Source organism: Amycolatopsis sp. NPDC089917, assembly GCF_040684635.1.
Lineage (GTDB): Bacteria > Actinomycetota > Actinomycetes > Mycobacteriales > Pseudonocardiaceae > Amycolatopsis.
In genome coordinates this window covers 57,672-98,925 of record NZ_JBFBGL010000032.1, presented here as the reverse complement: position 1 = coordinate 98,925, position 41,254 = coordinate 57,672, and the positions used below count along the sequence as shown (strand labels likewise).

Sequence of the window (41,254 nt, the reverse complement as noted above, 5' to 3'; positions counted from 1 at the left end):
AACCCCACGAGGCAGGGTTTCAATACATAAGCTCTACTGGCTTAGTTCACTAGCACACTGTTGAGTTCTCAAGCAACACACCCCGAATCGCACCACACTCACGCGGCCTTATCCGAAGCAGTCATTTCTTGGCTTTGTCCGGAGCACACCCTAGCACCTGCTCGAAACTGCCGTTTCAGCGGGGGTAGAGTTACCTCTCCGGTTCGGGACCACCCACTCTACCACCGTCCGGTGGGAGCTTGGTTCGTGTTCCCGGCGGCCGCTCGGTTTCCCTGGCGACGAAGAGAACATTACACGGCTCGAAACCGGCGTTTACAGGGGGGTCCCTTTTTTCGCGCCAGCGCTCTGACCTGCGTTGATCTAGCTCTCGGCCGCCGGCTCCCCTGGAACCGGCTCCCCGTGGGTAGCGACCACTGTCAGGACGACGAGGGCGGCGGCGAGCCCGGCGGTGATGTGGATGGGCGCCGGCGTGAACGAAGCGGCGAGCACGAGCACCGCGGTCGTCGGGAAGCCGATCGCGATCGGACGGCATTCGTTGCTCGGCCCGATGTGCATCAGCCAGACGCTCAGCAGATAGATCGCGACGGGCACGGTCGTGGCCATGGCGGCGGGCAGCGAGGCGACGTGGCCGGTGTGGGTGTCGTAGTCGACCGCGACTTCGAGACCGGCGCCGAGGGCGGCCGCCGAGGCGAAGATCAGGTAGTGCCCGTAGCCCCAGCTCGCGACGGTGAACAGGTTCTTCGCCTTCTCGAGCCGGACGTGGCCCGGCTGGTCGAAGTACAGCCACCACAGGGAGAAGACCAGCACGAGCCCCGCGGCGGCGAGTGAGATCAGGCTGCCGGTGTGCTCGCCCTTGTCCAGCCCTTCCTTGACCGCGGTGGTCGCGCCGAGGATGGATTCGCCCAGCACGATGATCGTGAACAGGCCGTAGCGCTCGGCGATGTGGTGTGGGTGCCAGCCGGTCCAGCGCTTGCGTTCGGCGATCACCGGGACCGCGAGCTCGGCCACCAGGAGCAGGAAGAACGACGGCAGCGCCAGCGATTCCGGCAGGCCGAGCCGGACGACCCAAAGGATCTGGACGATCGTGATGCCGACGGCGTATCGCAACGCGGCGGGCTGGCACCGCGGATCGGTCCGCGCGGCGCGCAGCCACTGCACGACCATCGCCAACCGCATCAGGACGTAGCCGCCGACCATGATCTCGAAGTGACCTTCGAAGGCCGAGGAGACACCGGCGGCGACGGTCAGCCCGCCTGCGATCTGCACCAGCGTCACCACGCGGTACAGCACGTCATCGGTGTCGAACGACGACGCGAACCAGCTGAAGTTCAGCCAGCCCCACCAGATCGCGAAGAACACCATCCCGAAACTGAGCACCCCGTGCCCGATGTGGTTCTCGGCGATCGCGTGGTGCAGACCGGCGGCGGCCTGCGCGACGGCGACCACGAAACACAGGTCGAACAACAGCTCCAACGGCGTCGCGACCCGGTGTCCTTCACCGGAATCGCGCATCGTCATCGGCCGGTACCAGACCCGCAGCCGATTCCGCCGGTCGGAAGTCTCCGCCATCTCCGCTCCTCGCACTCTCGGACTCGCGAAGATCTTCTCAGCCGGAAGCGGTTCACACACGCGGAGAAACGCGCAGCGGGTGGGTCCGGGCCGGGTGCACCTCCCCAGGCGACCCCGCACGGACCCACCCGCGCGAATGCCTCACCGGGACTCGGCTCGCCAGTGGTGTGAGCCGGCTGCCGCCGAACGGTCCCCCGCGGACGCCGACGGCTGTCCACCGGCCCGTGACCGTGGGTGTCCATCCCTGAGAACTCCGGACTCACCACGATCGCTTCGCCGATCGATCCATCCCCGATCGATCGACAGAAATACCACTGTCGGTAGCCATGACACAGCAGTGAAGGCTCCGTAAGGTCTACCCGGTTGCTCTGAGTAGCACCAGAGGATGACTACCTCAGTCACTCGGATGGAGCATCGGGTCTTGCCGAACGTAGTCATCGGTACGCACGGATGACTCAGCCGCGTTGACTGTCGGCGGCAGCACGGGCGACTTCCTCCCCGTCAGTGAGCGAACGCCGTTTCCGGCGCGCCCGGAGCTCGATCACGGCGAGTAAAAGCGCCGAAGTCGTCAAGCCGGCGGCGCACAGCATCGCCGCGGTCAGCGCGGACGAGTAACCGCCGTTCGCGCCCAGCACCGCGTGGAAGACCGAGGCCAGTACGACCGTGCCGATCGCGGTGCCGATCCGTTGTCCGGTCTGCAGCGCTCCCCCGGCCACTCCCGCCATCGATGTCGGGACGCATTCCAGGGTCAGCGTGGTGTTGGGCGAGATGACCATGCCGCCACCGACGCCGGCGACGAGCAACGGCACCGCGAACCACCAGCCCGCCGCGGCACCCGGGTCCTGCCCGGCGAGAACGGCGACCGTGACCATCCCGGTGATCACCATGACCAGCCCGGTGACGGTGAGCTTGCGGCCCCACTTCGGCACCAGCCGTCCCGCGATCGCCGCCGAGACCGCCGAACCGAGAGCGAAGGAGGTGACGGCGAGCCCTGATTGAAGCGGCGTGTAGCCGAGCCCCTGCTGGAAGAAGATCGCGAAGACCAGCCACATCCCGGTGAATCCGCTGAAGTACAGCGCGCCGACGGCGGCACCGGTGGCATAGCCGGGGGTGCCGGTGAACAGTCGCGTGTCCAGCAGCGGCGGGCGGCCGCGCCGCACCATCGAACGTTCCCAGCGCACGAACGCGAAGCCGAAGACCACCGCGACGACGAACAGCCACCACAGATCGCCGAGTCCGCCCTGTTCGGATTCGATCAACGGGAGGAGGACGCCGAGCACGGCGACACCCAGCAGCATGATGCCGACGACGTCGATCTCGCCCCGCAGGCTTCTCGGCGATCTCTCGTCCTTCGGGAGCCACCTCAAGGCCAGGGCGAACGCCAGGATCCCGATGGGCACGTTCACGTAGAAGACCCAGCGCCAGCCTTCCGGGTCGCCGAAGACGGCGAGGATCACCCCGCCGAGCACCGGTCCGACGGCGGTCGAGATCCCGACGGTGGCGCCGAACATGCCGAACGCGCGGCCTCGTTCCGCGCCGCGGAACAGATCCTGGATCATCCCGCTGTTCTGGGGCGTCATCATTCCCGACGCGAAACCTTGCAGGAGCCGCGCGATGATCAGCGTCGTCTCGTCCGGCGCCGCGCCGGCGAACGCGCTGGTCAGCACGAACGCGGCGAGCGCGACCAGGAACATGCGGCGGCGGCCGAGCGCGTCACCGAGCCGGCCGCCGGACACCAGCACCAGCCCGAAGGCCAGTGCGTAACCCGAAACGACCCACTGGATCGCGCCGCTCGACGCGCCGAGGTCCTTCTGGATCGAGGGCAGCGCCGTGTTGACGATGCTGACGTCGAGCAGGCCCATGAACCCGGCGGCGAGGGAGACGGCGAGCGCCTTCCAGCGCCGGGGGTCGGGTTCGTAGGTGCTCATCAGGTGCTGGCGGCGATCCCGGGGATGCCCTTGAGCTCACCGATCAGCATCGACGTCACCTTGACCGGATAGTCGTAGAGCGCGAAGACCGTCTGGTTCTTGCCGACCAGCTTGAGGTGCACCGGGGTCTCGCCCTTGTGCGCGAGCAGCGTCTGCTTCAGTTCGCTGACCACCGACTGGTCGATCTTCTCCGCGGCGGCCAGCAGGACCAGCGGGAGGTCCTCGTCACCGTTGCCGACCTCGGACAGGTCGAGCGGCACGAGCCCGCCGCCGAAGATGGACATCTTGTCCTCGCGCCAGTTCACCCGGCCCTTGACCAGGACCGCGTTGTCCTCGATGAGGTCGGCGGAGAACATGGCGTAGGACTTCGGGAAGTACAGGACCTCGAGCGAGGCGTCCATGTCCTCGATGGTGCAGATCGCCCAGGGCTCGCCCTTCTTGTTGACCCGGCGCTCCAGCGAGGTGATCAGCCCGGAGACGATCAGCTCACCTTCCTTCGGCGGGTCGGCGAGGATCGCGGCGATCGGGCGCGGCGCGTGTTTGCGCAGGATGCGTTCGGCGCCGTCCAGCGGGTGCGCCGAGACGTAGAGGCCGAGCATCTCCCGCTCGTAGGCGAGGAGCTGTTTGCGCGGGTACTCCTCTTCACCGAACTTCAGATGCGCGAGCGGTGACGAAGACGCCGTGGCTTCCGCGTCGTCCTCCCCGCCGAAACCGAAGAGGTCGAACTGGCCCATCGCCTCCTGGCGCTTGAGCGGGACCACGGCTTCGACCGCGTCCTCGTGCACCTGGATCATCGAAAGCCGCGAGTTGCCGAGCGAGTCGAACCCGCCCGCCTTGATCAGCGATTCGATGACCCGCTTGTTGCAGGCCACCAGTTCGGACTTGTCGAGGAAGTCGGTGAAGGAGGAGTACTTCCCCTTCTCCGCGCGGGTCTTGATGATCGACTCGACGACGTTCGCGCCCACGTTGCGGACGGCACCCATGCCGAAGCGGATGTCGTCCCCGACGGCCGCGAACCTCAGCGCCGACTCGTTGACGTCCGGCGGGAGTACCTTGATCCCGAGGCGGCGGCATTCCGAGAGGTAGACCGCCGACTTGTCCTTGTTGTCACCGACCGACGTGAGCAGCGCGGCCATGTACTCCGGCGTGAAGTTCGCCTTGAGGTACGCGGTCCAGTAGGAGATCAGGCCGTACGCGGCGGCGTGGCTCTTGTTGAACGCGTAGCCGGCGAACGGGAGGATCGTGTCCCACAGCGCCTTCACCGCTTCCGGCGAGAACCCGCCTTCGATCAGCGGGCTGGCCTTCATCCCGGCCTCGAAGCCCTCGTACTCGAGATCGAGGACTTCCTTCTTCTTCTTACCCATGGCCCGGCGGAGCACGTCCGCGCGGCCCATCGTGTACCCGGCCACTTTCTGGCCGATGTGCATGATCTGCTCCTGATAGACGATCAGGCCGTAGGTGTCGGCCAGGATCTCCTTCAGGGGCTCCTCGAGCTGCGGGTGGATCGGCTTGACCTTCTGCCGATTGTTCTTCCGGTCGGCGTAGTCGTTGTGCGCGTTCATTCCCATCGGACCGGGGCGGTACAGCGCGCCCACGGCCACGATGTCGTCGAACACGGTCGGCTGCATGCGGCGCAGCAGGTCACGCATGGGCCCGCCGTCCAGCTGGAACACGCCGAGCGTGTCTCCCCTGGCGAGCAGCTTGTACGTCTCCGGGTCTTCGACGCCGAGGGTGTCGAGGTCGATGTCGACCCCGCGGTTGGCCTTGATGTTGTCGATCGCGTCACCGATGACGGTGAGGTTCCGCAGGCCCAGGAAGTCCATCTTCAGCAGGCCGATGTTCTCGCACGACGGGTAGTCCCAGCCGGTGATGATCGAGCCGTCGTCGCGCTGCCACAGCGGGATGGCGTCGGTCAGCGGGTCGCAGGACATGATGACCGCGCAGGCGTGGACGCCGGCGTTGCGGATCAGCCCTTCGAGACCGCGGGCGGTCTCGAAGATCGTCTTGCACTCTTCGTCGGTCTCGACGAGCGCCCGGACCTCGGCGGCCTCGCCGTAGCGCTCGTGCTTCGAGTCGACGATGCCCGAGAGCGGGATGTCCTTCGCCATGATCGGCGGCGGCAGCGCCTTCGAGATCCGGTCCGCGATCGCGTACCCGGGCTGGCCGAAGTGGACCCGCGCGGAGTCCTTGATGGCCGCCTTGGTCTTAATGGTGCCGAAGGTGATGACCTGCGCGACCTTGTCGACGCCGTACTTGTCGGTGGCGTAGCGGATCATCTCGCCGCGACGGCGGTCGTCGAAGTCGATGTCGATATCGGGCATCGAGACGCGCTCGGGGTTCAGGAACCGCTCGAACAGCAGCTTCTGCGGGATCGGGTCCAGGTTGGTGATACCGAGGACGTACGCGACCAGCGAACCGGCGGCGGAACCACGGCCGGGGCCGACGCGGATGCCGACCTTGCGGGCGTAGTTGATGAGGTCGGCGACGATGAGGAAGTAGGCGGGGAAGCCCTTCCCGATGATGACGTCGAGCTCGATCTCGATGCGCTCGTTGTAGTACTCGTCCGGGACGCCTTCCGGGTACCGCCACTTGAGGCCGCGCGCGACCTCTTCCCGCAGCCAGGTGCCCTGGTCGTAGCCGTCGGGGACCTCGAAGAACGGCAGCCGGTCCTTGTGTGTGTAGACGTCCTTGTAGGACTCGACGCGCTCGGCGATCAGCAGCGTCGAGTCGGCGGCGCCGGGGACCTCCTTGTCCCAGTACTCCCGCATGTCGGCGGCCGACTTCAGGTAGTAGCCGTCACCGTCGAACTTGAACCGGTTCGGGTCGTTCAGCGTCTTGCCCGCCTGCACGCACAGCAGCGCGGAGTGGGTGTCGGCCTGGTCCTTGGTGACGTAGTGCGAGTCGTTGGTGGCCAGCGGCCTGAGGTCGAGCAGCTTGCCGATCTCGAGCAGGCCCTCACGGACCGACCGCTCGATCGGCAGTCCGTGGTCCATCAGTTCGAGGAAGAAGTTTTCGCCGCCGAAGATGTCCTTGTAGTCCGACGCGGCCTGGATCGCTTCGGTGCGCTGCCCCAGCCGCAGCCGGGTCTGGACCTCGCCGGACGGGCAGCCGGTGGTCGCGATGATGCCCTGGTGGTTCTCCGCGATCAGCTCGCGGTCCATCCGGGGCTTGCGGTAGTAGCCCTGCATGCTCGCGAGCGAGGAGAGCTTGAACAGGTTGCGCAGGCCGGTGGAGTTCTCGGCGAGCATCGTCATGTGGGTGTACGAACCGCTACCCGAGACGTCACCGCCCTCACCGAACTCGTCCGAGCCACGCTGGTTGGCCTGCCCCCAGAAGACCGGCTTCTTGTGGAAGCGGCTCTCCGGCGCGATATAGGCCTCGATGCCGATGATCGGCTTGAGGTCGTGTTTGACCGCCTGCTGGTAGAACTCGTCCGCGCCGTACATGTTCCCGTGGTCGGTCATGCCGACCGCGGGCATGCCCAGGCGCGCCGCCTCCTTGAACAAGGGGGCGATCTTCGCCGCACCGTCGAGCATCGAGTACTCGGTGTGCACATGCAGGTGGACGAAGGAATCGTTCGACACCAGCGAAAACCTCCCCTAGGCAGACGGATCCCTGGCTGCTTGACGCGGGCCGGTCCTCCCACCCTATGCGCCGGAGGATCTCGGCGCCCGGGCGGGCTCGCACCCCGGCGAGGCCAGTCTCTACCTCCGACCGGCCGTCGCCAAGCACCGACGCGGCGCGGGTTCGCGATGATCCCGATTACCCCCGAACGGGGTGCCGGGTCAGCCCAGCCGGGCCAGCCGCTCGTCGACCACCTCCTTGTCGAACCACTCCGGATCGAACCCGTGGCCGCCGAGCTCTTCGAGCAGCTCCTCGTTCTCTTCGTTCTCCGGATCGCGCAGCGCGTACAGCAACATCTCGTAGCTGCTCTGGTCTTCGCATTCCGCCGGGGGCGCCGCGCGTTCGCCGTCGAGGCACCTCGGCGCCGGGGGAAGGGCGACCGGCCGCTCGACGCGGATCCAGTGCCTCCAGCGCTCCGACTCGTAGACGAGCCGGTGGCCGGGAGAGGTGACGACCTGGCCGAGTGTCACCTCGTCGTCCAGGCGGTCGCCCTCCCCGCCCTGGATGTCGGCGCCGAAGCCGCCGTACGAGGTCTCGAACCGGTGATACTCCCGTTCGTCGCGGTCGAACGCGGCCGCGAGGATCCGGTGCAATCCGGCGAGGGTGACGTCGGAGCGGACTTCGAGCCGTCGCCAGATCGCGTCGTCCGGCTCGGCAAGGGCGACCGTCAACCGGAGCCCGGTGGCCGGTGCGGGCGGGGGCAGGACGAGCGGCAGCGGATCGGCCGAGGGCAACCGGGGCAACGGTTCGTACTCGGGGAGACCGAGCCATCGGCGCAGCTGGGCCGCACGCGAGGGCAGATCGGACTCCGGTCTGCCTCCCAGCTCGAAGAGTCTGGGTACCTTTTCCCGGAGCCAGGCGCCTTTGTCCGCCGTGGCGATCAGGGCCGTTTCGACCTGGCTCCGGAACTCCTCGGGGGTCAGTGGTGCCTCGGTGACCTCGAAGCCCGCGCGAAGAACCGCGAGGGCGTCCTCGGGAACGGGGTGGAGTTCGATCACGTCGACCTCGCGATCGTTGACCACGACCTCGACGCCCACCGAGCGTTTGCCGGCGGTCAGCGTGGCGGCCAGGACCACCAGGTCCTGATCCGCCTGGCCTTGGACGACGCAGTCCGACAGCTCGACAGGTCCGTGGAACAGCTTCGGCCAGCGATCCACCCTGGTCACGTCCAAGGGCGGACGCGTCCGGCCGGAGCGCTGGTGCTTGGGTCTTTTGGCGGGCTTGCGGCCGCGGCTGACGGGGGACACACGATCAGTATCGCCAGCGGTACCGACAGTTTCGGCGCCGTGAGCAGCCATGATCGAAAAATGCTTGCCGACCTGGGCGCGGATGGGCAGACTTGCCAGCCGCCAAGGCCACCGAACCGCCCGGAGAGTTGATGATCGACCTGCAGGCCATGAACGAACGCGTGATCGCGGAGTTCCGCGCGAACGGCCGCCACGGCGACGGTCTCCCGACGTTGCTGCTCACCACCACCGGCGCCCGCACCGGACGGCGGCACGTGACGCCGATGCTGTTCCTGGCCGACGACGACCGCTACATCGTGTTCGCCGCGAACGGGGGCGCTCCCGCGCATCCGGACTGGTACCGCAACCTGGTCGCGGAGCCGTCCGTCGACGTCGAAGCGGACGGAGAGGCCTTCACCGCTCACGCGATCGAAGTCACCGGAGCCGCTCGGGACCGTCTGTTCGCGAAGCAGGCGAAGACGTTCCCTCGGCTGGCCGAGCACCAGTCGAAGACCAGCAGGCCGTTCCCGGTGATCGCGCTCAAGCGGGTATGACGTTCGGTGGCGCTTTGGCTGCGGTCGATCCCAGGTCCGGTCCGGGTCGCCACGTCCGCCCCAGACGCACCAGCCGTCACAGCGGACTCGGGTAAAGGTCACCTCCCCAAGTACATGAAGGACCCCTTCACGGCGCTAGGCGCTGTGAAGGGGTCCTTCATGTACTTCAAGCGGGCGGGGTGACGGCACCACCCGGACCGACGACGTTGTGACGCTGGCCACCTCGGCGCGGGAATCCGGTGTCAGCACGGAACTCCGCGTCTACGAAGGCGCCCAGCACCGGTTCGAATTCTCGGGCCAGTACCCCGTCGACGCGGACCTCGCAGCGTGGATCGGCGACCTCGGCTGAACGCTTGACAAAGCGATGGGCCGACCGCACGATCTCGTCTCATGAACCTGTCTGACAGCCAGACAGCCGGACACGGTGGTCCACGACGCGTCAGCGCGATGGAGGCCGTTCTGGCCCATCTCCGCGGCGCCATCGAGCGCGGCGAGTACCCCGTCGGCCAGAAGCTGCCGTCGGAATCCGCGCTCGGCAAGGAGTTCGAGGTCAGCCGTTCGGTCGTGCGCGAAGCGTTGCGCGGACTGCAGGCGCTCGGGCTCACCGTGTCCAAAACGGGCAAAGGCACCTTCGTGACCGCGACCGGGCCGGTCGAGAACCCCACCTTCGGGACCTATTCGGCCCGCGACCTGTTCGAGGTCCGGCGTCACGTCGAGATCCCCGTCGCCGGCTACGCGGCCGTGCGCCGCAGCACCGACGACCTCGACCTGCTCGGTCACCTCGTCGAGCGCATGGACCTCGAAACCGACAACACCGCGTGGGTGGCGCTGGACTCGCTGTTCCACATCACCATCGCCCAGGCCTCGGGCAACCCGGTGTTCGGCAAGGTCATCGAAGAGATCCGGGACGCGCTCGCCCGCCAGTCCTCTTTTCTCAACCAATTGGGGGACCGTCGCACCCGCTCGAACACCGAGCACCGTGAGATCGTCACCGCCATCGCCGCCGGTTCCGAGGCGGACGCCATCGCGGCGATGACCTCCCATCTCGAGCACGTCGAGAACGCGCTGACCACCATCGTGCGGCCAAGCCACACGACGCACCAGAACAAGGACGACTGACACCGTGACCGAACAGACCCTCAGCGCGGACGGCAAATCCGCGCCGGTGCCGGCCGACGCCGGTGACGCCGGCTACGACAAAGCGCTGAAACCCCGCCACGTCAACATGATCGCGATCGGCGGCGCCATCGGCACCGGCCTGTTCCTCGGCGCGGGCGGACGGCTCGCACAGGCCGGCCCGGCCCTGGCGATCGTGTACGCGGTTTGCGGCCTTTTCGCGTTCTTCGTGGTGCGCTCGCTCGGCGAACTCATCCTGTACCGCCCCTCTTCCGGCGCCTTCGTTTCCTACGCCCGGGAATTCATGGGCGAGAAGGGCGCGTTCGTCGCGGGCTGGATGCACTTCCTGAACTGGTCGACGACCGGGATCGCGGACATCACCGCGATCGCGCTGTACGCGCATTTCTGGTCGTTCTTCACGCCGATCCCGCAGTGGGTGCTGGCGCTGATCGCGCTCGCGGTGGTGCTGGCGCTGAACATGGTGTCGGTGAAACTGTTCGGCGAGATGGAGTTCTGGTTCGCCATCATCAAGGTCGCCGCGCTGGTGACCTTCATGGGGATCGGGATCTTCCTGCTGGTCACCCAGCAGCCGATCGACGGTCAGGTCCCGGGCTTCTCGCTGCTGTCCGACCACGGCGGCATCTTCCCCGCGGGCGTGCTCCCGATGGTGCTGATCATCCAGGGCGTCGTGTTCGCCTACGCCTCGGTGGAACTGGTCGGCGTCGCCGCCGGCGAGACCGAGAACCCGCGCAAGATCATGCCGAAGGCGATCAACTCGATCATGTGGCGGATCGGGATCTTCTACGTCGGCTCGGTGGTCCTGCTGGCGATGCTGATGCCGTGGAGCTCCTACTCGAAGAGCGAGAGCCCGTTCGTCACCGTGCTCTCGCACGTCGGGGTGCCGCAGGCGGGCAACGTGATGAACCTGGTGGTGCTGACGGCGGCGCTGTCCAGCCTGAACTCGGGTCTCTACTCGACCGGACGCATCCTGCGGTCCATGTCGCTGGCCGGGTCCGCGCCGAAGTTCACCGGCGTGATGAACAAGAACCACGTGCCCTACGGCGGGATCCTGCTCACCTCCGCGGTCTGCGTGGTCGGTGTCGGCCTGAACGCCGTCGTGCCGAGCCAGGCCTTCGAGATCGTGCTGAACTTCGCCGCCATCGGCATCCTCGGTACCTGGGCGATCATCGTGCTTTCGCATCTGCTGTTCGTGCGCAAGGCCAAACTCGGCGAGGTCGAACGCCCGTCGTACCGTCTGCCGTTCTCGCCCTACACCGAGATCGCGACACTGATCTTCCTCGCCGCGGTCATCGTACTGATGGGCTTCGACGAGACCGGCCGGATCACCCTGTACTGCCTGCCCGTGATCGGGCTCGCGCTGGTGGCGGGCTGGTTCGGGGTCCGCAAGCGGATCAACATGGACGTCTTCGAAAAGACGAAGCTGTGACCCCCGAGATCCGCGTGCCCGCCCACGAACCGCTGGTGCACCTCCTCCGCGACGGAATGGTCGAGGGGGTGCACCACGGTTCGGCCGTGGTGCTCGCCCCGGACGGCCGGGTGCTGTTCTCCACCGGTGACATCGAGGCGGCGTTCTACCCGCGTTCGGCGGCGAAACCGTTGCAGGCCACGGCGATGGCGCGGCTCGGCGTCGAGCTGAGCGCCGCCGGGTTCGCCGTCGGCGCGGCCAGCCACTCGGGCGAGGAGATCCATCTCGCCGAGGTGCTCAAGACCCTTGAGAGCGCCGGGCTCACCGAGGAAGACCTGCGGACGCCGGAAGACCTGCCGTTCGACCCCGTCGAGCGTGACGCCTGGATCGCCTCGGGGCGGCCCGCTTCGAGGTTGGCGCACAACTGTTCCGGCAAGCACGCGGCGATGCTCGCGACCTGCCGCCTGCACGGCTGGTCCACGAAGGACTATCTGGACCCGGGACACCCGCTGCAGCGCGCTGTCGCGGAGTGCGTCGAAGATCTGACCGGGCAGCGGATCCCGAAGGTCGCCGTCGACGGCTGTGGCGCTCCCCTGTTCGCGGTCTCGCTGCGCGGGCTCGCCAGGGCGATCGGCAAGATCGCCGCCGCTTCCGCCGGAAGCCCGGAAAGCCTTGTCGCCGAAGGGATCCGGAAGCATCCGGAGCTGGTCGCCGGCACCCGTCGCGACGTCACCGCGCTCATGTGCGCGGTGCCCGGCCTGATCGCCAAGGACGGTTTCGAAGCCGTCCAGGTCGCGGCCCTGCCGGACGGCACGGCGATCGCGATCAAGATCGCCGACGGTGGCGACCGCGCACGGAAGCCGGTGCTCGCCGCCGCGCTCGCGCTGTGCGGCGTCGAGCAGGACGCACTGGAACCGACCCCCGGTCTGCGCGTGACAGGCGCGCTGGCCGAACACCACCTCGCCGCCTGAGGAGCCTTTCGATGCACCGCGTGGAACACGATCTGCTGGGAGACAAGGACGTTCCGGCCGACGCCTACTGGGGCGTGCACACCGCCCGCGCCAGGGAGAACTTCCCCATCACCGGCACCGCGATCTCCGCGTACCCGCATCTGATCGAGGCGCTCGCCTCGGTCAAGGAGGCGGCCGCCCGCGCGAACGCCGATCTGGGACTGCTGGAGCCGGACGTCGCCGACGCGATCCGCCGGGCGTGCGGCGAGATCCGGGAAGGCGCGCTGCACGACCAGTTCGTCGTCGACGTCATCCAGGGTGGCGCGGGCACCTCGACGAACATGAACGCCAACGAGGTCATCGCGAACCGCGCGCTCGAACTGCTCGGCCACGAGAAGGGCGACTACGCCCGCGTGCACCCGAACGAGCACGTGAACCTCGGGCAGTCGACCAACGACGCGTACCCGACGGCGGTCAACGTCGCCACGATCATCGCCGTCCGGGAACTGGCCGAGGCGATGGTCGTGCTGGAGCAGGCGTTCGCGGCCAAGGCCGTCGAGTTCCACGATCTGCTGAAGATGGGCCGCACGCAGTTGCAGGACGCCGTCCCGATGACGCTGGGGCAGGAGTTCGGCACCTACGCGGTCATGCTCGGCGAAGACCGGCTGCGGCTCACCGAAGCGGTGACGCTGCTGCACGAGATCAACCTCGGCGCGACCGCCATCGGCACCGGCCTCAACGCCGCGCCCGGATACGCCGAAGCCGCCGTCGCGCACCTGCGCGAGATCACCGGACTGCCGGTCGTGACCGCCGCCGACCTCGTCGAGGCGACGCAGGACTGCGGCGCTTTCGTGCACCTTTCCGGTGTGCTCAAGCGGATCGCGGTGAAACTTTCGAAGAGCTGCAACGACTTGCGGCTGCTTTCGTCCGGGCCACGGGCCGGGCTCAACGAGATCAACCTGCCGCCGGTGCAGGCGGGGTCGTCGATAATGCCCGGGAAGATCAACCCGGTGATCCCCGAGGTGGTCAACCAGGTCGCGTTCGAGGTCATCGGGAACGACGTCGCCGTCACGATGGCGGCCGAGGCGGGCCAGCTGCAGCTCAACGCGTTCGAGCCGCTGATCCTGCACTCGCTTTCGGAGAGCATCACGCATCTGCGGGCGGCCTGCCTGGTGCTGGCGGAACGATGCGTCTCCGGGATCACCGCGAACGCCGACGTGATGCGGGGCTACGTCGAGAACTCGATCGGACTGGTGACCGCGCTGAACCCGAGCATCGGGTACGCGGCGGCGACCGAGATCGCCAAGGAAGCGCTCGAAACCGGGCGCGGCGTGGCGGAGCTCGTCGTCGAGAAGGGCCTTCTTCCTGCCGAAGAACTGGCGAAGCTGCTGAAGCCGGAGACGCTCGCGCGGCTTTCGTGAGACCAGCGGGGCGGTACCGGGCGGTCTGCCCCGCGCCAGTGTCATGAAAGTGGCTTTCAGGACATTTTTCGTCCTGAAAGCCACTTTCATGACATGCGGGTACGGTCGTAAGTGGAAGGTGATCATCCGCACGAAAGGCGGCCCAGGCGTGCTCGACCGACTTCTCGACCGATACCTCGGCCTTCCCCCGGCCGAAGGCCCCGCTCCCACGGTCACCAAGGCGATCCCCGTCCCGATGCCCGACGGCGTCCGGCTGCTGGCGGACCGCTACGCCGTCCCGGGCGGCGAGCCGCGGCCCGTCGTGCTGATCCGCACGCCGTACGGCCGCAAGGGCGTGATGGGCAAGGTCTTCGGCGAGACGTTCGCGCGGCACGGGCTGCAGGTGGTCCTCCAGAGCACCCGCGGGACCTTCGGCTCCGGCGGCGAGTTCCGGCCATTTCACCTGGAGAAGGAGGACGGCCTGGCCACCGTCGCCTGGTTGCGCGAGCAGCCGTGGTGCGACGGCCGGGTCGCGATGGCGGGCGCGAGCTACCTCGGTCACACGCAATGGGCCGTCGCGCCGTACCTCGACGAGCCGCTCGAAGCGCTGTGCCTCGGTGTCACCGCGTCGGAGTTCGTCTCGGCCTTCTATCCCGGCGGGATCCTCGCGGTCGACAACATGGTTTCGTGGTCGTCGCTGATCGGCCGCCAGGAGGGCCGGTTCGCCGGCCTGCCGAACCCCTGGCAGACGAAGAAGACCCGACGGGCCATGGCGCATCTGCCGGTTTCCGGCGCCGACGTCGCGGCGATCGGGAAACAGGTGCGGTTCCTGCAGGACGTCGCGGGGCACGCAGAACCGGGTGACGACTTCTGGGCGCCGTCGGACCACAGCGCCGAGGTCGCCGGGCTGACCACGCCGGTGAGCATGGTGACCGGATGGTACGACCTGTTCATCTCCGCCCAGCTGCGCGACTTCAAGGAACTCGCCGCCGCCGGCCGCGAGCCGCGGATCACCATCGGGCCGTGGGCGCACGGCGAGCCCGCCAGCCTGAAGACGCTGATCACCGACCAGATCGGCTTTCTCTCCGCGCATCTGCTCGGCGATCGCGCACCGCTGAGGCAGGCGCCCGTACGCCTCTATCTCCAAGGAACGGGACGGTGGCTGGACTTCGAAAGCTGGCCGCCGAAGTCCGACGCCACCCAGTACTTCCTGCGCCCCGGTGGGCTTTCCCCCGCCGAGCCCGTCGAGTCGAAACCGGGCACGTTCACCTTCGACCCGGCGGATCCGACGCCGACCGTCGGCGGTCCCCTGCTGTCGGGTGTGCAGAAACAGCAGGACAACAAGGACGTCGAAGCGCGCCCGGACGTGCTGCTCTTCACCGGTGACGTGCTGAAGCGCGACCTCGACGTCATCGGCGAGGTGAGCGCTCTGGTGCACGTCCGGACCGACCTCGGGCACGGCGACGTCTTCGTCCGGCTGTGCGACGTCGACGGCCGCGGGGTCTCCCGCAACGTCACCGACGGCGTCCTCCGCCTGCGCCCCGGCAGCCCCGGGTCCGATGTGGACGGTGTGGTCGCGGCCGAGGTCCGGCTCGATCCGACCGCCTACCGGTTCCGGCGCGGGCACCGCCTGCGGCTGCAGGTCGCGGGCGGCGCGTTCCCGCGCTTCGCCCGCAACCACGGCACCGACGAACCGGTTTTCAGCGCGGTGGACGGGAAACCCGCGCGGTTCGAGATCTTCCACGACCCCGCGCACCCGTCCAGGATCACGCTGCCGGTGTTCTCGGCTTAGTTCGGCACCACCCGCTGGTGGGTGGTCAGCCTGCCGTCGTCGTGCAGCACGTGGAACAGCAGCGACGGCGGCAGGTCGTAGTCGACCGGCCCGCCTTCTCCCCAGGGCCGGAGACCGTTCTCCTCCCACGGGAACAGGATGCTGGACCCGACCGAAGGCGCCGACCGCAGCGGCAAGCCCGCGAACGTCGTCGACGCCGAGGCATGCACGTGCCCGCAGAGCAGGGCCACCACTCGCGGGTGACGAGTGAGCACTTCGGCCAATTTGTCTTCGCCGTACTGGCGCATCGCGTCCGCCAGCGGCAGACCGAGCGCGACCGGCGGGTGGTGGAAGGCGATGAAGGCGGGGCCGTCCCCGTCGGCGAGAACGCCGTCCAGCCAGGCCATGGTCTCGTCGTCGAACCGCCCGTCCGGCTTGCCGGGGATGCTGGAGTCGGCCATGACGAACGTGACGTCGCCGACGGTGTGCGCCGCGTTGACCGGTCCGTCGTCCGGCGCCTGGCCGAGCAGCCCTTCCCGGAACGGGCCGCGCTTGTCGTGGTTTCCGGGGCAGGTGAAGAGCGGGACGTCGGTCTTGAACAGTTCGGCCGCGCGCCGGTACTCCTCGACGGTGCCGTGATCGGCGATGTCGCCGGTCACCAGGATCGCGTCGACCGGCGTCACCAGGCCCGCCAGGTAGCGCATGACCCGTTCGGTCCGCTCGTCGGCGCGTTCCCCGCCGTCGAGATGGTTGTCGCTCAGATGTGCCGTCACGAACATCGTTTCACCCCATGTCGTCCAGATATGCCAACGTTTTCACCCAGTTCCGCACGAGCAGCTCCGCTGCCGTCGCGAGGTCGGGGACGCGGATCGCCTCGGCGATCCGCAAGTGCTCATCGATACTCTCCCGCGAACGTTCGACGCCACCGAAATAACGGGCGTCGTAGCGCTTCAGCAGAGGCTTCGTCTGCTCGATCAGGCGCAGCAGATGCGGATTCGTGCAGCGCGAGAGCAGCAGCGTGTGCCAGCGATCATCCAAAGTGGACAGATCGCCCTGCCGGTCGAGCTCCGCCGCCATCTCGGCGGTGATCCGGTCGAGACCGCCGGTGAGCCCGGCGAGATCCTGCGGCGAGCTCCAGCGCAACGCGAGCGATTCCAGCTCCGCGACGAGCGGGTACAGCCGCCGGGCCTCTTCCGGATCGAACGGCGGCACGAGGAAACCGCGGCCGGGCGCCGAGACGAGCAGGCCGCGATCGGCCAGCCCGATCAGCGCCTCGCGCAACGGTGTCCGGCTGACGCCCAGCTCGCGGGCGAGGTGCACCTCGTTGATCCGGCTGTCCGCGGCGATCCGGCCGTCGAGCACGCGGGCGGTGATCTCCTCCGCGAGGTCTCGCCGAAGCAGGTTCCTCGTCATCCGCACAGTATTGCATGCACTTCGGCCGTACTGTATTCAGTTAGGCATGACGGACTTCGATGTAAACCGCGCTCGCGTCGAGACGCCGGGCTGCGCGGAAGTGGTCCACCTCAACAACGCCGGGTCGTCGCTGCCACCCGCGCGGGTCACCGACACCGTCGTGGGCTACCTGCGCGAGGAAGCCCTGATCGGCGGATACGAGCAGGCCGCGGCGACCGTGGAGCGGATGAACGGCGTCTACGCCTCGGCCGCGCGGCTCGTCGGCGCCGAGCCCGACGACATCGCGCTGACCGACAACGCGACCAGGTCCTGGCAGGCGGTCTTCTACGCGCTTCCGTTCGCCGCGGGCGACCGGATCCTGACCTCGAAGTCGGAGTACGCGAGCAACGTCATCTCCTTCCTGCAGATCGCGAAGCGCACCGGCGCCGTCGTCGAGGTGGTCGACAACGACGAGTCCGGACAGCTGGACGTCGAGGACCTGAAGCGCCGCGTCGACGGCGACGTCAAGCTGATCGCCGTCTCCCACGTACCCACGCAGGGCGGGCTGGTGAACCCCGCCGAGGAGATCGGCGCGGTCGCGCGGGAGGCCGGGATCCCGTTCCTGCTGGACGCGTGCCAGAGCGCCGGCCAGATCGACCTCGACGTCACGCGCCTGAACTGCGACGCGCTCAGCGTCACCGGCCGCAAGTACCTGCGCGGGCCTCGCGGCACCGGGTTCCTGTACGCGCACCCGCGTCTGCGCGAGCGCGTCGAGCCCGCGATGCTCGACCTCCACTCGGCGGCGTGGACCGCGCCGGAAACCTACGAAGTCGCTTCGACGGCGAAGATGTTCGAGGTCTGGGAACGCGATCACGCCGCCTTGCACGGTCTCGGCGCGGCGATCGACTACGCCCTCGAATGGGGCATGCCCGCCATCGAGGCCCGCGTCGCCGCCCTCGCGGCGAAACTGCGCGACGCGCTCCGCGAGATCCCCGGCGTCCAGGTGCACGACCAGGGCGTCCGCCAATGCGGGATCGTCACGTTCAGCGTGGCGAAAACGCCGTCACAGGAAGTGAAAGAGCATCTGGCGACCGCGAAGATCAACGTGAGCGTCACGGAAGCGACATCCGCCCAGTTCGACTTCGCCGACCGCGGACTGCCGTCGATGGTCCGGTCTTCCGTGCACTACTTCAACACGGACGACGACATCGCCCTCCTGGTCGACGAAGTCGGAAAACTGGCTTAACGGCGGGAAAGCAGCGAATCGGACGACGGGGCGAAGGGCAGCCCCGTCGTCTTCGCGCGCTTGCCGATCACCAAAGCCTCCCCCAGCAGGCTGACTCCGATCGACAACGTCACCGGCCGCGCGTCGGGATGCGCCCCGGCCGAGGTGGCCAGGAAACCGATCCCGAAGTTCACCAGCAGCGACAGCACCCAGACGCCGAACGTCCAGCCGGTGTAGCGCAGCCAGAGCACGCCGTCGCGCTCGAACAGTTTCGTCGTGGTCGCGCGCACCGCGCCAAGGCAGCAACCGACCGCGGAGCCCAGTACGAGCCAGAGGCCGTCCGTGAAGGTGAAGACGTCGAGCTTGGCCAGGCCGTAGACCCCGATCGCGACCAGGATCACCGGCGCTCCGAACACGTCGCGGGCGACCAGCGGTTCCCCGCGCAGCCTGCGCACGACGATCACGACCACCGCGGCGACCGCCAGCGCGATCAGCAACCACGTCCTCATGAGCCTCCCTTAGTAGCATGACTGTGCCAAATAAAATAGCAAGGCCGTGCTATAAAGACAACATGCCCAAGATCGTCGACCCCGAGGCCCGCCGCCTGTCGATAGCCGAAGCCGTCTTCCGTGTGATCCAGCGGGACGGGCTCGCGCAGGCGTCGCTCAGAAGCGTGGCCGAAGAGGCCGGTCTCGCGATCGGCTCGGTGCGGCACTACTTCCGCGGTCACGACGAGCTGATCGTGTTCGCCATGCGCTCGCTCGGCGACCGGCTCGAAGCGAGGTTGCTGGGCCACCTCCCCGATCTACTCGACCCCGGGACACCGCGCTCACGCCGGCAGGAGATCACCGAAGCGCTGCTCAGCGAACTGCTCCCGCTCACCGAGCAGACCCGGGCCGAAACCGACGTCTGGCTGGCGTTCTCGGCCGCCGCGAAGAACCGCCCGGATCTCGCCGAGGAGGTCGTCCGCATGTACGAGGGGGTCCGCGCCCTCGTCCGGCGGGTGCTCGACGGCGCGAACGAGGCGGGCGGCCTGCTCGAGGATCTCGACCTGGCCGTCGAGACCGAACGGCTGGCAGCGCTCTTGGACGGCCTCGCCCTGTCGACGGGCCGGACCTCGCCGGAGCTGATGAAAACCGTGCTCCGACGACATCTGGAGACCCTGCGACGCCCCGAAACGGTGACGGAATGAGCACGTTCTACGAGATCGCCGCCCAGGATCCCGGCCGCGTCGCGGTGATCGACGTCGACGGGCGCGAGACCACCTTCGGCGAATTGTCGGCGCGCGCGAACCAGCTGACTCACGCCTTGCGAGCACTCGGCCTCCACGAGGGCGACGGCGTCGTCGCGATCATCCACAATGGACTCGCCTATTACGAGCTGCTGCTGGCGACCCTCCAGGCGGGGATGTACTTCACGCCGGTCAATTACCGCTCCTCTCCGGGCGAAATCGCCTACATCGCGGCCAACAGCGGCGCCAAGGTGGCCGTCGCGGACGCGGACATCGCGGCCACGTGCACCGCGGAACTCGCGGGCCTGCAACGGTTCTCGCGCGGCGACACGCCGGGATGGCCGGACTACGCGTCGTGGGGCGCGGACCTGCCCACCGCGACGCCGGAACACCGGACCGCCGGCCAGACGATGCTCTACACGTCCGGGACCACGGGACGCCCCAAAGGCGTCCGGCGTGCGCTGTCCGGACGGCCGCCCGCGCTGCACCCGATCCACGCGAACGTCCTCGAACGCCTGGACGTCCCGGCGGGGCACGGCGTGCACCTCGTCGCCTGCCCGCTCTACCACGCGGCGCCCGGCATGTTCTCGACCGCGATCCTGCATCTCGGGCACACGCTCGTGCTGATGGACCGGTTCGACGCCGAGGAAACGTTGCGGCTCACGGAAAAACACCGCGTGACGAGCACGCATCTGGTGCCGACCATGTTCCACCGCATGCTGCGGCTGCCTGACGACGTCCGTGCGCGCTACGGCCTTTCGAGCCTGGTCTCGGTGATCCACGGCGCCGCGCCGTGCCCGCGGGAGGTCAAGGAGCGGATGATCGCCTGGCTCGGACCGGTGGTCCACGAGTACTACGGCGCGTCCGAGGGACTGATCACGGCGGTGCACGCCCGCGATTGGCTCGCCGAGCCGGGCACCGTCGGCGAGCCGCTGGACGGCGTGCGGATCAAGGTCCTGGACGACGACGGCAGGGAGCTCCCCGCGGGCGAGACCGGCACGCTCTACTTCAGTTCCGCGCACACGAAATTCGACTACCACGAGGATCCGGACAAGACGGCGGCCGCGCGCTCCGGCGAGTTCGTCACCGTGGGGGACGTGGCTTACCTCGACGCCGCGGGCCGGGTGTTCCTGTGCGACCGGCGGACGGATCTCATCCTTTCCGGCGGCGTGAACATCTATCCCGCCGAGATCGAGGCGCGGCTGCTGAGCCATCCCGACGTCGCCGATGTCGCGGTGATCGGGGAACCGGATCCCGAGTGGGGCCAACGGGTCGTCGCCGTCGTGCAACCGGTCGAGGGGGTCGCCGGGGACTCCGAGCTGGCGAAGCGGCTCGAAGAGCATTGCCGGGCGGAGCTCGCCGGGTTCAAGACACCGCGCCGGTTCGACTTCCGGGAACGGCTGCCGCGGACGGAGAGCGGGAAGATGCTGCGGCGGACGCTTCGGACGCCCTGACCCTGTCGCCCGCTCTAAGCCCCGAACCAGCCCGCGACGTCGAGCCGGAAGCCCTCCGCCGGCGCCATCACGCGCAGGTCGGTTTCGAGCGCGCGAACCCGGTCCGCGCCCAGCGCGCCGACCCAGTCCTCGCGCAGTCTTTCGAAGATCGCCGCGGACCGGCGGAGCGAGTCGATCCCCCGGCCGGTGAGCCGCACGACCTTGCGCCGCGCGTCGGCCGGGTCGTCGGCGCGTTCGACGTACCCGAGCTGCTCCAGTTTGTCGACGGTCTTGCCCGCCGCCTGCTTGCTGACCCCGAGCCGCCGCCCGATCTCGCTCGCCGTCGCGCCGCCGAGGCCGATCGCCTGCAGGGCGAAGCCATACGCCGGACGGACGTCGGGATGCCCCTGCTCGGCCAGCTCGGCGTGCAGCCGGTCGATGATCGAGCGGAAGCCCGCGAACAGCAGCAGCGGCAGCTCGAACCCGGGTGGGTCGGAGACCTGCTTGCCAGGTTCGACAACCTGGTTTACCTTTTCGTCAACCACGTTGACCATCTTAAGGGGCTGTCTTGTTCACCGACCACACCGTCGAAACCGCGCCCGAAGGTTCGCGTCGCTCGATGGAGGCGACCATCCGGAAGCTGGGGCACCTCCCCACCGCCGTCGCCCGGCTGGCGTCGTCACCGGAACTGCTCGACGGGTTCCTGAAGCTCAGCGCGAGCTTCGAGAAGACCACGCTCGACCCCCTCGCGCGGGAGACCATCGTGATGACCGTGGCGACGCGCAACGGCTGCGAGGTGTGCATCGAGATGCACACCGGCAAGCTGAAGGCCCATCACGCGGACGACGACGTCATCGCGGCGCTTCGCTCGCGGGAGCCGGTGCCCGATACCCGCCTGGAGGCCGTCCGGCAGTTCACGCTGACAGTGCTCGAAACCGCCGGCGGCGTGGACGACGAGACGCTGCGGGTGTTCCTCGGGCACGGATTCACCGAGCGGAACGCCCTCGAAGTCGTCATGGGCATCGGGACCTACACGATGTCGACGCTGGCGAACAGGCTCACCCGCGCGTAGTCGCTTCGCGTGATCGCCCGCCACGGACCGATATCACTCCAATGGCCGCCGATCTTGATGTATCTGGGCAGTCCCGACCGCCTCCTCTCTTGTGCAGCCGAAATTTCGCCACCCGCGGCGAAGCGCGCGACCGGCGGTCTGGCCTGCCGAGGGGGCAGACCAGACCGCCAAAACCCGAGACGTTCCACTGGAGTGGGGGTACGCGAAGGCCCCCTTCCCTCGGTTCAGCCGAGTGAAGGGGGCCTTCACGTGTCTCCCCCGCAATTCGTCACCTACTTGCGGCGAGCTCTGCTTGAAGTCCGTGAAGGCCTCCTTGAGGGACTCTGAGTCCCTCAAGGAGGCCTTCACGGACTGCGGCATCCGCCTGAGGGGTCAGGCCTCCAGGGCCCACCGCACGAAGCGCATCTTCGGCACGAAGCCGGCCTTCTCGAAGACCCCGAACGCTCCGGACGGATCCGCCGAGTCCACGTTCAAGCTGGCGCTGTCGTAACCCTGATCGACGGCGGCCCGCAGCGCGTGTCCCATCAACGCACCGGCGACACCCCGCCGCCGGTACTCCCGAAGCGTCCCGATCACCATGAAATGCGCGTCGCGGACACCGGTGGCCTCCGTGTCGGCCTCCCACCACAGGGTCACCAGCACCCCCACCGCGGCACCCGTCGCCTCCTCCCGGAGCAGGAAGCTGGCCTCGGGCCGGAAGGTCTGGTTGATGATCTTGTTCCGCCAGAGATCGGCGGGCATCGGCACCGCGCCCCAGTAGTCCCGGTACGCCTCGTTCCGGACCGCGCGGAAGTCCTCGTCGTTCCGCTCCGACCACGGCTCGACCGAGAACCCGTCGAGGATCACCGGACCGTCGACAAGGCCGAGAGTGTGCTCCATCCGCTGGAAGTAGCGCACCGGCACGAACCCCCGGGACCGGACGAGCTCGGCCAGCCCGGCGATGCGTTCGGGCCGGTTGACGTCCATCACGAGCTTCGAATCCGGGTGATGCAGCGCGTGCACCACCTCGGCCGCCGCCACTCCCGCGTCGACGAGCGCGCCGCCGATGCCCCGGCGGCGATACGCGGGATGGACCCCGCCGTCGAGGAACACCCGATGGACTTCTTCCGCGGACGGCTTGAAGCGGATCTTCATGTAGCCGGCCATCACGTCGCCGTCGAAGACCGCGAGACTCGCGCGCTCCAAGTCCGCGTACGGATCGATCAGCTCCTGGAGGGTGTCCTCCGCCGTGTAGTTCTCGCCGATCCCGTCGACGGCCTCCACGGCGTTGAGGAGGTCGGCGGACGCCTCGGCGTCCTCACGGGTGAGCGGCCGCCACGTCAGGTCGTGCATGCGGCTGAAAGTAGCGCCACGAGGGCGGGCTGTCGCCGGGTTTTCGGTGGGCGCAGTAGGGATCGAACCTACGACCGCTCGGGTGTAAACCGAGTGCTCTCCCGCTGAGCTATGCGCCCGGGAGGTGGCACCCGCGCACGGGTGCCACCGGTGAAGACTCAGGCCAGCGAGGCCACGGCCTTCTTCCACGCCTGCTGGTCGCGCGCCTCGCCGGGCTGGTTGACCTCGGCGAACCGCACGACGCCTTCCTTGTCGATCAGGAAGGTGCCGCGGGTGGCCAGGCCGGCCGCCTCGTTGAAGACGCCGTAGGCCTTCGCGACCTCACCGTGCGGCCAGAAGTCCGAGAGCAGCGGGAACTGGTAGCCCTCCTGCTCGGCCCACGCCTTGAGCGAGAACGGGGTGTCCACGGACACGCCGATGACCTGGACGCCGTTGCCGTCGTAGTCCGCGAACTCGTCCCGGAGCTGGCACAGCTCGCCGGTGCAGATACCGCTGAACGCGAACGGGTAGAACACCAGCAAGACCGGCTTCTCGCCCTGGAAGGACGACAGCTTCACGGCCTGCTTGTTGTAGTCGTTGAGCGTGAAGTCCGGGGCTTGCGATCCGACCTCGACGGTCATACCGGCGGTTTCCTCTCAAGAGCGAACAGGGGCCTGCGACGACAACCCTATCGTGTCGATCGCGCGGCTCCCCGGGTCACCGCTTGGTCTTCGACTTCGGCGACACCAGCCGGGTGCCCGCCCACTTGGGACCGGCGCTGATGTTGGCCGTCTGGGCCAACCCCACCTGCGGCACCGCTTCGGCGATCTCGCTCGGCTCGACATGCCCTGGCTGCCCCGTCTTGGGGGTCAGCACCCAGATCACGCCGTTCTCGTTCAAGGGGGTCCGGACCTCGATCAGCGTGTCCCCGAGATCACCGTCGTCCTCGCGCCACCACAGCAGCACCACGTCGATGACCTCGTCGGCGTCCTCGTCGAGGATGTCGCCGCCGATCTGTTCCTCGATCGCCGCACGAAGGTCGTCGTCGACGTCCTCGTCCCAGCCGATCTCCTGGACCACCATGTCCGGCTTGATCCCGAGCCTTTCGGCGACGCTGCTCTGATCAGCGTCTCCCGCGGCGACCACTGCTGTCACTCCTCCAACTACGACGGAGCGTGGTGTCGCTCGGCCGGTTTCGACCGGGCGGGCACCACACTCGGGTACACGATGCCCGTTAGCGAACACTGGTGAAGCGATCCGCGCAACCGTCCACACCGGATCTTGAACAACTCGTGTCGCGGCATACGGACATTCAGCCCACTCTCGAAGGGTCAATCCGGGCGCGCTTGGGCACCCCCGAACGCCCTGCTTTAGGGTGGGAGAGAAAACGCGCGCGCGAGTACAGGCGCGTGCGAGCTGTGTCGCAATCGGGTCCGTGGACGTTACCGATCAGTAGCGGTGACGCGAACGGAACCGGAGGACGACGATGGACCGCGAACACCCCGAGTACGAGCACAACCAGCTACCACCTTTCGCAAGGAGACCCCTTGGCCCCGCAGAACGACGGCGCCTCCGGCAAGGAGACCCCGGCACGCGTCCGCGTCATCCGTGACGGATTGGCGGCGCACCTGCCCGACATCGACCCGGAGGAGACCGCCGAATGGCTGGACTCCTTCGACGAGGCGCTGGCCAGGGGTGGTCAGCAGCGCGCCCGGTACCTGATGCTGCGCATCCTCGAGCGGGCCAGGGAACGCCACGTCGGCGTCCCGGCGCTGACGTCGACGGACTACGTGAACACCATCCCCACCGAGAACGAACCCTGGTTCCCCGGTGACGAGGAGATCGAGCGCCGTTACCGCGCGTACATCCGGTGGAACGCCGCGATCATGGTGCACCGCGCGCAGCGTCCCGGCGTCGGCGTCGGCGGGCACATCTCGACCTACGGCTCGTCCGCCGCGCTGTACGAAGTGGGCTTCAACCACTTCTTCCGCGGCAAGGACCACTCCGGCGGCGGCGACCAGATCTTCATCCAGGGTCACGCCTCCCCCGGCATCTACGCCCGCGCCTTCCTCGAGGGCAGGCTGACCGAGAACCAGATGGACGGGTTCCGTCAGGAGTTCTCGCACGCCGGCGAGGGTGGCGGCCTGCCGTCGTACCCGCACCCGCGGCTGATGCCGGAGTTCTGGGAAAACCCGACCGTGTCCATGGGCCTCGGCCCGATGAACGCGATCTACCAGGCCCGCTTCAACCGCTACCTGCGCGACCGCGGCATCAAGGACACCAGCGACCAGCACGTCTGGGCGTTCCTCGGCGACGGCGAGATGGACGAGCCGGAATCGCGCGGTCTCATCCACGTGGCCGCGGGCGAGGGCCTCGACAACCTGACCTTCGTGATCAACTGCAACCTGCAGCGGCTCGACGGCCCGGTGCGCGGCAACGGCAAGATCATCCAGGAGCTGGAGTCGTACTTCCGCGGCGCCGGCTGGAACGTCATCAAGGTCATCTGGGGCCGCGAGTGGGACTCGCTGCTGCACGCGGACCGTGACGGCGCCCTGGTCAACCTCATGAACACCACGCCGGACGGCGACTTCCAGACGTACAAGGCCAACGACGGCGCCTTCGTCCGCGAGCACTTCTTCGGCCGCGACCCGCGGACCAAGGAACTGGTCAAGGACCTCACCGACGCCGACGTCTGGAACCTCAAGCGCGGCGGGCACGACTACCGCAAGGTCTACGCGGCCTACAAGTCGTCGCTGGAGCACCACGGCCAGCCGACGGTGATCCTGGCCCACACCATCAAGGGTTACGGCCTCGGCCCGTCCTTCGAGGGCCGCAACGCCACGCACCAGATGAAGAAGCTCACCCTCGACGACCTGAAGCTGTTCCGGGACGCCCAGCGCATCCCGATCAGCGACGAGGAACTCGAGCGCGACCCGAAGCTGCCGCCGTACTACCACCCGGGCAAGGACTCGGCGGAGATCGAGTACATGCTCGGCCGCCGCAAGGCGCTGGGCGGTTTCCTGCCGGAGCGTCGCCCGAAGGCCTCGAAGGCGCTCGTACTGCCGGGCGACAAGGTCTACGAAGGCATCCGCAAGGGCTCGGGCAAGCAGGAGGTCGCCACCACGATGGCGTTCGTCCGGCTCGTCCGCGAGCTGGCGAAGGACTCCGAGATCGGCAAGCGGATCGTCCCGATCATCCCGGACGAGGCGCGCACCTTCGGTCTCGACTCGATGTTCCCGACGGCCAAGATCTACAACCCGCACGGCCAGACCTACACGTCGGTCGACGCGAGCCTGATGCTGGCCTACAAGGAGTCCGAAAAGGGCGTCATCCTGCACGAGGGCATCAACGAGGCGGGGTCCACCGCGTCGTTCACCGCCGTCGGCACCTCGTACGCCACGCACGGCGAGCCGATGATCCCGATCTACATCTTCTACTCGATGTTCGGGTTCCAGCGGACCGGTGACGGCCTCTACGCCGCGGCCGACCAGATGGCCCGCGGGTTCGTGCTCGGCGCCACCGCCGGCCGCACCACGCTGACCGGTGAGGGCCTCCAGCACGCGGACGGGCACTCGCTGCTGCTGGCGGCGACCAACCCCGCCGTCGTGGCCTACGACGCGGCCTGGTCGTTCGAGATCGCCCACATCGTGCGGGATGGTCTTCGCCGGATGTACGGCGAGACCGGGCCGGACGGCAACGGCGAGAACATCTTCTACTACATGACGATCTACAACGAGCCCTACCAACAGCCCGCCGAGCCGGAGAACCTCGACGTCGACGGCCTGCTCAAGGGTCTCTACAAGTACGCGGACGCCCCGTCTGGCGACGGTCCGGAGGCCCAGATCCTGGTGTCCGGCGTCACCATGCCGGACGCGCTGCGGGCGCAGCAGATGCTCGCCGAGGAGTGGGGCGTGCGCGCGGCCGTGTGGTCGGCGACGTCGTGGACCGAGCTGCGGCGCGAGGCCGTCGAGGCCGACCACGACAACCTGCTCCACCCGGGCGACTCCCCGCGTGTGCCGTACATCACGCAGAAGCTGTCCGGCGTGAACGGGCCGGTCGTCGCGGTTTCGGACTGGATGCGGGCCGTGCCGGACCTCATCCGCCCGTGGGTGCCGACCGACATGCTGACGCTGGGCACCGACGGGTTCGGCTTCTCCGACACCCGCCCCGCCGCCCGGCGGAAGTTCCTGGTCGACGCGCAGTCGATCGTGGTCGGCACGCTGAGCGCGCTGGCCAAGCGCGGCGAGGTCGACCGGTCGAAGGCCGCGGAGGCGGCGCGCAAGTACCGCCTCGACGACGTCTCCGCCGCGGGTCCGCAGTTGTCGGACTCGGGTAGCGCCTAGCGATGCCATGAACGGTCCGTTCCTTGCGAATTTCGCAAGGAACGGACCGTTCATCGCGTCCAGGACCGGACGGGTTAGGCTAAGACATCGGATGTTTGCGGTGAAGCGGGAAAGGGTGAGCGAGAGTGACCAAGCGTCGACTGCCGAAGCCGAGTGAGCTGAAGCAGATCCTGCGGCCGAAGCCGATCGTGCTCAACCCGACCGACCGGCGGCTGGCGACCGCGCACACGATCGCCGACCTGCGGATGCTCGCCCGCAAGCGGACGCCGCGCGCCGCGTTCGACTACACCGACGGCGCCGCGGAACTGGAGGACAGCCTCCGCCGCGCCCGGCAGGCCTTCCGCAGCGTGGAATTCCACCCGAACGTCCTGCGCGGCGTGTCCGATGTGGACACGAGCAAGGAGATCCTCGGCAAGCGTTCGGCGCTGCCGTTCGCGTTCGCGCCGACCGGGTTCACCCGGATGATGAACCACGAGGGCGAGTCCGCGGTGGCCCGCGTCGCGCAGCGCAACGGCATCCCGATGGGGCTGTCGACGATGGCGACGACGTCGATCGAAGACCTCGCGGAGGCCGCGCCCGAGGCCCGCAAGTGGTTCCAGCTCTACGTCTGGCGTGACCACAAAGCGGGCGAAGATCTGATGAATCGCGCGTGGGCCGCCGGTTTCGACACCCTCATGCTCACGGTGGACACCCCGGTCGCCGGCGCGCGGCTGCGCGACGTCCGCAACGGGCTGACCATCCCGCCCGCGCTCACCCTCAAGACCTTCGTCGACGGGGCGCTGCACCCGTCGTGGTGGTTCAACCTGCTGACCACCGAACCGCTGACCTTCGCGTCGCTGAGCCAGTTCGACGGCACGGTCGCCGAACTGCTCAACCAGCTCTTCGACCCGACCCTGAACTTCGACGACCTCGACTGGGTCCGCCAGACCTGGCCGGGCAAGCTCGTGGTCAAGGGGATCCAGAACGTCGACGACGCGCGTGACGTGGTCAAGCACGGCGCCGACGCGGTGCTGCTGTCCAACCACGGCGGCCGCCAGCTCGACCGCGCGCCGACGCCGATCGAGCTGCTGCCCGCGGTGCTCGACGAGATCCAGGGCGACGCGGAGGTGTGGGTCGACACCGGCATCCTCTCCGGCGGCGACATCGTGGCCGCGATCGCGCGCGGCGCCGACGCGGTGCTCATCGGGCGCGCGTTCCTCTACGGCCTGATGGCCGGGGGCGAGCGCGGGGTCCAGCGGTGCGTGGACATCCTGCGCGCCGAGATGACCCGGACGATGCAGCTGCTGGGCGTCCGCACCCTCGCCGACCTGAAGCCCTCGCACGCCACCATGCGCTAGGCCGCGGCGGAGACCCCGGACGGCGCGGTGCGGACCTGCTTCGCCGTCCGGTTCCAGCTCCACCAGCCGTGGACGACCAGCCCGGCGAACACGATGTAGACCGCCGCGGAGAAGTACAGGCCCGAAGAGAGCTGCAGCGGCACGCCGATCGCGTCGACGACCAGCCACACCAGCCAGAACTCGACGAGACCCGCGCCCTGCGCGGCGAAGGCGACCAGCGTGCCGACGAAGATCGCGGCGTCCGGCCAGGGCGCCCACGAGGCGTTCAGCGCTTCGAGGACCAACGCCATCGCGGTGGTGCCGATCGCGAACGCGCCGAGCATCGCCAGGCGCTCGCCGAGACGGCCCTTGCGGACGACGACGCCGTAGACCGGGTCGCTGCGGCGGGACCACGCCCACCAGCCGTAGATCGAGATGGCGAGGATCGCGATCTGCCTGGTCGCGAGCCCGCCGAGGTGCGCGGAGAGGTAGACCGAGAACAACAGCACGGTGGCGCCGACCTGGACCGGCCAGGTCCACAGCGTCCGGCGTTGCGCCAGGAAGACCACGGCCAGCGCGAAGATCTGCCCCGCCAGCTCGGCGAAGGAGATCCACTGTCCGAGCACCGTGACACCGTTGTGCAGCAGGAAGTCCACGTCCGCACCCCTCTCCGTCTACCGCTCCAACATGCTCCGTTCCGGCGCCATTCCCTAGAGAGTGTGAGGTGTGGAACAGACAGGACGGCTCGAGAGCCACTGAGGACGCGAAAAGGGGCCCTCGACCGCGTGTTCCGCGGCGATGGACCCCTTCGACTCCGCGCGGGCCCGGTGCCTTCCTCGATCACCGGGCCCGCGGGATGCTCAGGAATCTACGCGACTGATGCCCACGGGCGAAGTAGGTGTCTCCGAACGGACCTCCTGCTTGCTGCTACCGGGCTCCATTTGGCCCTGCAGGTTGGCCAGCCAGCCCTGCCAGCGGTCCTGCGCGGGCTTGATCAGACCGCCGCCGAAGCCGACCACGATCACGCCGCCGATGGTGGCGAGGACGGTGATCAGGACCGGTCCCGTCACCGCCGTCGCGATGTTCACCTGGCCGAGTGCGGCGATGATGCCGAACGCCATGATCATCCAGTAGGCGATGGTGCCGAGCAGCCGTCCGGCGGGCCGGGTGGAGAGCGCTCCGGTCACCAGGTCGCGGACGACCTTCGCGACGGCGGCCGCGACGATCACCAGGACCAGCGCCACCAGGATCCGCGGCAGGAACGCGATGATGTCGTTGAGCAGGGCGCTGACCGGATTGCTCTCACCGAATACGCCGAACGCGAGTTGCAGCGCGATCAGGAGAATGAAGTAGTACACGAGTTTGACGAGGATCCCGCCCGCGTCGACATTCGCTTGTTTGAGCGTTCCGGTGAGTCCGGTCTTCTCGATGAGCTTGCCGAAACCGATCTTCGACAGAACCAGTCCCAATGCCTTTGACACGGCCTTCGCGATCAACCAGCCGATCAGCAGGATGATCAGGAAACCGACCAGTTTCGGCACGAAGGTGGCGACAAGGTTCCATGCTTGTCCCAGACCGTCTTTCAGCTGCTCGCCCACGGCGAACTCCCTCCTCTGCGCATCCGCGACCTACCCGGTGCGGCTTGCGAGGGATCGTTGATCACCGGCACCTCACCGGCAACTCGGCGACCCACGATCGAGTGAGTGAGCTAGCGGGAAAAGATCGACAAGTCCCATACTTGTTCTACCGGTGGGGACCGGGGAGACGAGGCCGTCCGGCGCAGCGAAAAACGCGAGCGCCGGGCGGCCTCGAGTTTTATGCAAAAACTTTTCACAATTCACCGGCCGCGACCGTCCACTTCGGACACGGGGCGCGAAGGGCCGCAGGACGACGGCCACCTTTGCCCGCCGGACTAGGATCGGCTGACCATGGCTGATGCGACTTCGGGACGGCGTGTGCCCAAGCACCACGGGCTGTCCGCCAAGACTCTCCGGCGGCTCGAACACGCCTCCGGCCGGCTCGCGAGCGCGAGCGTCGCGGTGATGGAGGAGCGGCTGAGCTGGTTCGCCCGCCTTCCCGCCGACCAGCGCGCGAGCGTCCTGCTGATCACCCAGGCGGGTGCCGCCGGTTTCGTCGACTGGCTCCGGGACGCGAAGGAGGCGCTCTCCCTCACCACCGAGGCGTTCCGGGAGGCTCCCGCCGAACTTTCCCGCTGGGTGAGCCTGCGGCAGGCGGTCGGCATGGTGCGGCTGGCGATCGAGGTGTTCGAGGAGCAGCTGCCCGAATTCGCCGCGAACGAGGCGGAACGCGCCGCGCTGATCGAGGGGATCCTGCGCTACGGCAGGGAGATCGCGTTCGCCGCCGCCAACTCCTACGCGGCCGCCGCCGAGGCGCGGGGCGCCTGGGACGCGCGCCTGGAGGCGCTGGTCGTCGACGGCATCGTCCGCGGTGACGCCGAGGAGGCGGTGCTCTCCCGCGCCGCCGCGCTCGGCTGGGACCCGGCCGCGCCCGCCACCGCGCTGGTCGGCACCCCGACGTCGGACGACCCGCCCGCCGTCGTGTTCGAGGTGCGCAGCCGCGCCGCCCGCGTCGGGCGTCCCGTGCTGCTTTCGGTGCAGGGATCGCGGCTGGTCGTGGTCGTCGCCGGGCCCACCGACGGGAGCGTCAAGGACCGCGAGATCCTCACCAAGCTGTCCGTCGCCTTCGCCGAGGGCCCGGTCGTCGCCGGGCCGACGGTGCCGACCCTCGCCGAGGCGCACCACAGCGCGACCGAAGCGCTCTCCGGCCTGCGCGCCGTCGTCGGCTGGCCCGGCGCGCCGCGGCCCGCGAGATCGATCGACCTGCTGCCGGAACGCGCGCTGTCCGGTGATCCGGAGGCCGAACGCCTGCTCGTCGAGCAGATCGCCCGCCCTCTGGAGGAGGCGGGCCCGGCGCTGCTGCGGACGGTGGAGACCTACCTCGACAGCGGCGGCGTCCTGGAGACCTGCGCGCGGACGCTGTTCGTGCACCCGAACACCGTCCGGTACCGGCTGCGGAAGGCGGCCGAACTCACCGGCCGCCACGCCGCGGAATCGCGCGACGCCTGGGTGCTGAAGGTGGCGCTGACGGTCGGGCGGCTGGCCCGGGCCCGCGGCCTCTGGTGACGGACTCGCGTGTCCGTGAAGGCCAAGCCCGGTCCAAGTACATGAAGGCCCCCTTCATGTACAGCAGGACGACAAGCGCCGGTACCGAGTCGGTCCGGGTGGTCATGAGTGGCGATTCGGTTAAGGGCCAGGGGGTCTCGTCCATCCCGTCACGCGTGTCGTCCGGCCGGTCACGCGAAGCCACCCCGACGCCGAAACGGGCAAATAGCCTACTCGGGCACATGATGCGACACGAAGGACTTGGCCCGCCCCGCGCGGCTCTGGTAAACCCGGTGGTAACTCTGCGCAGTGATAGACCTCATAGGGAAAGCTGGTTGAACCCGACAAGGCTTTTGGGTTAAGCGCGGAGATCAGGAACGTGCTTTTGGAGGGTTCCCACAATTACCCAGGCCGGACTTGGTGAGCGTCGGCATCACGACCATGGTGGCCGAGAGTGTTCCCTAGTGGGGTGACATCAGCAGTCCTCGCCCCCGGTCAGGGTTCCCAAGCCCCAGGCATGCTCTCCCCTTGGCTCGAGCTCGACGGTGCCCGCGCGCGCGTCGAAGCCTGGTCCGAGCGGGCCGGTCTCGACCTGATCCGCCTCGGCACCGAAGCGGACGCCGAAGAGATCCAGGACACCGCGATCACGCAGCCGCTGATCGTGGCGCTGTCGCTGCTGGCGTTCGAACACCTCCAGCGCGAGGCCCCGGTCGCCGCGGACTCGCCGGTCGCCGGTCACTCCGTCGGCGAGCTGGCCGCCGCCGCCATCGCCGGGGTGCTGAGCCCCGAGGACGCCGTCGCGCTGGCCGCCATCCGCGGCGCGGAGATGGCGAAGGCGTGCGCGCTGGAGCCCACGAGCATGGCCGCGGTCATGCTCGGCGACCCGGACGAGGTCGTCGCGTGGCTCGACGGCCACGGCCTCGCCGCGGCGAACCGCAACGGCGCCGGCCAGATCGTCGCCTCGGGTGCCGCCGCCGCGATCGAGAAGATCGTGGCCGAGCCGCTGGAGGGCACCAAGGTCCGCGCGCTCAAGGTCGCGGGCGCGTTCCACACCGCGTACATGGCACCCGCGCAGGAAGCGCTGGCCGCCCAGGCTGCGAAGATCACCCCGGCGGACCCGACGCGTCCGCTGCTGTCGAACGCCGACGGCCAGGTCGTCACCAGCGGGGCCGAGTACCTCGACCGGCTGGTCAAGCAGGTCACGAGCCCGGTGCGCTGGGACCTGACCATGGACGGTCTGGTCTCCGCGGGCGTCACCTCGACGCTCGAACTGCCGCCGGCGGGCACGCTGACCGGGCTGGTCAAGCGGCAGCTCAAGGGAACCGTGACCACCACCATCGCGCTGAAGACCCCCGCCGAGCTGGCGAAGCTTCAGGGGCAGGAGGACGCTTCGTGACCGACCGATCCACCTTGCGGCAGGCGCCGGGCGCCGCCGGGACCCGCATCCTCGGTGTCGGGAGCTTCCAGCCCGAGAAGATCGTGACCAACGACGATCTCTCGACGATCATGGACACCAACGACCAGTGGATCCGCGAGCGCGTCGGCATCGTCGAGCGCCGGTTCGCCGAGAAGGACGAGTCACTGGTCGACATGGCGGTCAAGGCGGGCACCGCCGCGCTGGCCGACGCACGCGTGGATCCGTCCGAAGTGGACACGGTCATCCTGCCGAACTGCACGATGCCCACGCAGATCCCGAACGCCGCCGCCCAGGTCGCGGACCGGATCGGCATCACGCATCCCGCCGCTTTCGACCTCAACGCCGCCTGCGCCGGCTTCTGCTACGGCCTCGGTGTCGCGTCGGACCTCATCCGCGCGGGCAGCGCGAAGAAGGCGCTCGTCATCGGCGCCGAGAAGCTCACCGACCATGTCGACCCGGTCGACCGCGCGAACGCGATCATCTTCGCCGACGGCGCGGGCGCGGCGGTGGTCGGCGCGGCCGACACGGCTCAGATCGGCCCGGTCTCCTGGGGCAGCGCCGGCGAGCACGTCGACCTCATCTACATGCGCGACGACAAGTGGATCTACCAGGAGGGCCAGTCGGTCTTCCGGTGGGCGACCACGCAGATCGCGCCGATCGCCCTGCGCGCGCTGGAACTGGCCGGGCTCGAACCGTCCGATGTGGACGTCCTGATCCCGCACCAGGCCAACCTGCGCATCGTCGAGGCCATCGCCAAGAAGCTGCGGGCCAAGGGCGCCCGCGAGGACATGGTCGTGGCCGACGACATCCGGTACTCGGGCAACACCTCGTCCGCGTCCATCCCCCTCGCGCTGGACCACATGCGCAAGGCGGGCACCGCGAAGCAGGGCGACGTCGTGCTCGCCGTGGGCTTCGGGGCCGGACTCTCCTACGCGGGCCAGGCCTTCATCTGCCCGTGATGAATACTTCCCCCGCGGGCACCGTGTCCGCGGGGCAGCCGAAAGCATCACCGAGAAGGGAACAACCAGTGGCAGACAACGCAGAGATCCTCGCCGGCCTCGCCGAGATCGTCGAAGAGGTCGCCGGTGTGGCGCAGGACGACGTGACCGCCGAGAAGTCCTTCGTGGACGACCTCGACATCGACTCGCTGTCCATGGTGGAGATCGCTGTTCAGGCCGAGGACAAGTTCGGCGTCAAGATCCCGGACGACGAGCTGGCGAACCTGAAGACCGTTGGCGACGCGGTGAACTACGTGTCGGCCAACTCCAAGTAAGTCCGACTTCTTGATTGGCGCCGACCTTGGGGAGACTCCAATGAGCAACATCGACGTCGTGATCACCGGGATGGGCGCGACCACGCCGCTCGGCGGGGACGTCGCGTCCACGTGGGACGGACTGCTCGCCGGGGCGAGCGGGATCCGCCGCATCGAAGCCGACTGGGTCGACGAACTCGAGCTGCCGGTGAAGATCGGCGCCATGCTCGCCGTAGACCCGTCCGAAGTCCTGCCGCGGGTTCAGGCCCGGCGGCTGGACCGCTGTGAGCAGGTGGCGCTGATCGCCGCCCGCCAGGCTTGGGCGGACGCGGGTTTCGAGCAGCCGACCGACGAGCATCAGGATGTGGAACCCGAGCGCCTCGGGGTGACCATCGGTACCGGTGTCGGCGGTCCGGTCACCCTGATCTCCCAGAACGATCTTCTGCACAAGCAGGGACTCCGCAAGGTCTCCCCGCTGACCGTGCCGATGCTGATGCCGAACGGTCCCGCCGCGCACGTCGGGATCGATCTGAAGGCGCGTGCCGGTGTGCACTCGCCCGCGTCGGCCTGCGCGTCGGGCGCGGAAGGCATCGCCGCCGGCTACGAGATGATCCGCTCGGGCCGCGCCGACGTCGTGGTCGCCGGTGGTGCCGAATCGTGCATCCACCCGATCACCCTCGCCGGCTTCGCCCAGGCGCGGACGGTCTCCACCCGCAACGACGACCCGGCGAAGGCGTCCAGGCCGTTCGACGTGAACCGTGACGGTTTCGTCCTCGGCGAGGGCTCCGGCGTCGTGATCCTGGAGCGGGCGGACCGCGCCAAGGCCCGCAACGCGCGGATCTACGCGCAGCTGAGCGGGTACGGGATCACCTCGGACGCCTACCACATCACGGGCAACCACCCGGAGGGCGTCGGCCAGATCGCCGCCATGCGGCAGGCGATGACGATGGCCGGGGTCTCCCCTGCCGATGTCGGCCACGTCAACGCGCACGCGACCTCGACGGTCGTCGGCGATGTCGGCGAGGCCGCGGCGATCCGCAACGCCGTCGGCGAGCACGTCGTGGTGACGGCTCCCAAGGGCGCGCTCGGCCACCTGGTCGGCGGTGCGGGCGCGGTCGAGGGCATCGCCACGATCCTGGCGATCTACCACGGTCTCGTCCCGGCGACGCTGAACCTCGAGGACCTGGACCCGAAGGTGCAGCTCGACGTCGTCTCCGGTGAGGCGCGCAAGGTCGAGCTGAGCGCGGCGATCAGCAACTCGTTCGGTTTCGGCGGGCACAACACGGCGCTGCTGTTCACCCCGGCGGCCTGATTTCAGTACGTGAAGGCCCCCTTCACTGCGTCTAGCGCAGTGAAGGGGGCCTTCACGTACTCCAGGGTCAGGCCTCTGAGCGCTTCACCAGATGCCGCCCGATCCACCAGGCGGCCTCCACCAGCACGATCCCGACCCCGGCACAGGCGAACGCCGAAAGCGTGTACGCGCTCACGCTCGGGTCCAGCGCGAAGAACTTCTGCGTGAACGGGATCAGGAACAGCGCGAGCGTCAGCACGACCATCCCGCCGATCAGCAGGATCTTCCACCACCGATACGGCCGGGCGACGATCCCGAGCACCCACAGCGCGATCGTGATGAGCGTGATCAGCGCGGTCGTCCCCGCCTGGATCTTGTCCAGTTCGGACTGTCCGGATCCCTTGTACACCAGCAGGTAGCTCACGAACGTCGCCGCGGCGATGACCAGGCCGGCCGGGACGGCCATCCGCATCACCCTGCCGACGAAGCCGGTGCGGGCGCGTTCGTTGTTCGGCGCCAGCGAGAGCACGAAGGCGGGCAGGCCGATCGTGAACCACGCGGTGATCGTGATGTGCCGCGGCAGGAACGGGAACGGCACCTGCGCGATGCCGACCATCAGCGCCAGCAGCACCGAGTAGACCGTCTTGGTGAGGAACAGGTTCGAGACGCGCTCGATGTTGCCGATCACCCGCCGCCCCTCGGCGACGACGTGCGGCAGGGTGGCGAACTTGTCGTCCAGCAGCACGATCTGCGCGACCGCGCGGGTGGCCGGGCTGCCGGCGCCCATGGCGACGCCGATGTCCGCGTCCTTCAGCGCGAGGACGTCGTTGACGCCGTCCCCGGTCATCGCGACGGTGTGGCCCTTCGACTGGAGCGCGCCGACCATCGCGCGTTTCTGCAGCGGGGTCACGCGGCCGAAGACGGCGCGATCCTCGACGGTGTCGGCCAGCTTTTCGGCGTCCTCCGGCAGCTTCCGCGCGTCGACGGGCTTGTCCGCGCCCGGCAGGTCGAGGGTGCCCGCGACGGCGCCCACCGAGATGGCGTTGTCGCCGGAGATGACCTTGACCGCGACGTCCTGGTGCGCGAAGAAGTCCAAAGTGTCCTTCGCGTCGGGGCGGACCTTCTGCTCCAGCACCACGAGCGCGACGGGCAGGATGTCGCCGGGGCCCTCGGCGGTGTCGACGGCCCGCTCGGCGCGGCCCAGCAGCAGGACGCGCAGACCGCGCGAGCCGATCTTCTCGGCCTCCGCCCGCTGCTCTCCCTCGGGCAGCAGGACGTCGGCCGCGCCGAGCACCCAGTCGCCGTCGGAGCCGAACGACGCGCCGCTCCACTTGCGCGCCGAGGAGAACGGCATGGTCGTGGAGACCCGCCAGCCGGGATCGTCCGGGTAGGCCTCGGCGATCGCCTGCAGGCTCGCGTTCGGGCGGGGATCCGCGGCGGCGAGCGCGGCCAGCACGTCGTCCACCGGGTGGCCCGGCGTGATCTCGCGGACCTCGGAGAGCCGCATCGCGTTCTCGGTGAGCGTGCCGGTCTTGTCCGCGCACACCACGTCGACCCGGGCGAGGCCCTCGATCGCCGGCAGTTCCTGCACGAGGCACTGGCGTTTGCCGAGCCGGATGACGCCGACCGCGAGCGCGACGCTGGTCATCAGCACCAGGCCTTCGGGCACCATCGGCACGAGCGCCGCGACCATGCCGCGCAGCGCGTCCGGCCACGCCTGGTCGCCCGCGAGCTGGTTGTAGATCGTCAGCGCGCCGGCCGGGACGAGCAGGTAGGTGATGAACTTGAGGATCTTGTCGATGCCCTGGCGCAGTTCCGACTTCACCAGGGTGAACTTGCTGGCCTCCGCGGCCAGTTTCGCCGCGTAGGACTCGTCGCCGATGACGTCCGCGCGGTAGGTGCCGCTGCCCGCGACGACGAAGCTGCCGGACAGCACCTTGTCGCCGGGCTGCTTGACCACCGGATCGGATTCCCCGGTCAGCAGCGACTCGTCGACCTCCAGCGCGTCGGCCGTCAGTGCCGGGCCGTCGACCACGATCTTGTCGCCGGGCCCCAGTTCGACGAGGTCCCCGAGCACGACGTCTTCCGGGGCGATCTCGGCGCTCTTCCCGTCACGGCGGACGGTCGGCTTCGCCTGCCCGACGATGGCGAGCCGTTCCAAGGTCCGTTTCGCCCGGAGTTCCTGGATGATGCCCACCGCGCTGTTGACGATGATCAGTCCGCCGAACAACCCGTCGATGAAGTACCCCGTCGACAGGATGAGGACGAACAGCACCCCGTAGATCGCGTTGATCCGGGTGAAGACGTTCGCGCGGATGATCTCGCCGGTGGTCCGGCTGGTCTTCGTCGAGACCGTGTTGGTCTGCCCCGCGGCCACCCGCTGGGCGACTTCTTCGCCGGTGAGACCCCTCGAGGCGCCGGTCAGCACGGCCGGCTGGTCAATTGCCATGCCCGCGACTCTATTCGGCCCCGCCACACGCTCGCGTCAGCCTGGGGGACCATGTCGCCCCTTACTTCAGCATCTTTCGTGTTCGGGGTTGGTCCCACCGTCGGTGGTGTCGACGCGCCACGAACCGCTCTCCAGCCGCAGCGGCAGCACCAGCCGCCAGCGGATGCACGCCTCCGGCAGATACACCGGCGCGTCTTCGACGTCCTGGGTGCTGGTGAAGGCGACGAGCACCCGCAGCGTGTTCGGCGCGCCCGGCTCGACGCGGTAGACGAGGATGCTGCCGTCTCGAGTGGACTGATAGTCCTTCTTCCACTCGGCCGAGGTCTTGGTCTTGGCCCGTTCGCGGCTGACCACCGAAGTCCACTTCGGATAGTCGCGATCGTTGATGGAGTCGAAATACCCCTGCAGCACCTGCCGGACGCTCTGGTACTGCGGATGCGCGAAGACGTCGGGGGTCACCTCGACGGCGGGTGAACCGGGCTGCGCCCCCGGGGCGACCGACGTCGGCGAATCACTGACGATCGGCGCGGTGGGCGCGGCCTCCGGCCGGAGGTAGAGATCACGTGCCAGCAGCCCGACGCCGACGGTCAAGGAGATCACGACCACGAGGACGGGGATCAGCCACCGCTGGCGGGAGAGAGGGCGAGGCTGGGCGGTCACCCTGAAAGGTTAGCCGCCCACCTCTTCCGTCCTCACCCCGTCTACCCGACTTGGTGCAGCCAGGTGACCGGGGCGCCGTCACCGGCGTGCCGGTACGGCTCGAGCGCTTCGTCCCAATTGGCGGCGAGGAGCTCGTCGAGCTTGTGTGCCAGGGATTCACCGGCGCGGACCTTGCTCACGAGGGCACGCAGCTGGTCCTCGCCCACGACGATGTCGCCGTTGGCACTGGTCCTGCCGTGCCAAAGGCCGAGGCCCGGCGCGAAACAGAACCTCTCACCGTCGACCCCCGCACTGGGCTCTTCGGTGACTTCGAACCGGATCATCGGCCACGCCTTGAGCGCGGACGCCAGCTTTCCGCCGGTGCCCGAAGGCGCACGCCAACCACATTCGGCGCGGAGCTGTCCTGGACTGGCGGGCTGCGCCGTCCACTTCAACTCGACTCGGGCACCAAGGGTGCCCGAAATGGCCCACTCGACGTGCGGACAGACCGCAGACGGCGACGAGTGGACGTACACCACGCCACGGGTGTTGCCACGGGTGCTCACTGCTGACCTCCGCTACTCGACGAGGGGCGTCTTCCCCTACGACCTCGCGAGTTGTGCTGGTCAGGTGGCTCGTGCCGCCTCCCGGTACGCGTGAGCACATTGTGCACCCCAACTGTGCTGTTTGGCCACATGAACACCACAAGTCGCACCTGATCGGGACGCGGCGCTCCTGCGAAAGCCCCTTCTTTCGGCTGGGCCGGGGAAAGATCCCGTCACGCGGGTTACCCCGGGGACGGTAATTGTGCCGCCCGGTCCGTGTCAGCCCTGGGCGCCGAGGGACTTCGCCGCGGCGAAGGTGTCCACCAGGCCGGTGCCCTTGTCGAAGCTCGACGTGTACGGCCCGGCCGCCACGTACGGCGAGCCGTTCGTGTACTTGTACGCCGTGCCCTTGATCGCGGCCTCGATGTCACCCGGGCTCGCGTTCGGCGAGACCTGGAACAGCTGCGCGACGATCCCGGTGATCTGCGGCGCCGCCATCGAGGTCCCGCTGATCACGTTGTAGGTGGCCAGGTCCAGCATCCCCGGGCCGTTCTCGGGCTGGAGACCCTGCGTGCAGATCGGCTGCGTGGGGCGGCAGGACGAGAGGATGTTCTCCCCCGGCGCGGAAACGTCGGGCCAGCTCGCCTGACTGGTCTTGAGGCCGCGCGAGGAGAAGTCGGACACCGTGCCGTCGCGGGTGCCGGTCCCCTGGTCGTTGGACGACGCCACCGAGAGCACGCCCGGCGTCTGGTCCTGTCCCGGCGGGTTGGAGAGGTTCGCCGAACCGTCGCCGCCGTCGTTCCCGTTCGCCCACACCGTGACGACGCCTTCCGCGGCGAGCGCGCGCTGGAGCTTCACCGTCGCGGAGTCCGGGTCGAAGGTGCCGCCGCCGCTGGGACCGTAGGAGTTGTTGGTCACCTTGATCGGCGGGCACACCGACGCCGGGACGCCCGCGCCGCAAGGCGCCTTGTGGTTCTCCAGCACCCAGTTCAGCGCCGCGTCCGTGCCGAGCACGAGCAGCGCCGCCCCGGTCGAGACCGAGACGATCTTCGAGCCCGGCGCCGAGCCGCCGACCTTGGTGCCGTCGGTCAGCGTCAGCTGGTTGCCGGCGGCGATGCCGGTGACGTGCGTGCCGTGGCCGCCGAGGGAGAGGGTGTCGGTGTCGACGGCGGTCGGGAGGTCGACGATGCAGTCGGTCGCCGTGCCGTCGAGGCAGAGGCTCTTGAGACTGCGCACGACCCGGGTCTTGCCGTCGGCTCCCTTGAACGCCGGATGCGTCGGGTCGACGCCGGTGTCGATGACCGCCACGGAGACGCCCCTGCCGTCCACCGGGGCGCCACTCGCGTCCTTGAGCTGTGCCTGCGTCTGGAGGCTCCGGGTCGCCGTGGTGCCGGCGCTGCCGTGTGCCTTGAGTTTCTCGTTGCCCTCGACGTAAGTGACGCCGTCCGCCTTGCGGACCGCGCGGACCTGGTCGGCGGTGCCCCGGACGGCGACGACGCCGATCTTGCCGAACGAGGTGATCTTCGTGAGCCCGGCGCCGCGGGCGGCGCGTTCGGCGGTGGCGACGTCGCCGGCGTGCACGAGCGCGGTCACCCCCGTCGCACCGGTGACGGCCGAGAGCAGGCCGGAGAGTCCGGGGGCGACGGGTGCGA

35 protein-coding genes and 1 tRNA gene (1 of these 36 running past the window's edge) are annotated in these 41,254 nt (G+C 68.6%); 18 read left to right on the top strand and 18 right to left on the bottom strand.

Annotation, left to right across the window (positions count from 1 at the left end; translation table 11 throughout):
- Positions 1 to 360 precede the first annotated feature (360 nt).
- From AB0N89_RS23585 to AB0N89_RS23570, 4 genes are all read right to left on the bottom strand, one after another.
- Entirely contained in the window at positions 361 to 1,569 is a 1,209-nt protein-coding gene (locus tag AB0N89_RS23585) for a low temperature requirement protein A (protein WP_364207766.1), read from the bottom strand.
- Between the two features lie 455 nt (positions 1,570 to 2,024).
- Entirely contained in the window at positions 2,025 to 3,497 is a 1,473-nt protein-coding gene (locus AB0N89_RS23580) for an MFS transporter (RefSeq protein ID WP_364207764.1), read from the bottom strand.
- The gene (gene dnaE, locus AB0N89_RS23575) at positions 3,497 to 7,081 is read right to left on the bottom strand and encodes a DNA polymerase III subunit alpha (RefSeq protein WP_364207762.1); all 3,585 of its coding nucleotides are present in this window, start codon (positions 7,079 to 7,081) and stop codon (positions 3,497 to 3,499) included. The genes AB0N89_RS23580 and dnaE overlap by 1 nt, the downstream gene beginning before the upstream one ends.
- Positions 7,082 to 7,282: 201 nt before the next feature.
- A complete protein-coding gene (locus AB0N89_RS23570) occupies positions 7,283 to 8,368 on the bottom strand; it encodes a plasmid pRiA4b ORF-3 family protein (RefSeq protein WP_364207760.1) in 1,086 nt (361 codons plus the stop codon).
- 131 nt (positions 8,369 to 8,499) lie between these two features.
- Here AB0N89_RS23570 and AB0N89_RS23565 point away from each other — a divergent pair, with 131 nt between their 5' ends.
- The 7 genes from AB0N89_RS23565 to AB0N89_RS23535 all read left to right on the top strand — a co-directional run bounded on the left by AB0N89_RS23565 (position 8,500) and on the right by AB0N89_RS23535 (position 15,585).
- Positions 8,500 to 8,901 (top strand): nitroreductase/quinone reductase family protein, encoded by a 402-nt coding sequence (locus AB0N89_RS23565; RefSeq protein ID WP_364207758.1) that lies wholly within the window; start codon positions 8,500 to 8,502, stop codon positions 8,899 to 8,901.
- A 208-nt stretch (positions 8,902 to 9,109) separates the two neighbouring features.
- The gene (locus AB0N89_RS23560; RefSeq protein ID WP_364207756.1) at positions 9,110 to 9,250 is read left to right on the top strand and encodes a hypothetical protein; all 141 of its coding nucleotides are present in this window, start codon (positions 9,110 to 9,112) and stop codon (positions 9,248 to 9,250) included.
- A 98-nt stretch (positions 9,251 to 9,348) separates the two neighbouring features.
- The gene (locus AB0N89_RS23555) at positions 9,349 to 10,020 is read left to right on the top strand and encodes a FadR/GntR family transcriptional regulator (RefSeq protein WP_364207774.1); all 672 of its coding nucleotides are present in this window, start codon (positions 9,349 to 9,351) and stop codon (positions 10,018 to 10,020) included.
- Between the two features lie 4 nt (positions 10,021 to 10,024).
- Positions 10,025 to 11,464, top strand: a complete 1,440-nt coding sequence (locus AB0N89_RS23550) for an amino acid permease (RefSeq protein ID WP_364207754.1) — start codon at positions 10,025 to 10,027, stop codon at positions 11,462 to 11,464.
- A complete protein-coding gene (locus AB0N89_RS23545; RefSeq protein ID WP_364207752.1) occupies positions 11,461 to 12,414 on the top strand; it encodes an asparaginase in 954 nt (317 codons plus the stop codon). Before AB0N89_RS23550 ends, AB0N89_RS23545 begins: the two co-directional genes overlap by 4 nt.
- A gap of 11 nt (positions 12,415 to 12,425) precedes the next feature.
- Positions 12,426 to 13,814, top strand: a complete 1,389-nt coding sequence (gene aspA / locus AB0N89_RS23540; RefSeq protein ID WP_364207750.1) for an aspartate ammonia-lyase — start codon at positions 12,426 to 12,428, stop codon at positions 13,812 to 13,814.
- A gap of 148 nt (positions 13,815 to 13,962) precedes the next feature.
- On the top strand, positions 13,963 to 15,585 hold the full coding sequence (locus AB0N89_RS23535) for a CocE/NonD family hydrolase (RefSeq protein WP_364207748.1): 1,623 nt from the start codon (positions 13,963 to 13,965) through the stop codon (positions 15,583 to 15,585).
- Here AB0N89_RS23535 and AB0N89_RS23530 read toward each other — a convergent pair.
- Together AB0N89_RS23530 and AB0N89_RS23525 are read right to left on the bottom strand one after the other, a co-directional pair.
- Positions 15,582 to 16,343 (bottom strand): metallophosphoesterase, encoded by a 762-nt coding sequence (locus AB0N89_RS23530; RefSeq protein ID WP_364207746.1) that lies wholly within the window; start codon positions 16,341 to 16,343, stop codon positions 15,582 to 15,584. The genes AB0N89_RS23535 and AB0N89_RS23530 overlap by 4 nt on opposite strands.
- Positions 16,344 to 16,347: 4 nt before the next feature.
- Positions 16,348 to 16,977 (bottom strand): GntR family transcriptional regulator, encoded by a 630-nt coding sequence (locus tag AB0N89_RS23525; protein ID WP_364207744.1) that lies wholly within the window; start codon positions 16,975 to 16,977, stop codon positions 16,348 to 16,350.
- Positions 16,978 to 17,023: 46 nt separating this feature from the next.
- Here AB0N89_RS23525 and AB0N89_RS23520 point away from each other — a divergent pair, with 46 nt between their 5' ends.
- A complete protein-coding gene (locus tag AB0N89_RS23520) occupies positions 17,024 to 18,202 on the top strand; it encodes an aminotransferase class V-fold PLP-dependent enzyme (RefSeq protein ID WP_364207742.1) in 1,179 nt (392 codons plus the stop codon).
- Here AB0N89_RS23520 and AB0N89_RS23515 read toward each other — a convergent pair.
- The gene (locus tag AB0N89_RS23515; protein WP_364207740.1) at positions 18,199 to 18,690 is read right to left on the bottom strand and encodes a DUF1453 domain-containing protein; all 492 of its coding nucleotides are present in this window, start codon (positions 18,688 to 18,690) and stop codon (positions 18,199 to 18,201) included. The two genes, AB0N89_RS23520 and AB0N89_RS23515, sit on opposite strands and share 4 nt — an antisense overlap.
- 62 nt (positions 18,691 to 18,752) lie before the next feature.
- Between AB0N89_RS23515 and AB0N89_RS23510 the strand changes: the two genes are divergently transcribed.
- The gene (locus AB0N89_RS23510; protein WP_364207738.1) at positions 18,753 to 19,373 is read left to right on the top strand and encodes a TetR/AcrR family transcriptional regulator; all 621 of its coding nucleotides are present in this window, start codon (positions 18,753 to 18,755) and stop codon (positions 19,371 to 19,373) included.
- Positions 19,370 to 20,866: an AMP-binding protein gene (locus AB0N89_RS23505; RefSeq protein WP_364207736.1), complete on the top strand. Its 1,497-nt coding sequence runs from the start codon at positions 19,370 to 19,372 to the stop codon at positions 20,864 to 20,866. The genes AB0N89_RS23510 and AB0N89_RS23505 overlap by 4 nt, the downstream gene beginning before the upstream one ends.
- 14 nt (positions 20,867 to 20,880) lie before the next feature.
- Here the strand turns inward: AB0N89_RS23505 and AB0N89_RS23500 are convergent, their stop codons facing one another.
- Positions 20,881 to 21,399 carry a MarR family transcriptional regulator gene (locus AB0N89_RS23500; RefSeq protein ID WP_364207734.1) on the bottom strand — a complete coding sequence of 173 codons (519 nt, stop codon included), beginning with the start codon at positions 21,397 to 21,399 and terminating at the stop codon, positions 20,881 to 20,883.
- 14 nt (positions 21,400 to 21,413) lie between these two features.
- On the opposite strand from AB0N89_RS23500, the gene AB0N89_RS23495 reads away from it, so the two are divergent.
- Entirely contained in the window at positions 21,414 to 21,917 is a 504-nt protein-coding gene (locus AB0N89_RS23495) for a carboxymuconolactone decarboxylase family protein (protein WP_364207732.1), read from the top strand.
- A gap of 372 nt (positions 21,918 to 22,289) precedes the next feature.
- On the opposite strand, the gene AB0N89_RS23490 is transcribed toward AB0N89_RS23495, so the two are convergent.
- The 4 genes from AB0N89_RS23490 to AB0N89_RS23475 form a co-directional block, all read right to left on the bottom strand.
- Positions 22,290 to 23,249: a GNAT family N-acetyltransferase gene (locus AB0N89_RS23490; RefSeq protein WP_364207730.1), complete on the bottom strand. Its 960-nt coding sequence runs from the start codon at positions 23,247 to 23,249 to the stop codon at positions 22,290 to 22,292.
- 47 nt (positions 23,250 to 23,296) lie between these two features.
- Positions 23,297 to 23,368, bottom strand: a tRNA-Val gene (locus AB0N89_RS23485).
- Between the two features lie 39 nt (positions 23,369 to 23,407).
- The gene (locus AB0N89_RS23480; RefSeq protein ID WP_364207727.1) at positions 23,408 to 23,869 is read right to left on the bottom strand and encodes a peroxiredoxin; all 462 of its coding nucleotides are present in this window, start codon (positions 23,867 to 23,869) and stop codon (positions 23,408 to 23,410) included.
- A 76-nt stretch (positions 23,870 to 23,945) separates the two neighbouring features.
- The gene (locus tag AB0N89_RS23475; protein ID WP_005164955.1) at positions 23,946 to 24,374 is read right to left on the bottom strand and encodes a DUF3052 domain-containing protein; all 429 of its coding nucleotides are present in this window, start codon (positions 24,372 to 24,374) and stop codon (positions 23,946 to 23,948) included.
- A 401-nt stretch (positions 24,375 to 24,775) separates the two neighbouring features.
- Here AB0N89_RS23475 and aceE point away from each other — a divergent pair, with 401 nt between their 5' ends.
- Positions 24,776 to 27,571 (top strand): pyruvate dehydrogenase (acetyl-transferring), homodimeric type, encoded by a 2,796-nt coding sequence (gene aceE, locus AB0N89_RS23470; RefSeq protein ID WP_364207724.1) that lies wholly within the window; start codon positions 24,776 to 24,778, stop codon positions 27,569 to 27,571.
- Between the two features lie 125 nt (positions 27,572 to 27,696).
- Positions 27,697 to 28,908 carry an alpha-hydroxy acid oxidase gene (locus AB0N89_RS23465; protein ID WP_364207722.1) on the top strand — a complete coding sequence of 404 codons (1,212 nt, stop codon included), beginning with the start codon at positions 27,697 to 27,699 and terminating at the stop codon, positions 28,906 to 28,908.
- Here AB0N89_RS23465 and AB0N89_RS23460 read toward each other — a convergent pair.
- Entirely contained in the window at positions 28,905 to 29,543 is a 639-nt protein-coding gene (locus AB0N89_RS23460) for a nicotinamide mononucleotide transporter family protein (protein ID WP_364207720.1), read from the bottom strand. The genes AB0N89_RS23465 and AB0N89_RS23460 overlap by 4 nt on opposite strands.
- A gap of 204 nt (positions 29,544 to 29,747) precedes the next feature.
- A complete protein-coding gene (locus AB0N89_RS23455) occupies positions 29,748 to 30,485 on the bottom strand; it encodes a hypothetical protein (protein WP_364207718.1) in 738 nt (245 codons plus the stop codon).
- 330 nt (positions 30,486 to 30,815) lie between these two features.
- On the opposite strand from AB0N89_RS23455, the gene AB0N89_RS23450 reads away from it, so the two are divergent.
- The 5 genes from AB0N89_RS23450 (at position 30,816) to AB0N89_RS23430 (ending at position 35,990) form a co-directional block, all read left to right on the top strand.
- A complete protein-coding gene (locus AB0N89_RS23450; RefSeq protein WP_005164946.1) occupies positions 30,816 to 32,030 on the top strand; it encodes a PucR family transcriptional regulator in 1,215 nt (404 codons plus the stop codon).
- Positions 32,031 to 32,478: 448 nt separating this feature from the next.
- Complete coding sequence (locus AB0N89_RS23445; protein ID WP_364207715.1) at positions 32,479 to 33,405, top strand: ACP S-malonyltransferase; 927 nt, start codon at positions 32,479 to 32,481, stop codon at positions 33,403 to 33,405.
- Entirely contained in the window at positions 33,402 to 34,385 is a 984-nt protein-coding gene (locus AB0N89_RS23440; RefSeq protein ID WP_364207713.1) for a beta-ketoacyl-ACP synthase III, read from the top strand. Before AB0N89_RS23445 ends, AB0N89_RS23440 begins: the two co-directional genes overlap by 4 nt.
- 68 nt (positions 34,386 to 34,453) lie before the next feature.
- Positions 34,454 to 34,699 carry an acyl carrier protein gene (locus AB0N89_RS23435; protein WP_004559006.1) on the top strand — a complete coding sequence of 82 codons (246 nt, stop codon included), beginning with the start codon at positions 34,454 to 34,456 and terminating at the stop codon, positions 34,697 to 34,699.
- A gap of 40 nt (positions 34,700 to 34,739) precedes the next feature.
- A complete protein-coding gene (locus AB0N89_RS23430) occupies positions 34,740 to 35,990 on the top strand; it encodes a beta-ketoacyl-[acyl-carrier-protein] synthase family protein (protein ID WP_364207711.1) in 1,251 nt (416 codons plus the stop codon).
- 67 nt (positions 35,991 to 36,057) lie between these two features.
- On the opposite strand, the gene AB0N89_RS23425 is transcribed toward AB0N89_RS23430, so the two are convergent.
- The 4 genes from AB0N89_RS23425 to AB0N89_RS23410 all read right to left on the bottom strand — a co-directional run.
- Complete coding sequence (locus tag AB0N89_RS23425) at positions 36,058 to 38,418, bottom strand: cation-translocating P-type ATPase (RefSeq protein WP_364207709.1); 2,361 nt, start codon at positions 38,416 to 38,418, stop codon at positions 36,058 to 36,060.
- A gap of 66 nt (positions 38,419 to 38,484) precedes the next feature.
- Positions 38,485 to 39,078, bottom strand: coding sequence for a hypothetical protein (locus AB0N89_RS23420; RefSeq protein WP_364207707.1), 594 nt, complete (start codon positions 39,076 to 39,078; stop codon positions 38,485 to 38,487).
- 41 nt (positions 39,079 to 39,119) lie between these two features.
- On the bottom strand, positions 39,120 to 39,623 hold the full coding sequence (locus AB0N89_RS23415; protein WP_005154552.1) for a DUF3145 domain-containing protein: 504 nt from the start codon (positions 39,621 to 39,623) through the stop codon (positions 39,120 to 39,122).
- A 258-nt stretch (positions 39,624 to 39,881) separates the two neighbouring features.
- Positions 39,882 to 41,254: the 3' portion of a S8 family serine peptidase gene (locus AB0N89_RS23410; RefSeq protein WP_364207705.1), read on the bottom strand. 100 nt of this gene lie beyond the right edge of the window; only the last 1,373 of its 1,473 coding nucleotides appear in the window; its start codon lies beyond the right edge, outside the window — the gene reads right to left on this strand; its stop codon occupies positions 39,882 to 39,884.

What these genes read in the sequence shown, in the direction of transcription:
- AB0N89_RS23585 (WP_364207766.1), bottom strand. Translation starts at nt 1,569, where the DNA reads ATGGCGGAGACTTCCGACCGGCGGAATCGGCTGCGGGTCTGGTACCGG.
- AB0N89_RS23580 (WP_364207764.1), bottom strand. Translation starts at nt 3,497, where the DNA reads ATGAGCACCTACGAACCCGACCCCCGGCGCTGGAAGGCGCTCGCCGTC.
- AB0N89_RS23565 (WP_364207758.1), top strand. Translation starts at nt 8,500, where the DNA reads ATGATCGACCTGCAGGCCATGAACGAACGCGTGATCGCGGAGTTCCGC.
- AB0N89_RS23555 (WP_364207774.1), top strand. Translation starts at nt 9,349, where the DNA reads ATGGAGGCCGTTCTGGCCCATCTCCGCGGCGCCATCGAGCGCGGCGAG.
- aspA (WP_364207750.1), top strand. Translation starts at nt 12,426, where the DNA reads ATGCACCGCGTGGAACACGATCTGCTGGGAGACAAGGACGTTCCGGCC.
- AB0N89_RS23530 (WP_364207746.1), bottom strand. Translation starts at nt 16,343, where the DNA reads ATGTTCGTGACGGCACATCTGAGCGACAACCATCTCGACGGCGGGGAA.
- AB0N89_RS23525 (WP_364207744.1), bottom strand. Translation starts at nt 16,977, where the DNA reads ATGACGAGGAACCTGCTTCGGCGAGACCTCGCGGAGGAGATCACCGCC.
- AB0N89_RS23520 (WP_364207742.1), top strand. Translation starts at nt 17,024, where the DNA reads ATGACGGACTTCGATGTAAACCGCGCTCGCGTCGAGACGCCGGGCTGC.
- AB0N89_RS23515 (WP_364207740.1), bottom strand. Translation starts at nt 18,690, where the DNA reads ATGAGGACGTGGTTGCTGATCGCGCTGGCGGTCGCCGCGGTGGTCGTG.
- AB0N89_RS23510 (WP_364207738.1), top strand. Translation starts at nt 18,753, where the DNA reads ATGCCCAAGATCGTCGACCCCGAGGCCCGCCGCCTGTCGATAGCCGAA.
- AB0N89_RS23505 (WP_364207736.1), top strand. Translation starts at nt 19,370, where the DNA reads ATGAGCACGTTCTACGAGATCGCCGCCCAGGATCCCGGCCGCGTCGCG.
- AB0N89_RS23500 (WP_364207734.1), bottom strand. Translation starts at nt 21,399, where the DNA reads ATGGTCAACGTGGTTGACGAAAAGGTAAACCAGGTTGTCGAACCTGGC.
- AB0N89_RS23490 (WP_364207730.1), bottom strand. Translation starts at nt 23,249, where the DNA reads ATGCACGACCTGACGTGGCGGCCGCTCACCCGTGAGGACGCCGAGGCG.
- AB0N89_RS23480 (WP_364207727.1), bottom strand. Translation starts at nt 23,869, where the DNA reads ATGACCGTCGAGGTCGGATCGCAAGCCCCGGACTTCACGCTCAACGAC.
- AB0N89_RS23450 (WP_005164946.1), top strand. Translation starts at nt 30,816, where the DNA reads ATGGCTGATGCGACTTCGGGACGGCGTGTGCCCAAGCACCACGGGCTG.
- AB0N89_RS23430 (WP_364207711.1), top strand. Translation starts at nt 34,740, where the DNA reads ATGAGCAACATCGACGTCGTGATCACCGGGATGGGCGCGACCACGCCG.
- AB0N89_RS23425 (WP_364207709.1), bottom strand. Translation starts at nt 38,418, where the DNA reads ATGGCAATTGACCAGCCGGCCGTGCTGACCGGCGCCTCGAGGGGTCTC.